Here is a 44,658-nt window from a genome sequence, read left to right as displayed (position 1 = left end):
CAGGATCCAGGGTACCATTGGTCTCCATGTCGATGACCAGCTTGTCCAAGTCGGTACGCTGTTCCACACGTGCTGCCTCAACATTGTAGGCAATACGAACGATGGGGCTGAACGCGGAGTCCAGCAGCAGGCGACCAATAGGACGCTCTTCGTCATCGTTGTGAACACGAGCAGAAGCAGGCACATAACCACGACCGCGCTGAACTTTCAGGCGCATGCTGATTTCAGCATTGGCACCAGTCAGATGGCAGATTACGTGCTCCGGGTTTACGATCTCGACTTCATCACCGTGAGTGATATCACCAGCGGTAACGGGGCCTGTTCCAGACTTGGTCAGGGACAGAGTTACCTCGTCCTTGCCTTCCAGCTTCACAGCGATACCTTTCAGGTTGAGCAGGATTTCAAGAATGTCTTCCTGTACACCTTCTTTGCTGCTGTACTCATGCAGTACCCCGTCAATTTCGACTTCAGTAACTGCACAACCGGGCATAGATGACAGCAAAATACGACGCAGGGCGTTGCCCAGCGTGTGACCAAAGCCACGCTCGAGTGGCTCAAGAGTCACTTTCGCATGAGTCGGGCTAACTTGCTCGATGTCAACTAGCCGCGGTTTAAGAAAATCTGTTACAGAACCCAGCATTGTGTCCTCTCTTTAGAAGCTAGCTTTACTTGGAGTAAAGCTCGACGATCAGCTGTTCGTTAATGTCGGCAGACAGGTCGGAACGCTCTGGCAGACGCTTGAAAGCACCTTCCATTTTAGCGGCGTCAACCTCTACCCAAGTCGGCTTCTCACGCTGACCAGCAACTTCCAGGGAAGCTTTGATACGCGCTTGCTTCTTAGCCTTCTCACGAACGCAGATCACGTCCTCAGGGGAAACCTGGAAAGAAGGAATGTTCACAACGCGACCGTTTACCATGATGGCCTTGTGGCTCACCAGCTGACGAGATTCAGCACGGGTAGCGCCGAAGCCCATACGGTAAACAACGTTGTCCAAACGACCTTCCAGCAGCTGCAACAGGTTTTCACCGGTGTTACCCTTTTGACGGGCAGCGTCGCGGTAGTAGTTGCGGAACTGTTTTTCCAATACGCCGTAGATACGACGAACTTTTTGTTTCTCGCGCAGCTGAACACCGTAGTCGGACAGACGCGCTTTACGCGCACCGTGCTGACCAGGGGCGGTGTCAATCTTGCACTTAGAATCAATCGCACGAACACCTGACTTCAGGAAGAGGTCGGTGCCCTCACGACGGCTAAGCTTAAGCTTAGGACCGATATATCTTGCCATCTTCTTTCTCCAACAATCCTAGACCAAGTAGCTACAGCGTTATACGCGGCGCTTCTTGGGAGGACGACAACCGTTGTGCGGGATCGGAGTCACATCAGTAATGTTAGTGATGCGGAAACCAGCCGCGTTCAGGGCGCGGATGGAAGACTCACGACCGGGACCCGGACCTTTGACCATGACTTCCAGGTTCTTGACGCCATATTCTTTGGCCATCTCACCAGCGCGCTCGGCAGCTACCTGAGCAGCGAACGGGGTGGACTTACGAGAACCACGGAAACCGGAACCACCAGAAGTAGCCCAAGACAGAGCATTGCCCTGACGGTCAGTAATGGTCACGATTGTGTTGTTGAAAGATGCATGAACGTGCGCAATACCGTCGCTCACTTGCTTTTTAACGCGCTTGCGAGCACGAGTCGGAGTTTTAGCCATTTTCTACCTTCCCGTTACTTCTTGATAGCCTTGCGCGGACCCTTACGGGTACGAGCGTTGGTCTTGGTACGTTGACCACGAACAGGCAGGCTACGACGGTGACGCAAACCACGGTAGCAACCCAGATCCATCAATCGCTTGATGTTCATGGAAATCTGACGACGCAGGTCACCTTCAACGGTGAATTTACCTACTTGTTCACGCAGACTCTCGATCTGAGCTTCGTCCAGGTCTTTAATTTTCACATTCTCAGCGATACCGGCTGCGGCACAGATGGCCTTGGAGCGGGTACGACCGACGCCATAAATCGCAGTCAAAGCGATGACTGCATGCTTATGGTCAGGAATGTTAATGCCAGCGATACGGGCCACTATTCACTCCTACATATAGTAGATTACGACCACCACAAAGCCCGTGAGCGGATACGTGGCGGTCAACCAATACACAACAAAAGTTGGCTGGCTATATTAGCCAGCACAACTATTTGTTGCAAGTACTAACCGTAAAAAATTAGCCTTGGCGTTGTTTATGCTTTGGCTCGCTGCAAATCACACGCACCACACCGTGACGCTTGATGATTTTGCAGTTACGGCAGATTGCCTTAACGGAAGCACGAACTTTCATTGCTTAACTCCGTAACTACGCCGACCTTTAGCGGCCGTAGCCCTTCAGGTTGGCCTTCCTCAGGACGTCGCCATATTGATGAGACATCATATGGGTTTGTACCTGAGCCATGAAGTCCATGATAACTACCACGATAATCAGCAGCGAAGTGCCACCGAAGTAGAACTGTACGTTCCAGGCAGTCATCAAGAACTGGGGTACCAGACAGATAAAGGTTATATAGAGCGCACCTGCCAATGTCAGGCGAGTCATAACCTTATCGATGTAACGTGCTGTCTGCTCGCCCGGGCGAATCCCCGGGATAAAGGCTCCACTCTTCTTCAGATTATCTGCTGTCTCGCGGGGGTTGAACACCAGCGCGGTATAGAAGAAGCAGAAGAAGATAATGGCTGCTGCATACAGCATCTCGTAAAGCGGTTGACCCGGCTGCAGGACCATAGAGACCTGTTGCAGGATATCAGCTACTTTACCCTCGCCCTGACCAAACCAAGAGGTAATGGTCCCCGGGAAGAGGATGATACTGGATGCGAAAATCGCAGGAATCACACCAGCCATATTCACTTTCAACGGCAGGTGTGTGCTTTGCGCGGCAAATACCTGGCGGCCTTGTTGACGCTTGGCATAGTTAACGACGATACGACGCTGACCACGCTCCACGAACACCACAAAGTAAGTCACTGCGAAAACAATCAAGCCCAGCAACAACAACAGCAGGATGTGCAATTCCCCTTGACGTGCCTGTTCGGCCGTAGCGCCAATGGCATGCGGCAGACCAGCAACGATACCTGTGAAAATAATCAACGAGATACCATTACCAATCCCACGCTCGGTAATCTGTTCACCCAACCACATCAAAAACATGGTACCGGTGACCAGACTCACAACCGCTGTGAAATAGAAGCCCAAACCCGGATTAGTCACGAGTCCATGCATCATATTCGGCAGACCGGTTGCAATACCAATGGCCTGGAAAGTTCCCAAAACCAGCGTGCCCCAACGGGTATATTGGCTAATCTTGCGACGGCCGGATTCACCTTCTTTCTTGAGTTCAGCAAGAGCGGGGTGAACCACTGTCAGCAGCTGGATAATGATCGATGCCGAAATGTACGGCATGATCCCCAACGCAAGAATAGAAGCACGCGAGAGTGCACCACCACTGAACATGTTGAACATCTCAATGATGGTGCCCTTCTGTTGCTGGAACAACTCGGCCAGTACGGCGGCGTCAATACCAGGAATCGGCACATAAGAGCCTGCACGGAAAACGATAATCGCCCCGAGAACGAAGAGCAGACGGCTCTTCAGTTCACTCAGACCACCCTGTGCTTTAACATCCAATCCTGGTTTCTTAGCCATTGTACTGATTATTCCTCGATTTTACCGCCAGCGGCCTCGATGGCTGCGCGTGCACCTTTGGTGACGGACAGACCACGAACGGTCACAGCACGGTCAATGTTGCCTGACAGAACAACTTTAGCGAACACGATGTTCTTAGTAACAACACCGGCTTGCTTCAGAGTGCTCAGGTCGACCACATCACCTTCTACCAGGGCGATTTCGTTCAGACGCACTTCGGCAGAAACCAAAGATTTGCGAGAGAAGAAACCGAACTTCGGCAGACGGATTTTCAAAGGCATCTGGCCGCCTTCGAAACCGTTGCGGACTTTACCGCCACCGGAACGAGAGGTCTGGCCTTTAACACCACGACCACCAGTCTTGCCCAAGCCGGAGCCGATACCACGACCACGACGTTGTTTTTCAGGCTTGGAACCAGCGGCCGGAGACAGAGTGTTCAGACGCATGCTTAGCCCTCCACCTTAACCATGTAATAAACCTGGTTGATCATGCCGCGTACGCAAGGAGTATCTTCCAGCTCAACGGTGTGACCAATGCGACGCAGACCCAGACCACGCAGAGTCGCCTTGTGCTTTGGCAGACGGCCGATAGAGCTGCGAGTTTGAGTTACTTTTACAGTGTTAGCCATGTCGCATTACCCCAGAATTTCTTCAACGCGCAGACCACGCTTGGCAGCGATCTGTTCCGGTGATTGACCGTGAACCAGAGCGTCTACAGTAGCGCGAACAACGTTGATTGGGTTGGTGGAACCGTAGGTCTTGGCCAGCACGTTGTGGATACCGGCAACTTCCAGAACAGCACGCATAGCGCCGCCTGCAATGATACCAGTACCTTGGGAGGCCGGCTTCATGAACACGGTGGAGCCAGAGTGAACACCACGCACCGGGTGGTGCAGAGTGCCGTTGTTCAGCTCAACCTTGTTCAGGTTACGCTTAGCCTGTTCCATTGCTTTTTGAATAGCAGCCGGAACTTCACGGGCTTTACCGTAACCGTAACCTACACGGCCGTTACCATCACCCACCACGGTCAACGCGGTGAAGGACATGATACGACCACCTTTAACAGTTTTCGAAACACGGTTTACTGCAATGAGCTTTTCTTGCAGTTCGCCGGCTTGAGATTCGACTTTAGCCATCTTCGACTCCTAGCTTAGAACTGAAGACCAGCGTCACGTGCGGCAGCTGCCAGGGCAGCGATGCGACCGTGATACTTGAAACCGGAACGATCGAAAGATACGTTCTGAACGCCTTTGGCAATAGCACGCTCAGCGATAGCCTTACCTACAGCGGTAGCAGCATCTGCGTTACCGGTGTATTTCAGAGCTTCACTGATGGCTTTCTCTACTGTGGAAGCAGAGGCCAGAACTTCGGAACCGTTGGCTGCAATAACCTGCGCATAGATATGACGCGGGGTACGGTGAACAACCAGACGGGTAGCTCCCAGTTCCTGCATCTTTTTCCGAGCACGAGTAGCACGACGGAGACGAGCTGCTTTCTTGTCCATAGTGTTACCTTACTTCTTCTTAGCTTCTTTAGTACGCACTTGCTCGTTGGCATAGCGTACACCCTTGCCCTTGTAGGGCTCCGGAGCGCGGTAAGCACGGATATCGGCGGCGACTTGGCCAACCAGCTGCTTGTCGACGCCACGCAGAACGATTTCTGTAGCAGTCGGGCACTCAGCGGTCACACCAGCCGGCAGCGCATGCTCTACCGGGTGAGAGAAGCCCAGAGCCAGCGCAACAGCATTGCCCTTGATGGAGGCTTTATAACCTACACCAACCAGCTGCAGCTTGCGCTCGAAGCCTTGGGTAACACCGATTACCATGTTGTTGACCAATGCACGGGCAGTACCGGCCTGAGCGTCAGCACCAGCGATGCTGCCGCGCGGGGCGAACTTCAGTACATTGTCTTCTTTGGTCACTTCTACACCGGCGTGAATAGAGCGAACCAGAGAACCTTTACCACCTTTGATGGTCAGTTCCTGGCCGTTCAGAGTCACCTCTACGCCAGCAGGAATAGTGACGGGTGCCTTAGCAACACGAGACATTTCCTACCTCCTATTAAGCGACGTAGCAGATGATCTCACCGCCCATGCTTGCTTTGCGAGCAGCACGGTCAGTCATCACACCTTTAGACGTGGACACGATAGCAACACCGAGACCGCCCATAACTTTCGGCAGATCAGTAGTGCGCTTGTAAATACGCAGGCCTGGACGGCTTACGCGTTGGATCAGTTCTACAACTGGCTTGCCCTGGAAATATTTCAGTTCAATTTCCAGTTCCGGCTTCACGTCACCAGCTACGGAGTAGCCAGCGATGTAACCTTCTTCTTTCAGCACTTTGGCGATAGCCACTTTCAGCTTGGAAGAAGGCATGGAAACCGCAACTTTGCTCGCCGCCTGACCGTTACGGATGCGGGTCAGCATATCCGCGATCGGATCTTGCATGCTCATAAGTCTAACTCCCGAGATTCGTTACCAAGAAGCCTTCTTCAGGCCCGGAATTTCGCCCTTCATGGCATGCTCACGCACCTTGATGCGAGACAGGCCAAACTTGCGCAGGAAACCGTGCGGACGACCAGTAATATTGCAACGGTTACGCTGGCGGGACGGACTGGAATCACGGGGCAGCTGTTGCAGTTGCAGTACAGCATCCCAACGCGCTTCTTCAGAAGCGTTCATGTCAACGATGATAGCTTTCAGCTCGGCACGCTTGGTCGCGTACTTGGCTACCAGCTTGGCACGCTTTGCTTCGCGCGCTTTCATGGATGTTTTAGCCATAACCCTAACCTTACTTGCGGAATGGGAAGTTAAAGGCAGCCAGCAGAGCACGGCCTTCTTCATCGGTATTCGCGGAAGTGGTGATGGTGATATCCAGACCACGGACGCGATCGACTTTGTCATAGTCGATTTCCGGGAAGATGATCTGCTCACGCACGCCCATGGAGTAGTTACCACGACCATCGAACGCTTTAGCGTTCAGGCCACGGAAGTCACGGATACGCGGTACGGAGATGCAGATCAGCCGTTCCAGGAACTCCCACATACGCTCGCCACGCAGGGTTACTTTACAACCTATCGGGTAGCCTTCACGAATCTTGAAGCCCGCAACAGATTTGCGAGCTTTGGTGATCAGCGGCTTCTGACCGGAAATGGCAGCCATATCGGCAGCAGCATTTTCCAGCAATTTCTTGTCAGAGATCGCTTCACCAACACCCATGTTCAGGGTGATTTTCTCGATCCGAGGGACTTGCATGATAGTCTTGTAACCGAACTGCTTGGACAGTTCATTTACTACATCGGATTTGTAGTAATCATGCAGTTTCGCCATCGTTAAACTCCAATTACTTCACAAGTTCGCCGGTGGATTTGAAGAAACGGACTTTTTTGCCGTCTTCAATCCGGAAACCAACGCGGTCAGCTTTGCCAGTGGCAGAGTTGAACAGCGCTACGTTTGATACATCGATGGGGGCTTCTTTGGTGACGATACCGCCAGCCTGACCCAGTGCGGGTACCGGCTTCTGGTGTTTCTTCACCTGGTTGATGCCTTCCACGATTACCTTACCTTTTGCAATCAGGACTTGAGTGACTTTGCCACGCTTGCCCTTGTCTTTGCCGGTAAGAACAATCACTTCGTCTTCGCGACGGATTTTAGCTGCCATCGTTCGACTCCTTACAGTACTTCGGGTGCCAGGGACACAATCTTCATGAACTTCTCATTACGCAGTTCACGGGTCACCGGGCCAAAAATACGAGTACCGATTGGCTGTTGGTTGTTGTTAAGCAACACAGCCGCATTGTTGTCGAAACGGATGACAGAGCCGTCCGGACGACGAACGCCTTTACGGGTGCGTACGACCACCGCGTTATACACATCACCTTTCTTCACTTTACCGCGAGGAATGGCTTCCTTGATGGAAACCTTGATGATGTCGCCGATGCCGGCGTAACGGCGGTGCGAGCCACCCAGAACCTTAATACACATTACACTGCGAGCGCCGGAGTTGTCGGCAACACCCAGCATACTTTGCATCTGGATCATCTTAGTGCTCCGCTTTGTTTACTTCTTATCCCTAATGGGATCTGGCTGCCTTCAAAAGGCGCGAAACTATAACACAGGATTTTCAGAAAAGGTAGCCTAAAAAACAAACGGCCCCTTAAAGGGGCCGCTTGGACTACAAAGTACCGATTAGGCCTTTTCTACAACGGCAACCAGGGTCCAGGACTTGGTCTTGGACAGCGGGCGGCATTCGCGGATTTCCACGAGGTCGCCAGCTTTGCACTCGTTGTTTTCGTCATGTACGTGCAGCTTGGTAGTGCGCTTGATGATCTTACCGTAGATCGGGTGCTTTACCTTGCGCTCGATAGCAACAGTGATGGACTTGTCCATCTTGTCGCTGATTACACGACCTTGCAGAGTACGGATCTTGTCAGTCATTACGCACCTGCCTTCTCAGTCAGTACAGTCTTGATACGTGCGACGTCACGACGCACTTGTTTCAGAGTGTGAGTCTGAGCCAGCTGGCCGGTGGACGCTTGCATGCGCATGTTGAATTGCTCACGCAGCAGGCCCAGCAGCTCCTGGTTCAGTTCTTCGACGCTCTTTTGACGCAGATCTTGGGCTTTCATCACATCACCGTCTTAATTACGAAAGTGGTCTGAACAGACAGCTTAGCTGCGGCCAGGGCAAACGCTTCACGCGCCAGAGCCTCAGGTACACCGTCCATCTCGTACAGAACCTTGCCAGGCTGGATCGGGCAAACCCAGTATTCCACGTTACCCTTACCTTTACCCATACGAACTTCGAGGGGCTTTTCGGTGATGGGCTTGTCCGGGAACACACGGATCCAGATCTTACCTTGACGCTTAACGTGACGGGTCATGGCACGACGGGCTGCTTCGATTTGACGAGCAGTCAGTTGACCACGGGATGTCGCCTTCAGGCCAAAGGTACCGAAGGATACTTCGTTACCAGAGGTGGCCAGACCGCGGTTACGACCCTTGTGGGTCTTGCGGAATTTAGTACGCTTAGGTTGCAACATTTACCGAATCTCCTTACTTAGCAGCGCGGCGCTTGTTGTCACGCTTGGGCTTTGCAGGAGCTTGCTCTTGAGCAGCGGCAGCGTTAACAGCAGCCAGACCGCCCAGAACTTCGCCCTTGAAGATCCAAACTTTAACGCCGATCACACCGTAAGTGGTGTGGGCTTCAGAAGTTGCGTAGTCGATGTCGGCACGCAGGGTGTGCAACGGCACACGACCTTCACGGTACCATTCGGTACGCGCGATTTCAGCGCCGCCCAGACGACCGGAAACTTCCACTTTGATGCCCTTGGCACCCAGGCGCATTGCGTTCTGTACGGCGCGCTTCATAGCACGACGGAACATTACACGACGCTCCAGCTGGGAAGTGATGCTGTCGGCAACCAGTTTGCCATCCAGCTCCGGCTTGCGGACTTCGGAAATGTTGATCTGAGCAGGCACGCCAGCAATAGTGGCTACAGCTTTGCGCAGCTTCTCAACGTCTTCGCCTTTCTTACCGATGACAACACCCGGACGAGCGGTGTGAATGGTCACACGGATGCTCTTGGCCGGACGCTCAATGGTGATCTTGGACAAGGACGCGTTTTTCAGTTCCTTGGTCAGGAACTGGCGTACTTGAAAATCGCTGTACAGGTTGTCAGCGAAGTCTTTGGTGTTCGCGAACCAGGTAGAATTCCAAGGCTTGGTAATACCCAGGCGAATGCCATTAGGATGTACTTTCTGACCCATTGCTTATCTCCCAGCCTTAGCGTCGGATACCACTACAGTGATGTGAGCGGTACGCTTGAGGATACGATCCGCACGACCTTTGGCACGCGGACGGATGCGCTTCATGGAGGGACCTTCGTCGACCATGATAGTAGCAACACGCAGCGCGTCGATATCGGCGCCTTCGTTGTGCTCAGCGTTTGCAATGGCAGATTCCAGCACTTTCTTAACCAGCACTGCAGCCTTTTTCGGGCTGAAGGTCAGGATATTCAGAGCCTTGTCTACGGACAGACCACGTACTTGATCGGCTACCAGACGAGCTTTCTGGGCAGAAGTACGGGCATAACGGTGTTTAGCGATAGCTTCCATCATTTATCCCTTAGCGCTTCTTAGCCTTCTTATCAGCAGCATGGCCGCGATAAGTACGAGTCGGTGCGAATTCACCCAGTTTGTGACCGATCATTTCTTCGGTAACGAAAACCGGAACGTGCTGACGACCATTATGGACAGCGATGGTCAAACCGATCATGTTCGGGATGATCATTGAACGACGGGACCAGGTTTTAACCGGCTTTTTATCCCCGCTTTCCACCGCTTTCTCTACCTTCTTCAGCAAGTGCAGGTCAATAAATGGACCCTTCTTGAGAGAACGTGGCATGGTGATTCCTCTATGTTAACAATTACTTGTTACGACGACGTACGATGTACTTGTCGGTACGCTTGTTCTTACGGGTCTTGAAGCCTTTAGCCTTCTGGCCCCATGGGGACACAGGCTGCATGCCCTTGTTACGACCCTCACCACCACCGTGCGGGTGGTCAACCGGGTTCATCGCCATACCGCGAACGGTCGGACGAATACCACGCCAGCGGTTTGCACCGGCTTTACCCAGTTGACGCAACATGTGCTCGGAGTTACCGACTTCACCGATGGTAGCGCGGCACTCGGCCAGAACTTTACGTACTTCGCCGGAACGCAGACGCAGAGTTACATAGTTACCTTCACGAGCCAGGATCTGGATGAAAGTACCAGCGGAACGAGCCAGCTGGGCACCTTTACCAGGCTTCATCTCTACAGCGTGAACGGTAGAACCAACCGGGATGTTGCGCATCGGCAGGGCGTTACCTACCTTGATGGCTGCATCAGCACCAGAAGCGATCGCGTCACCAGCTTTCAGGCCTTTCGGAGCCAGGATGTAACGACGCTCACCGTCTGCATACAACACCAGAGCGATGTTAGCGGTACGGTTCGGATCGTATTCCAGGCGCTCTACTTTAGCCGGGATACCGTCTTTGTCGCGCTTGAAGTCGACGATACGGTAGTGCTGCTTGTGACCACCACCGATATGACGGGTAGTGATACGGCCGTTGTTGTTACGACCACCGGACTTGCTTTTGCTGTCCAGCAGAGCGGCGAAGGGCTTGCCCTTATACAGCTCTTGATTGACGATCTTGACGACGTGGCGGCGGCCCGGAGAAGTAGGCTTGCACTTAACGATTGCCATTTTTGAGAACTCCTCTTACTCGGCTGCGCCCATGAAGTCGATGTCCTGACCAGCTTTCAGGGTCACATAAGCCTTTTTCCAATCGGAACGACGGCCTACGCGTGCACCTGCGCGCTTGGTCTTACCCTTCATGTTCAGGGTACGGACGGTCTCAACTTCGACCTCGAACAGTTTCGCAACTGCAGCTTTGACTTCCGCCTTGGTAGCATCAACAGCAACTTTGAACACGATAGTGTTCTGCTTTTCTGCAACCATGGTGCTCTTTTCAGAGATGTGCGGAGCCTTCAGAACTTTCAGCAGACGCTCTTCACGGATCATGCCAGCATCTCCTCGATTTGCTTAACTGCGTCAGCAGTCATCAGAACCTTGTCGAAAGCGATCAGGCTGACCGGGTCGATACCGGCAACGTCACGCACGTCAACTTTGTACAGGTTGCGAGCAGCCAGGAACAGGTTCTCATCGACTTCAGCAGTCACGATCAGAACGTCAGTCAGTTCCATTTCTTTCAGCTTGGCGATCAGTTCTTTGGTCTTCGGAGCTTCGATGCCGAACTTCTCAACAACGATCAGGCGCTCTTGACGTACCAGCTCGGACAGAATGCTACGGATAGCGCCGCGGTACATCTTCTTGTTTACTTTCTGGCTGTGATCTTGCGGCTTAGCAGCAAAAGTCACACCACCGGAACGCCAGATGGGCGAACGGATGGAGCCAGCACGGGCACGACCAGTACCCTTCTGACGCCACGGCTTTTTGCCGCCACCAGACACTTCAGAGCGAGTCAGCTGCGCACGAGTACCCTGACGGGCACCAGCGGCATATGCAACGACGACCTGGTGAACCAGAGCTTCGTTGAATTCGCGCCCGAAGGTAGTCTCGGAAACTTCAAGAGCGCTCTTGGCGTCTTTCATTACCAATTCCATTACTATCTCCTCAGACGTTACGCTTTGACGGCAGGTTTGACGATCACGTTGCCGTTGGTTGCACCCGGTACTGCACCTTTGATGAGCAGCAGGTTGCGTTCAGCGTCAACACGAACCAGTTCCAGGTTCTGAGTCGTTACACGCTCAGCACCCATGTGACCAGCCATCTTTTTGCCCTTGAATACACGACCCGGAGTCTGGTTCTGACCGATAGAACCCGGAACGCGGTGAGACAAGGAGTTACCGTGGGTCATATCCTGGGTGCGGAAGTTGTGGCGCTTAACAGTACCAGCAAAGCCCTTACCTTTGGATGTGCCGGTAACGTCTACCAGCTTAACGTCAGCGAGAAGATCTACTTTCAGCTCGCTACCAACAGTGAAAGTTTCACCGTTGTTCAGGCGGAATTCCCACAGACCGCGACCGGCTTCTACACCAGCTTTGGCGAAGTGGCCAGCTTCCGGCTTGGTCACACGGCTGGCTTTCTTGGCGCCAGTGGTAACCTGAATAGCGTTGTAGCCGTCGGTTTCTACAGATTTGACCTGAGTTACACGGTTAGCTTCAACTTCGATAACAGTCACCGGGATAGAAACGCCATCTTCAGTGAAGATGCGAGTCATACCCACTTTGCGACCTACAAGACCGATTGTCATTGTTATCAACCTCTTTCCGTAATTAACCCAGGCTGATCTGGACGTCTACACCAGCTGCCAGATCCAGACGCATCAGGGCGTCTACGGTCTTGTCAGTCGGCTCAACGATGTCTACCAGACGCTTGTGAGTGCGGATCTCGTACTGATCACGCGCATCTTTGTTGACGTGCGGGGAGATCAGGACGGTGAAGCGCTCTTTGCGAGTCGGCAGCGGAATAGGACCGCGAACCTGCGCGCCAGTGCGCTTAGCAGTTTCAACGATTTCCGCAGTGGATTGATCAATCAGGCGATGATCAAAAGCCTTCAGGCGGATACGGATTCTTTGGTTCTGCATTGACAGAGCTCCAATAGATAAAAGAACATAAATCAACACCGCCCGACCGAGATTGCTCCCGCCAGAGGTGTGATTTTTCACGTTTCCCCCCATATCGGGAGGACTGTATGGCTGGCTCCTGTAAACAGGAAACTCAGCAGCAGACATATCGTCTGGCTTACCTCATGGGTAAGCGGAGGGGATTATACGGATTTTTCAAATTTGCGCAAGGGAGAACGAACAGATTATGCGCAGTTTTATGTGACAGATGGATCTCGCCTGCGGCAACGCACTCTGCTGCCAACACCAAGGTAACGACAATGTTACAAGCAGACTGGTAGACTGTGTGCTTGCCTCTGTCAGTGGAACGACATCCCATGCTCAAAGATCAAAAGAAAGCATATCAGTATGGCCTTTGCGCCGTTGCCCTCTGGTCGACGGTCGCCACAGCCTTCAAGATCTCCCTCGCCTATTTCGAACCTGTGCAACTGTTGCTTGTGGCCGCCTTCACCTCGACTCTCACGCTGACAGCCGTCGTCGCCAAACAGGGCAAACTGCCGCTGCTGGGAAGCTACATCAAGGCCCGCCCTTTCTACTACCTGACTCTGGGCGTGCTGAACCCCTTTCTCTATTACCTGTTGCTATTCAAGGCCTATGACCTGTTGCCTGCCCAGCAGGCACAGACCCTCAACTACACCTGGGCCATTACCCTCAGTCTGCTGGCCGTCCCCTTCCTCGGCCAGAAGCTGCGTCGGCGCGATGGCGTCGCCATCGTGCTCGGCTACTTTGGCGCACTGGTGATCGCCACCAGAGGGGATGTATTCGGCCTCCAGTTCGACAGCCCCCTCGGCGTGACGCTGGCGCTGGTCTCGACCCTCATCTGGGCCAGCTACTGGATCCTCAACACCCGCAATCAGGGCGATCCCATTGTCAGCCTGTTGCTCGGCTTTATGATCAGCCTGCCTTTTATCGTCGTTGCAACCTGGTTGCTCTCCGATTTTGCCATGACCGCCTGGCAGGGATGGGCTGGAGCCATCTATGTGGGACTGTTCGAAATGGGCTTCGGTTTCGTGCTCTGGCTGATGGCGCTGCGCCATGCCACCAACACGGCCCCCATCAGCAACCTCATCTTTATCTCGCCGTTTGCCTCACTGGTGCTGCTCAATCTGCTGATCGGCGAAGCCATCCATCCGGCCACCCCCATCGGGTTGGCGCTCATCGTTGCCGCCCTGCTGATCCAGCAGCTCAAGTACGGCAAACGCTATCGAGCATCAGTCGAAACCAAGAGCTGACCATGCAGAAGGGCGTATCAACGGATACGCCCTTCTCTCAATCCATCCACTCCTGTGGCTGATGTTTCGGCAGCCGCATCTCGACCAGCAGGCCGCCGAGCTCCGAACTTCCCAACCGGATAGTGCCATGGTGCTGGGCGACTATCTTGGCCACGATAGCCAACCCCAAGCCACTGCCGCCAACGGTCCGCGCCACATTACCCTGAGTAAACGGCTTGAGCACCCGGGAGTAGTCCTGCTCCGGAATGCCGGGGCCATCATCGGAAAGGCGCAAGCGCACCCAGTGTCCATCGTCCTTCAACTCGGCATGCAAACGGCTCGCCCCATAACGCTGCGAGTTGCTTGAGAGGTTGTTCAACACCCGCCGGATACTGACCGGATTGCAGGCCACCCGCACCGCCTCTTGCGGCAGCGCCAGATCAACTTCCAGTCCCTGCTCCGAGTAGATCAGCAAGGTATCGTGCACCAGCTGGGTCAGGTCGATCGGCTCCAGATCCTGGCCTTCATCCGGACGGATGTAATCGATGAACTGATCGATGATGGCATTGGACTCATCGATATCGGCGTTGATGCTCTCCTTGAGGTACTCGTCACCAGAGGACATCATCTCGGTCGCCAGCCGGATGCGGGTCAGCGGGGTACGCAGATCGTGGGAAACCCCCGCCATCATCAGGTTACGCTCTTCGATCAGGCTCTTGATGGAGTGGGACATATGGTTGAAGGTGCGGGTCAGTCGCCGCACTTCCCGTGATCCCAGCTCCCCCAGCGCCTCGGGGAAATGGCCTCTGGCAACAGCAACGGCACCAGCCTCGAGATCCTCGAGCGGGCGCACCAGCTGGCGGGCAAAGCGCCAGGCCGCAAACAGGGTGATCACCAGCAGCACGCTCAGATAGATGATGAGGGGTTCGATATCGTCATCTTCAATCTCGGTCAGCGGGATCCGCACCCAGATTTTGCTGGCCTGGGGCGGCTGGATCCAGATGATGTAGTGATCCTGGATCTCGACCCGCACCTTGGCCGGGCCACCCAGCTCGCGGCTGATGTTCTCCTCCAGATAGGGGTATGGCTTGGCCTCGTTGAAGCCATGCTGCACCGCCTCGCTCTGGGTATAGATATCGGTACCGGTCGTCACATAGACCAGCGCCTCGGCATCTTCACTCAGCGCCAGTTGTTCAGTGTTGACCGGAAAGATCAGCTTGACCTGATTGGCCAGCAAGTGACTGATCTGCTTGACGGTTGGCGCCAGCAGATAGTTGTAGAAGGTGACGTAGGAGACTGCTTGATAGACCACCAGAACGGCGGCCAGAAACCAGAGCATGCGTGAGAACATGCTGCCGACCTTTTTCATGCACCGTCACCATCTGGCACGAACACATACCCCAGACCCCAGACGGTCTGCAGATAGCGGGGCTGGGCCGGATCCTGTTCCAGCAGGCGGCGCAGGCGAGAGACCTGCACGTCGATGCTGCGCTCGGTGGCGGTGTATTCACGGCCACGGGCCAGATTCATCAGCTTGTCGCGGGAGAGCGGCTCGCGCGGATGGCTGACCAGCACCTTGAGCACCGCAAATTCACCGCTGGTGAGCGCCATCGGCTCGCCATCCCGACTCAGCTCGCGGGTCGCGAGATTGAGTTGAAAAGCCCCGAAGTTGACCACCTTTTCTGCAGCAGAGGGAGCCCCCGGCAGCTCGACGGTATGGCGGCGCAGCACGGCACGGATCCGCGCCAGCAGTTCGCGTGGGTTGAACGGCTTGGGCAGATAATCATCGGCCCCCATCTCGAGTCCGACGATGCGATCCACTTCATCCCCCTTGGCGGTGAGCATCAGCACCGGGATCTGGTTACCCGCTTCCCGCAGACGGCGGCAGATGGAGAGCCCATCCTCCCCCGGCAACATCAGGTCGAGCACCATCAGGCTGAAGTTTTCACGAGTCAGCAAGCGATCGGCCTGCTCGCCATTGGCCACGCCGCGCACTACGAATCCCTGCTCGGTGAGATAGCGCTCCAACAGGGAACGTAATTTCAGGTCATCGTCCACGACCAGGACCTTGTATTGCTGCTGACTCATTGCTTTGCCTCTTCATTCTTTAGCTGCCCCCAATACTAGGGGGGGATATAGCGGGAGCAAAGCACAAATATGTTACCGGTTATTACCCGTCCCGAGAGCGTGACGGCCATCAAGTCACTGCGCTGGCCAGCGACTCCCTGAACGGCGCCAGCCGAACCATCACGATTTCCCTCGACAGCAAGAGGACAAAAGCTAATATTCCCGAGCAGTTAGCGATGAATACCCCTCTTTGACCAGGTCCGCATCACCATGAAGACAAAGCTGATCACCCGCGAAGGCTACAACAAGCTGAAAGAAGAGCTCGATTTCCTCTGGCGCCAGGAGCGCCCCGAGGTCACCAAGAAGGTGGCATGGGCCGCCAGCCTGGGGGATCGCAGCGAAAATGCTGACTACCAGTACAACAAGAAGCGGCTGCGGGAGATCGATCGGCGGGTGCGTTACCTGCGTAAATGCCTCGAAGAGCTGGGGATCGTCGACTATGCCCCCGCGCAGGAGGGCAAGGTCTTCTTCGGTGCCTGGGTCGAGGTGGAAAACGATGAGGGCGAGACCAAGCGCTTTCGCATCGTCGGCTATGACGAGATCTTCGAGCGCAAGGATTACATCTCCATCGACTCCCCCATGGCCCGCGCTCTGCTCAAGAAAGAGGTCGGTGATGAGGCCATCGTCCGTACGCCAGTTGGTGACGTCTGCTGGTATATCAACGAGATCAGCTACCCCAAATAGCCGGACTACTGGTGAGCTGCTTGCCACAGGCACATCCTGAGTCACAGGTGCAATGGCAAGATATGCGCCCTCCCCTGCGACTTATCAGTCTGACTGGTGCAGACCCCGGCGCAGGGTGGCATCCCGCAACACGACCCCATATAGTGCTCACACTTGGCGCCTGATGGCGCGGACTCGACCACAGAGGCCCTCAACAACATCATGATGCAAACCATAGAGAGACAGATTGCCGGTGAGCTCCATGCTCGCCCGGAGCAGGTGCAGGCCGCAGTGCGCCTGCTGGATGAAGGCTCGACCGTGCCCTTTATCGCCCGTTACCGTAAAGAGGTGACCGGCGGTCTGGACGACAGCCAACTACGTACTCTGGAGAGCCGTCTCGGCTATCTGCGTGAACTGGAAGATCGCCGTCAGGTGATCATTCGCTCCATCGAAGAGCAGGGCAAACTGACCCCCGAGCTGGCCCGCGAATTGAATGGCGCCGACAGCAAGACCCGACTGGAAGACCTCTATCTCCCCTACAAGCCCAAGCGCCGCACCAAGGGGCAGATGGCGATCGAAGCCGGGTTGGAGCCGCTTGCCAACCTGCTGCTCAGCGACCCGATGCAGGATCCCGAGCAAGCTGCAGCCACCTTCCTCAATCCCGAACAGGGCATTGCCGACAGCAAGGCGGCCCTCGACGGCGCCCGCTATATCCTGATGGAGCGCTTCGCCGAGCAGGCCGACCTGCTGGAGAAGCTGCGCGACTACCTGTGGCAAAATGCCACCCTGCGCGCCCGCGTGGTGGCAGGCAAGGAGCAGGAAGGGGCCAAGTTCAAGGACTATTTCGAACACGACGAACCCCTGCACAAGGCCCCCTCCCACCGGGTGCTGGCCATGCTGCGCGGCCGCAATGAAGGGATCCTCAATCTGGCGCTGGTCACCGGTGAGGATGAGGCTGCCAGTCCCTGTGAAGGGATCATTGCCCACCACCTCAAGCTCAATCTGCAGAACCGCCCGGCCGACAAATGGCTGCAAGGGGTGGTGAGCTGGACCTGGAAGATCAAGTTGTCGCTTCAGATGGAGACCGAGCTGATCGGCCGTATCCGCGAGTCGGCAGAGGAGGAGGCGATCAAGGTGTTCGCCATGAACCTCAAGGATCTGCTGATGGCGGCCCCGGCCGGCATGCGCTGCACCATGGGGCTGGATCCGGGCATCCGCACCGGGGTCAAGGTGGCCGTTGTGGATGCCACCGGCAAGCTGGTCGATCACGCCACCATCTATCCGTTCGAACCGAAACGCCAGATTGATCAGAGCCTCAAGACCCTGAGCGAGCTGTGCCAGAAACACAAGGTCGAGCTCATCAGCATCGGCAACGGCACCGCCTCGCGGGAGACCGACCGGCTGGTCAGCGACCTGTTCGAGCGCTACCCCGCCGCTAAGGCGCAGAAGATAGTCGTGAGCGAAGCGGGGGCCTCGGTCTACTCCGCCTCCGAACTCGCCTCCCAGGAGTTCCCGGATCTCGACGTCTCAATCCGTGGCGCCGTCTCCATCGCCCGCCGCCTGCAAGACCCGCTGGCCGAACTGGTCAAAATCGATCCCAAGAGTATCGGGGTGGGCCAGTATCAGCACGACGTCGGCCAGAGCCAGCTGGCCCGCCGGCTGGATGCCGTGGTTGAGGATTGCGTGAACGCGGTCGGGGTGGATGTGAACACCGCCTCGGTCGCCCTGCTCAACCGGGTTTCCGGCCTCTCCCAAACGTTGGCCCAGAACATCGTCGCCTACCGGGATGAGCACGGCGCATTCAAGAGCCGTCAGCAATTGCTGAAAGTAAGCCGACTCGGCCCCAAAGCCTTCGAACAGTGCGCCGGCTTCCTGCGCATTCGCGGCGGCAGCAATCCCCTCGACAGCTCAGCGGTACACCCGGAGTCCTATCCGGTCGTGGAGCGGATCCTCGCCAAGCTGGAGCAGACCGTGGAGAGCCTGCTCGGCAACAGCAGCCTGCTGCGCAGCCTGAAACCGGCCGACTATACCGATGAGCAATTCGGCGTACCTACCGTCACCGACATCATCGGCGAGCTGGACAAGCCGGGCCGCGACCCGCGCCCCGAGTTCAAAACCGCGACCTTCAAGGAAGGGGTGGAGCAGATCAGCGACCTGGTGCCCGAGATGGTGCTGGAAGGGGTGGTCACCAACGTCACCAACTTCGGTGCCTTCGTCGATATCGGTGTTCATCAGGACGGGCTGGTGCATATCTCCTCCCTGACCGACCGTTTCGTCAAGGATCCCCGTGAGGTGGTCAAGGCGGGCGACATTGTACGGGTAAAGGTGCTGGAAGTGGACGCCCCGCGCAAGCGGATTAGCCTGACCATGCGCCTCGACGAAAAGGCAGGGCAACCCGCCCGCAAGCCGGCTGAAGCGCGCAACAGCAGTGCCGGCAACACCAAGCCAAGAAATGAGCCGCGCCAAAGCCCCCCTGTGGGTGGTGCCATGGGCAACGCCTTCGCGGCGGCGCTCTCCAAAGCGAAAAAGTAACGAAACCTTCCAGAAGTCCTCTGAATGCAAAAAGCCCCACAAGGGGCTTTTTTACACGCGAAGCTCAGGATCACTGCGTCAGGGCAGCAAGTATGCTCTCGGGCTCTACATGCTGGGCCAGCACCTCCCGCAGTCGATTGAATGCCTTGCAGGCCTCTTGCGGATACTTGCCGTAAGAGACAACGCCGGTGTGGCTCCAGCCAGCCGCCAGCATCACTTTCTTCTTGAAACTGGTTCCTTCAGTTCCCCCTCCCCCGAGCTGCATCAGAAACTGCTCCATCTGCAGGTGGGGGGGCGGTACACGGGAGAAGGTGGTGAAATCTTCCGCTTTGACTTCATCGAAATGCATGACAGCTCCTGTGAAATTGGAATGGGCCTGATCTTCAGGTTAGTTGCAAAACAGGCAAAGCAGCTGAAAGTTTGGCGAGAGTGATTCAGATATGCAGACTGAGGGACTGGGTCGAGGCCGGGCTGACAGCCTGTTGATAGTGGCCCGCGATGACGCTGTTGCGCTTGTCCATATAGGCACTCAGCACGCCGCCCGATTTTGCGCTCTGCTCGGCCATCAGCTCTTTGCGCGCCTTGGCTTCACTGGCGGCGGCGCTGCGCGCGACGGCCAGATCCTGCGCAGAAGGCTCGGCAGGCGCCAGCGCTGCAGCGCGGATCTGCTGCATCTTGGCGATGGTGGCGGCAGGATCACCGGGGACTACACTGGTATCGATCTGGACTTCGCCACCCGTTGCATAACGCTTGCCATCCGGCCCTTGCGTAAACTGATAGGTGGGTGAGCTGGCGTACTCTCCACCCGCAGACTGGTGGGCCTGTTCGTGGGCTCGCACCTCCTTGTCACGCTCGACAAGATCCTGAACCTGCTGCTCTTGCCGCTGTTGCTGCTCCTGCTGTTTGGGATCTTGCTGCTTGCGCTGACCCTCTTCACCAGTTGCCTCAACAAAGCGATTGTCTGGCAGTGTTGTCGGGGCTAATTGCCCGGTTTCACGGCTGTTCTGGGAGGTCTGATTGCTGGAGGCCTGACCGGCTTTGGATTTCTCTTTCTGGGAGCCGACTTCAGATTCGGCAACGGAAGCTTGGCCCGCTCGGGCCTGCGGGATCAGTTCTGCCCGGCGATTATCCGTCCTCGCCGCTTCCACCTGGGGTTGCAGCTGTGTCGGGATAAGGGGAGGCAGACTGACATTGATGTTCATCTCACACCCGGATGTCGATCAGGGTTCCCATCATCTCGCTGGCAGTCTGCACTACCTTGGCGGAAGCGCCAGCCTGTTGCTCGGCCACCTTGAGATTGACAAGCTCATCGGTCACTTGCACCTGATCCCCGCTGGGGGTGTTGAGGCGGGCAATCTGATTGGATGCCTTGTCGGCAATCTGCTCGGCTCGCTGAAATCCCTGTACCCCGCTGTTGAAAGCAGAATCAATACGCATGGTGTTACTCCTCTGGTCACAGTTTAATTATCCGCCAGACCAGAGGATTAATGAAGCTTGCAGGCTATTTTTTAGCCAACAAAATCTCGAACGATTTCAATGAATTCGTCAGGGTGGGAGATAAAAGGTGCGTGTGAGGCCTTATTGAGGGTCACGCTGCGGCTGGCAGGGTAGAGATCATCCAGCATAGGAATGGCCGCCTTGGGCACCAATGAATCCAGTCGGCCATAGATCCGCAACCAGGACAGATCCAGCTCCCGCAGCGGTTCGCGCAGGTCAATCTCGGCCAACAGCGTCAATCCGGCCTCGAGTGCGGCAAACTGGGGCGCCGGGCGCTCGGCCAGCCAGTGGCGCAACTGACGGATATCATCCCGGGCATGTTCGCTGCCCATAGCCTGGATCGCCAGAAAGCGCTCTATGGTCTGGCGAAAATCCCCCGCCAGCATCTGGTTGAAACCGGTCAGTACCTTGGGAGCGATCCCCGGCCACTCATCACGGGCCATGAAACAGGGGGAGCTGGCCACGGTGATCAGGGAGTGCAGCCGATCGGGATGCGTCAGCGCCAACTGGCTTGCCACCAGACCGCCGAGCGACCAGCCAAGCAGATGACACTTCTGCGGCAAGATGGCGACCACCTGCTCGGCAAGCCAGGGCAGGCTGTAATCCACCTCGTCTGCCAGCGGGCTGTTGCCAAAGCCGGGCAAATCTACCAGATGAACCCGATAGTGGGACGCCAACTGTTGGGCAACACCATGCCAGACCGCGCCGTTCATCCCCCAACCGTGCAACAGCACCAGATCGGGCCCCTGGCCAAACTGCTCTACCGATATGCTCATCTAGACTCAAGATCCCTGTTCATGCTCTTGGGGTCAGCATGTTAAAGCGACTGCTCGCTAAAGCAAGCCCGCTGCTCGGCAGCCACGGTGACTGGCAAGGGAGCTGCCTGCTCTGCCATCAGCCTTGCGACAACGAGCCCCTGCTCTGCAGCTGGTGTCGGCAGGCGCTACACCAGCCACAGCCGAGATGCCGCCTCTGCGCAGCACCGCTGGCTGACTATATAGAAGAGAGCATACCGGTCTGCGGCCGCTGCCAGCGCAGACCTCCCCCCTGGGAGCGGTTGCAGGTGATCGGCGACTACCAGGCTCCCTACCCCATGCTGATCCCCCGGCTCAAATATTCCGGCCAGATCCTGCTGGCGCCGCTACTGGCACGCCTCTTGGCCGATCATCTGGATAGCCGCGAGCCGCCGGAGGCGATCATTCCGGTTCCCCTGCACTGGTGGCGGCAGTGGCGGCGCGGGTTCAATCAGGCGGAGGAGATCGCACAAGCCCTTGGCGAGTTCACCGGTATTCCCTGCGACAACACTCTGTTGCAACGCATCAAGGCGACCCCGCAACAAACAACCCTGAGCGCCGGGCAGCGGCGGCGCAATCTGCGCGGGGCATTCCGGATCCGCTCCCACCAATACCGTCATGTCGCCCTGCTCGATGACGTCGTGACCACAGGCGCCACCGCTGGGCAGCTCAGCCGTTTGCTCCATGAGAGCGGCATCACAAAGGTGGAAGTGTGGGCGATCTGTCGTACCCTGCGGCACAACAAGTAGCCATCGGCATGCTACCCAAGCATTAATAACCGCGTTATCATGAATACCCTAGTCGTACACTCAGGTTTATGAGGATAGTGATGATCAGCATTTCCGACGCCGCCCAGGCCCATTTCCGTAAACTGCTGGAAAAACAGCCTGATGGCACCAATATCCGGGTGTTTGTGGTCAATCCGGGAACCCAGAATGCCGAGTGTGGCGTATCGTATTGCCCGCCCGATGCCGTGGACCCGGAAGATCAACATCTGCCCTTCAGCGGCTTCGACTGCATGGTCGATCCCCTGAGCGCCCCCTTCCTGGTGGATGCCACCATCGACTTCGTGACCGATCAGATGGGCTCCCAGCTCACCCTGAAAGCACCGAACGCCAAGATGCGTAAAGTGGCCGATGACGCGCCGCTAATCGAGCGCATCGAATACGTGTTGATGTCCGAAGTGAACCCCATGCTGGCCGGTCACGGTGGCAAGGTAACCCTAGTCGAGCTGACTGAAGACAAACTGGCCATCCTGCAGTTTGGCGGCGGTTGCAACGGTTGCTCCATGGTCGATTACACCCTGAAAGAGGGGATCGAGAAGCAACTGCTGGAGAAGTTCCCTAGCGAGCTCAACGGTGTGAAAGATGCCACCGAGCACCAGCGCGGCGACCACTCCTACTACTGATTTGCAGCCCTTGCAGCAAAGAAAAGGCCCCGCCATCTGGCGGGGCCTTTTGCATGGGCAATTGGCAGATTACTCGTCCTTCTTGTCTCGCGACAGCAGGGCGATGGCCGCCTCTTTCGGGTTCTTACCCTCGTAGAGCACCTTGAAGATCTGCTCGCAGATGGGCATCTCGACGCCGCAGCGGGCCGCCAGCAGATGCACCTCTTTGGTGTTGCGATACCCCTCCACCACCTGACCGATCTCGGTCATGGCGGTGTTCACATCCTTGCCAGCCCCGAGGGCCAGCCCGAAGCGACGGTTGCGCGACTGGTTGTCGGTACATGTGAGCACCAGATCCCCGAGCCCCGCCATCCCCATAAAGGTTTTGGCATCGGCACCCAGCGCCGCACCCAGACGCTGCATCTCCACCAGACCCCGGGTGATGAGCGCGGTTCTGGCATTGGCGCCAAACCCGAGCCCGTCGGAGAGACCGGCACCGATGGCGATGACGTTCTTCACCGCCCCACCCAGCTGTAGACCGACGAAGTCCGGATTGGTATAGACCCGGAACGAGCGGCCACAGTGCAGCAGGTGGGAGAGATCGTCGGCGAACTCGTCGTGAGTCGAGGCGACCGAGATGGCGGTCGGCAAACCGGCAGCCAGCTCCTTGGCGAAGGTGGGGCCGGAGATGACCGCCAGCGGCATCTCGTCACCCAGCACTTCACGAGCCACATCCTGCAGCAGACGGCCACTGTCCGGCTCCAGACCCTTGGTGGCCCAGGCGATACGGGTATCGGGGCGCAAGAAGGGCTTGATCCGGGTCAGCACATCGCCAAATACATGGCTCGGCACGACCAGCAGCAGCACGGGGGCAGCCTGTACCGCATGTTGCAGATCCGCAGTTAGCTGCAGATCTGCAGGAAAAGGGACATCAGGCAGAAAAGCCTTGTTGCAGCGGTCTTGTTCCAGCTCGGCGACATGAGCAGGGTCGTGACCCCACAGCAGGGTCGGATGACCGTTGCGCGCCAGAGAAATGGCAAGGGCGGAGCCATAAGACCCCGCCCCCAAGACCGAGATAGCGATCTGGTCAGCCATTATCAGGCTTCCGCAGTCGCCTGCTGGGCCTGTGCTTGCGCCATGTGCTGGGCAAACAGGGCATCGAAGTTGACCGGTGCCAGGTTCAGCTGCGGGAAGGAACCCTTGCTCACCATGTTGGCCACGGCTTCGCGGGCATATGGGAACAGGATGTTCGGGCAGAAGGCAGCCAGGCAGTGAGCCAGTTGCGGCTCCGGCAGGTTACCGATGGTGAAGATACCAGCTTGCTGTACTTCGCACAGGAAGGCGGTTTCGGTTTCCAGTTTGCAGGTTACGGTCAGGGTCAGGACAACCTCATACACGTTCTCAGCCAGGATGTTGGTCTTGGTATCCATATCCAGCTTGACGTCCGGCTGCCACTCTTTCTGGAAGATGTGCGGGGTGTTCGGCGCTTCGAAAGAGACATCCTTGGTGTAAACACGCTGGATGTGGAATTCCGGTTGTACTTCCTGGTTGTTGATCTCGTCAGCCATTTCGTTTGATTCCTTGTTATATGGATAAGTGGGCTCAGGCCCTGCTTAAATCAGCGTTTCTTGGTTACCGGCAGATTTTCTGCACGCCATTGGGCCATGCCACCGCCGAGCACGTAAACCTGCTTGAAGCCAGCTTTGCTCAGCTGACGGCCCGCGCCGCCCGCAGTCATTCCCGACTCGCACACCACTATGATGGGGGCATCTTTATGCTTTTCAACCGGGCCCAGATTATTGCTCTGGATCTGAGTCAGCGGCAGGTGCTGGGCACCGGCCAGATGGCCCTTGGCATACTCTTCCTGACTGCGAATATCCACCACGGTGGCATTCTCGCGGTTGATCAGCAGGGTCGCGGTGTGGTTGTTGACGGTTTTTACCGGGGACAAACGGGCACGCACAGTGGTGTAAACCAGGGTGCCAGCCAGACCCAACCAGGCTGCGGTCAGCAGCGGGTTACGGGCCGCAAAATCCAAATACTCTTGCATCTTCTACTATCCAGGGACCAAGACAAGGGCCCGAGTATACATGGGGGTATTGATAAGATCAGCCATCTTGGCGGCAAAGCGCGAGCATGCTCCCATCATCATTGGGCTGCGAGCATGGCAGGAAAGGCGTGGCTTGCGGGGCCACGGGAGCGCCCCTTGGCTATCAGGTGACTATTTCGGCAGATGTAGTAATATTACGCTAGTTTCATTTCCCGCATTTTTTCCAATCCGAGAGGACATAGTCTTATGTCAACAGCTAAGAAACCTTTGGTTCTGGTCATCATGGACGGTTGGGGCTACAGCACCAAGCAAGAGCACAACGCCGTCGCTGCCGCCAAGACTCCCAACCTCGACCGTCTGGCCCGTGACTACACCAGCACCCTGATCTCCGGCTCCGGTCTGGACGTCGGTCTGCCGGATGGCCAGATGGGCAACTCCGAAGTGGGCCACGTCAACATCGGTGCCGGTCGCATCGTCTATCAGGAGCTGACCCGCATCTCCAAAGACATCCAGGACGGTGAATTCTTCCAGAACGTCGAGCTGGCCAAGGCTGTTGACGCTGCCGTGACCAACGGCAAAGCCGTTCACATCATGGGCCTGATGTCCCCGGGTGGCGTACACAGCCACGAAGAGCACATCATGGGCATGATCGAAATGGCAGCCAAGCGTGGCGCCGAGAAGATCTACCTGCACGCCTTCCTGGATGGCCGCGACGTTCCGCCGCGCTCCGCCCAGTCCTCCATCGAGCTGTTCGATGCCCTGTTCGCCAAGCTGGGCAAGGGTCGTTTCGCCTCCATGATCGGCCGTTACTTCGCCATGGACCGTGACAACCGCTGGGATCGCGTGCAGCAAGCCTATGACCTGATGACCCAGGGCAAGGGCGAGTTCACCGCCGAGAGCGCCACCGAAGCACTGGCTGCCGCTTATGCTCGCGACGAGAACGACGAGTTCGTCAAAGCCACCCGCATCGGCGAAGCTGCCCCGATGGAAGATGGCGATGCGCTGATTTTCATGAACTTCCGTGCCGACCGTGCCCGTGAAATCACCCGCGCCTTCGTTGACACCGACTTCACCGGCTTCGCCCGTGCAGTCGAGCCGAAGCTGAACTTCGTGATGCTGACCGAATACGCGGCCGACATCAAAACCGCCTGTGCCTACCCGCCGACCGCTCTGGTCAACACCCTGGGTGAGTGGCTGGCCAAGCAGGGCAAGACCCAGCTGCGCATCTCCGAAACCGAGAAGTATGCTCACGTCACCTTCTTCTTCAACGGTGGCGAAGAGTCCTGCTTCACCGGCGAAGATCGCGAGATCGTGGCCAGCCCGAAAGTTGCAACTTATGATCTGCAGCCGGAGATGAGCTCCGAAGAGCTGACCGACAAGCTGGTTGCGGCCATCAAGAGCGGCAAGTACGACGTCATCATCTGTAACTACCCGAATGGCGACATGGTTGGTCACACCGGTGTGTTCGATGCCGCCGTCAAAGCCTGTGAAGCCGTTGACCACTGCATCGGCCGCGTGACCGACGCCCTGGCCGAAGTGGGTGGCGAGTGCCTGATCACTGCCGACCACGGCAACGCCGAGAAGATGCTGGACGAAGAGACTGGTCAGGCCCACACCGCCCACACCAATCTGCCGGTTCCGCTCATCTATTTCGGTCGCAAAGCCGAGGTGGTTGAAGGTGGCAAACTGTCCGATCTGGCCCCCACCATGCTGACCCTGATGGGTCTGCCGGTGCCGCCGGAAATGACTGGCAAGCCCCTGATGATTCTGAAATAATCCTTCCCCATGCGGGGATGCGAAGTTATTTCACAGAAAACCAGTCGCGTCGGCCTGTTGGCCGGCGCGCTGTTTTTTTGTCTGTCGTTTGGCGCCAGCAAACCGGCTTTGGCCGCCAATCAGCAGCTGGGGACCATGCAGTCCCAGATCAAAGAGCAACAGAAGACCATCAAGCTCAGCAAGCAGGAGCTTGCCAAGCTCAATACCCAGCTCAAGGCTGACGAGCAGGCCATCTCGGCCGCCGCCGCCAAACTCAACCAGACCAGGCAGCAGTTGAAGCAGAACCAGCAGACGCTGGCGACCCTGCAAAAAGACAAGCTGGCGCTGGAAGTTCAAGCCAAACATCAAAAGCAGTTGCTGGCCAAACAGGCGGAGAGCGCCTTTCAGGCGGGCAACCACGACTACCTCAAACTGCTGCTCAATCAGCAGGATCCGGCCAAACTGAGCCGCTCACTCGACTACTACGACTACCTCAACAAGGCCCGCATCGAGGCCATCGACGCCCTGCGCGCCACCCGCGACAAGCTGGCGAAAAACCAGCAGGCAACCAAAGAGACCGAGACCAGACTGCAGACCCTGCTTGCCGAACAGCAGGAGCATCACCAGACCCTGCTGGCCAGCCAGCAGAGCCGGGCCAAGGTGCGCAACCAGTTGCAGCAGTCGGTACAGGATGACGAGCAGAAGCTCACCAAGTTGGTCAAGGCGGAGAAAGCGCTGAAAGCCCGGCTGGAAGAGCTGCGCCGCAAGCGGGAAGAGCAGGAGCGCCGTGAACGGGCCGAGCGGGAACGGCTGGCCAAGCTGAAAGCGGAGCAGGAGCGTCAGCGCAAGCTGGCCGAACAGCGCCGCGCCGAGCAGCAACGACTCGCCGCCCAGCAGAATAAAACCGTCAAACCGGCAGAACCGGTTGAAGAGGTAGCCAGCAGCAAACCGGAGCGTGGCTCGGGCATCAGCAGTGCCGGTCACTACAGCGGCCTCAAGACCAATGGCAGCCTGCGCTGGCCGGTACAGGGGCCAATCCTCATCTCCTACGGTTCGCCGCGCACCGCCCAGCTCAAGTGGAAAGGCACCCTGATCGGCGCCAGCGAAGGAACCCAGGTCAAGGCGGTCGCACCGGGGCAAGTGGTCTATGCCGACTGGCTCGATGGCTTCGGTATGCTGCTGGTAATCGATCACGGTAAGGGCTATATGAGCCTCTACGGTCACAATCAGTCGCTGCTGCGCCAAGTTGGCCAGAACGTGGAACAGGGTGAGCCGGTGGCGCTGGTCGGTGACAGTGGCGGTCAGGACAGACCGGGCCTCTACTTCGAAATTCGCTATCAGGGCGAGGCGATCAACCCGACCAAATGGCTGGCCAAGGGTTGAGTCAACCCGGCCGACAAACGCGTCACACACTCACTAGCAAAAGCCTGCATCACGCAGGCTTTTGTCGTTTCAGGAGCGCCCTACCCACTGTCGGCCTAATTTGATGAAAAATTACCTAATTTTTCGCTCGGCTCAGGGGAAGACAACCAGACCGATCTGCTCCAGCAAGGTCTGCTGCTGATCCTCGTTGATCTGTACTCCCTGCAGATCGACCCGGCGCAGATCCAGCCCCGGCAGATCGCACTGGCGCAGATCGCAACCCTGCAGCTTGAAGCTGGTCCAGTCAATCTGGCCAAACTCGGAGCCGCTGAGATCGGAACCCGCCAGCGAGGCACCAAACAGGTTGGCCCCCTGCCAGCGGTTGCCGGTCAGCTCGCACTTCTCCAGCAGACAGCCCTCGAAGCTGGCGTAGCTGAAGTTGTTGCCGGTCAGATGGGCCTCACAGAAGTAGCTTTTGGCGGTGATCTGGTTGGCAAAGCTGGCGTGGCCGAAGTTGATGCCGACCGCCTGACAGTCGCGCATCTCCAACCCCAGACACTGGCTGCGGCTGCAATCGGCCATGGTGAGATCGCAGCGCAGGAAGCTGGCCTCGCGCAGATCGCAACCCTGCAACAGGCAGCCCCGTTCACTCTCCCGATCGTAGAAGCTGCAGTCGATGAAGCGGCTATCGCTCAAATCCAGCCAGGAGAAGTTGCAGCCGATAAAGCGGCACTCCGAGAACTGCTCCCCCTCCACATCCTGTTGCTCGAACCGGACATCCACGAACTGCTTGCCTCTGATCATCGGAAAACTCCTGCAAAAACGGCTTCATATGCTGACTTTATCCGCCAAAAACGGTAATGTTACATGTAACATCCACGCTGGACACCCCTATGAGCCCCACCCGCAAGCGCCGCCCCACCCTGCAAGATATCGCCGACCAGACCGGCGTGACCAAGATGACTGTCAGCCGCTATCTGCGCGACCCGCAGACCGTAGCGGAGGGGACCCGCGAGCGGATCGCGGCTGTGGTGGAAGAGCTGGGTTATATCCCCAACCGGGCGCCGGATATTCTCTCCAACGCGACCAGCAAGGCGATCGGCATCCTGATCCCCTCCCTCTCCAACCAGGTTTTCTCGGCGGTGATCCACGGCATCGAGTCAGTGACCCGACCGGCCGGTTACCAGACCCTGCTGGCCCACTACGGCTACAGCCCGGAGCGGGAAGAGGAGCAGGTCGCGTCCCTGCTCTCCTACCATGTGGATGGCCTCATCCTCTCCGACAGCCAGCACACCGAACGCACCCGCAAAATGATCGCCACCGCCGGCATTCCGGTGGTGGAGACCATGGATCTGCCGCAAACCCCCATCGACATGGTGGTCGGCATGGACCATAGAGCCGCGGCCCGGGCCATGGTAACAGAGATGCTGCGCCGGGGCCGACGCAAGGTGGTCTATCTGGGGGCGCGGCTCGACGTGCGTACCCAGCTGCGGATGGAGGGTTACTATCAGGCGATGACCGACTTCGGCCTCACCGGCCAGCATCTGCTGACCGAACAATCCTCCAGCTTCACTCTGGGGGGCGAGCTGCTGGATCAGGCGCTGGTACGCTATCCCGACCTCGACGGCCTGTTCTGCACCAACGATGACCTGGCGGTGGGCGCCCTGTTGCAGTGTCAGGCCAAGTGGATCCCGGTGCCCCAGCAGATCGCCATCGCCGGTTGCAACGCCCTCGACATTGGCCACGCCATGACCCCCAAACTGGCCAGTATCGCCACCCCGCGGGAAGCGATCGGTCGGGAGGCGGCCACCATGCTGCTGGCGCGTCTCAGCGGACAATCCCAACCCGACACCCGCAAGGATATCGGCTTCTCCCTCTATGTCGGGGAGAGTCTGGGGTAATCCCTTCCCTCACCCACTTAAGTCACGCTGATAGCAAACAGGCCACCCGAGGGTGGCCTGTTTGGTTTTCTGCACAACTGAGGCTTAGCGTTTAACCAGCTCAACCGCTTCGCGGGAGAGGCGGGTCACCTCTTCCCAGTTGCCGCTCTTGACCGCATCGGCCGGCAGCATCCAGGAGCCGCCGACGGTGGCAACGCACTTGAGCGCCAGATAGTCGGCCACGTTTTTCGGGCCGATACCGCCGGTCGGGCAGAACTTCACCTGGGGCAGCGGCGCGGCAATGGCGGAGAGCGCCTTGGTGCCGCCGTTCGCTTCGGCCGGGAAAAACTTCAGATGGTCATAGCCCGCTTCCAGCGCCTGCATCACTTCAGACGGAGTTGCCACACCCGGGATCAGCGGTGCAGTGCTCTTGGCCGCGTGGGCCAGCAGGGCCGGGGTCATGCCCGGGGAGATGACGAAGCGGGCACCGGCAGCGACGGCTGCGTCAAACTGCTCGCAGTTGAGCACGGTACCGGCACCGACCATGGCATCCGGCATCGCCTTGGCGATGAGGGCGATGGCATCGAGGGCCACCGGGGTGCGCAGGGTGATTTCGAAAACGGAGATGCCGCCGTCGAGCAGCGCCTTGGCCATCGGCAGGGCCTGATCCAGCTCGTTGATAACCATCACGGGTACCAGCGGGGAGGCGGCAAACACCTCGGCCGGGGTCACTTTCCAGTTCTGCATAGCTCTTCCTTAGTCAAAGATGGTAGCGCCACACTCGGCGCTCGATACCGCGCGACGCATCACGCTGAACAGTTCACGGCCCCACCCCTCTTGTTCCAGAGTGAGGTCAATCTCGGCCTGGGTACGGCCACTCAAATCGGTCAGGCAGTCGAGGCTGCCATTTACCGCATCAACCCGCAGTAGGTCACCGTCAGCAAGCAGGCCGATGGCCCCGCCGTGCAGCGCTTCCGGGGTGACGTGGATGGCGGCCGGGATCTTGCCGGAGGCGCCGGAGAGACGGCCATCGGTGACCAGCGCCACCTTGTAACCCGCCTTCTGCAGGTTGCCGAGCACCGGCATCAGCTTGTGCAGCTCCGGCATGCCGTTGGCGGCCGGGCCATTGTGGCGCACCACGATCACGGCGTCCTGATTGAGATCGCCCGCCTTGTAGGCCGCTTCCACCGCATGCTGGGAGGAGAAGACCCGCGCTGGCGCTTCGATAACCCGATACTCGGGAGCCACGGCGGAGACCTTGACCACGGCGCGGCCCAGATTGCCCGCCAGCAGCTTGGTGCCGCCAGTGGCCTGGAATACGCTTCCGGAAGGTGACAACACGCTCGCATCGCCGCTCTCGCCCACCGGCTGCCATACCAGCTGGCCATCGACCAGTGCCGGACGACTGAGGTAATCCTGCATCTCGCCAAAGACCGGAGTGGCATCCATGTGGATCAGCCCCTCTTCGGCCAGACGACGCATCAGGCCGGGCACGCCGCCCGCCTGTTCGAAGGCGTTCACGTCGGCCGGGCCGTTGGGGTACATGCGAACCAGCAGCGGCACCACGTCGGAGAGATCGCTGATGTCATCCCAGGTCAGTACCAGACCGGCGGCGCGGGCCAGCGCCACCATGTGGATGCTGTGGTTGGTACTGCCGCCGGAGGCGAGCAGGGCTACCAGACCGTTGACCAGCGAGCGCTCATCCAGCACCTCGCTCAACGGGCGATAGGCCGGGGAACCCGGGATCATGACGCTGATGCGGCGGGCCGCTTCGGCGGTCAGGGCGCGGCGCAGCTCGCTATGGGGATGAACAAAAGCAGAGCCCGGCAGCATCAGGCCCATGGCCTCGAATACCAGCTGGTTGGTGTTGGCGGTGCCGTAGAAGGTGCAGGTGCCTGCCGCGTGGTAGGCGCCGCACTCCATCTCCAGCAGGGCATCGCGACCCACTTCACCGGCGGCATACTTCTGACGCACCTTCACCTTCTCGTCATTGCTGATGCCGCTCGCCATGGGGCCCGCCGGTACGAATGCAGTCGGCAGGTGAGCGTGGGAGAGGGCCCCCATGATCTGACCCGGAGCGATCTTGTCGCAGATGCCGAGCAGCAGGGTCGCATCGAAGGTGTTGTGAGAAAGAGAGAGCGCGGTCGCCTGGGCGATCAGGTCGCGGGAGAAGAGGGACATGTCCATCCCCGGCTGACCCTGAGTCACACCGTCGCACATGGCGGGCACGCCGCCAGCGACCTGGGCACTGTGGCCCAGCTCGGCCAGCACCGTCTTGATCTGATCCGGATAGCCCTGATAGGGCTGGTGTGCGCTCAACATATCGTTGTAGGCGGTGACGATGCCGACGTTGGCGCGGGTCATATCGAGAATGCGACCCTTCTCGTCACTGCTGCAGGCGGCCACGGCGTGGGCCAGGTTGCCGCAGGCCAGCGCGGCGCGGGTTTTGCCCTGCTCTGCCTGACGCTGGATGCGGGCCAGAAATGCCTGACGACGGGCGACACTGCGCTCGCGGATGCGGGCGGTGACGTCGGAAATTACCTGATGAATCATTGGGCTTGCTCCAATGCTGTGACGGCGCGGTCAACCACCTGTTCGAAGGTGCCGTCTATATCAATGTGGAATACACCGGCTTCGCCATCCGGGCGCTCCAGGGTATCGAACTGACTTTGTACCATGCTTTCACGCATGAAGTGGCCCTTGCGGGCACGCATCCGCTCGAGGATCAGCGGCTGGCTGCCATCGAGGAAGATGAAGCTGACCGACTCGTTGCCTTCGCGGATCTGGTCGCGGTACTTCTTTTTGAGGGCGGAACAGACAATGATGCCGGTCTCGTTCTTCTGCTCGAGACTGTAGGCGGCGTCGCGGATCCGCTCCAGCCAGGGGGCACGATCCTCATCGTTGAGGGGGTTGCCGCCAGCCATCTTCTGGATGTTGGCCTTGGGGTGCAGGTCATCACCATCGATGAACTTGGCGCCCAGCGCTTCGGCCACTTTCAGACCCACGCTGGATTTGCCGCTACCACACACACCCATCACGATAATGCACTTACCCGCCATAATTTGACCTCTGTCCCACTTTTCAAAAAACCAGCTGTTGATGGGTTCTAATCTAACACGTTACCGGTAACATGTTACCGGTAACGATTGAAAATGTGAAGTCTGCCACAGACTGAGCAAACCCATAGTCACCTGGGCATATGATGTTGAGCCCTTGCCATAAATCTAAATAAATCATAAAGATATGGTTTGCCGACGGATCGGCAAGGTGTCACGACTGAACTTGGAAAAAGGAACGCATAACAATGTCTGACCTCTCCCTGATCATGACAGCCGCCGGCTCGATTGTGCTGCTGCTCTTCCTGGTGATGAAGGCCCGGCTCCACGCCGTGGTAGCCCTGATCCTGGTCTCCATGGTGGCGGGTCTCGCCGCTGGCATGAATCCGGCCGACATCGCCAACACCATCCAGAAAGGGATGGGTGGCACCCTCGGTTTCGTCGCGGTAGTGGTGGCGCTGGGCGCCATGTTTGGCAAGGTGATGGAAGTGACCGGTGCTCTAGACCGGGTGGCTCACACCCTCCTCGGCAAGTTCGGCGTCAAGCGCGCCAACTGGGCCATGGCCCTGACCGGCTTTGTCTGCGCCCTGCCGCTCTTCTTCGATGTGGCCGTGGTGCTGCTGATCGGCGTCGCCTTCGCCATCGTCCGTCGTGGCGGCGGCAGCGTGGTGAAGATCGGTATCGCTCTGCTGGCCGGTATCGCCACTTGCCAAGCCTTCCTTATCCCGGCGCCGGGCCCGATCCTGGTGGCATCCCAGCTGGGTGCCGACTTCGGCTACATGATCCTGTTCGGCCTGATCGCCGCCGTACCGGCGCTGATCCTTGCTGGCCCGCTGTTCGGTGACTTCATCAGCAAGATCGTCGATGTGCCGCTGCCTGCCGATGCCCAGAACAGCGTCCACGATGACAGCAAATCCCTGCCCTCCTTTGGGCTGGCCATGGGCCTCATCGGTTTGCCGCTGCTGCTGATCGGCCTCAAGACCATCGTCGGTCGCTTCGTCGAGGCAGGCTCCACCCTGCACAACTGGCTGGAGTTCATCGGTCACCCCTTCACCGCCATCATGGTCGCCTGTCTGGCCGCCTTCTATCTGCTGGGTATTCGCCGCGGCATGTCCCGTGACGAGGTGATGAGCGTCTGCAACAGCGCCATCCAGCCGGCCGGCGTCATCATTCTGGTGACCGGTGCCGGTGGCGTCTTCAAGCAGGTGCTGGTTGATTCCGGTGTGGGTGCTGCCCTTGGCAACATGCTGGCCGATTCCGGTCTGCCCATCGTCGCGCTGGCCTTTATCCTGGCTGCTGCGGTACGGGTGATTCAGGGCTCCGCCACCGTCGCCATGCTGACCGCCTGTGGTCTGGTGCTGCCGATGCTGGAGCCCCTCGGTCTGAACGGCGCCCAGCTGGCGGCCGTCACCATCGCCATCGGCGGCGGTGCCATCGTGCTCTCCCACGTCAACGACTCCGGTTTCTGGCTGGCCAACCGTTACCTCGGCCTCACCGAGAAGCAGACCCTGCAGACCTGGACCGTGATGGAGACCATCATCGGCACCACCGGCGGCGTGATGGCGATGATCATCTACAGCTTCCTCTGACAAGGGCGAAATGCTGACAAAAAGGCCTCACTCGTGAGGCCTTTTTCATCTTTCTGATGATTCTTTCTTTGGCTGAGAGGGCGAGATTGCTAGAATCGCCTATTCATCGCTCCGAGTGGAACGCTTAACCCCGTGATTTCAGGTTTATCTATGCATTCATCGGCCCATTATCGACAACTGCTGGCGCGCCTGCCCCAGATCGCCGTCGCAGCGGATCAGTTTGAAGTGCTCTATAGCGCCCAGGATTTCAAACGCCGCATTCTTGCGCTTATCGCCAGTGCCACCCGGCGCATCTATCTGGTCGCGCTCTATCTGCAGGATGACGAAGCAGGCCGGGAGATCCTCTCCGCCCTCTACGCCGCCAAGCAGCGCAATCCGGCCCTCGACATCAAGCTGTTCGTCGACTTCCACCGTGCCCAGCGCGGCCTGATCGGCAAAGGCAAGCAGGGCGGCAACCACCTGATGTATCAGGCCATGGCTGCCGAACACGAGCACCAGATCGAAATCTACGGCGTGCCGGTAAAAGGGCGCGAGCTGCTCGGCGTGCTCCACCTCAAGGGCTTCATCTTTGATGATGTAGTGCTCTACTCCGGCGCCAGCCTCAACGACATCTACCTGCACCAGCAGGATCGCTACCGCTTCGACCGCTATCACCAGATCACCAGCCCGGAGCTGGCCCGCAGCATGGTCAACTATGTGGATGACCTGTTCGTGAAGAGCGACGCGGTGCAGCGACTGGATCACAGCGACATCCCCAGCGCCAAACAGCTGAAGGGGCCGATCCGCCGCTTCAAGCAGAACCTGCGCCAGAGCCAGTACCGCTTCAGCACCATGCCGGTCAACACCCAGGAGGTGGCCGTCACCCCCATGGTGGGTCTGGGCAAGCGCAACAATCAGCTCAACCTGATGATCCGCAATCTGGTACGTGCCACCGAGCGGGAGATCTTCATCTGCACCCCTTACTTCAACCCCCCCAAGGAGTTGAGCAAGGATATCGAGGACCTGCTGCAGCGCGGTTGCAAAGTCACCATCGTAGTGGGCGACAAGACCGCCAACGACTTCTTCATTCCGCCGGAAGAGAAGTTCTCCACCATCGGTGGCCTGCCCTATCTCTACGAGACCAACCTGCGCAAGTTTGCCGAGCGCAACCAGCGCCACATCGACGACGGTCGCCTCAACCTGATGCTCTGGTGTTGCGAGCGCAACTCCTACCATCTCAAGGGGATCTTCGTGGATGACGAGTGGGCCCTGCTCACCGGCAACAACCTCAACCCGCGCGCCTGGGCGCTGGATCTGGAGAACGGCCTGCTGGTACACGATCGTCGCCACCTGCTGCGTCCCCAGTTCAACGCGGAGCGGGAGAACATCCTGACCAACACCAAGCGGATCAGCCACTTCGATCAGGTTGAGCAGATCCAGGACTACCCGGAACAGGTGCGCAAGCTGCTGGGACGGATCCATCGGGTCAAGGCCCATTTGCTGCTCAAACGCATCATCTGACCTTGGGCGCCATGCGCCCGCACCTTGCCTGTAGGCAACCGCACAAAGGCCTCCCGTTTTCGGCAGGCCTTTGTTATATCCGCCGTTTCCCCCGCCTTGGCGGCCCTGCCAGCAGCAACTCGGCTTGCATCGGCCCCTCAACAACCCCTATCATCTGGACATATTTACAGTGTTTTCGGGCATCTAATTGATGAAATTGGATAAAATTCCTCTCGATAGCCTCAAGGGTGTCGGCAGCAAGATGCTGGAGAAGCTCGAGCGGCTGGGGCTGGCCACGGTACAGGATCTGCTGTTCCACCTTCCCCTGCGCTACGAGGACCGCACCCAGGTGTGGCCCATCGGCGATCTGCCGCCCGGCCTGCACGGCGCCGTCGAGGGCGAAATCCAGGACACTCAGCTGGTGATGGGGCGCCGCCGCATGATGGTCTGTCGCATCAGCGATGGCACCGGCACCCTCACCCTGCGCTTCTTCAACTTCACCGCCGCCCAGAAGAACAGTCTGGCGGCGGGCCGCCTGATCCGCTGCTTTGGCGAGGTGCGCCCCGGCAAATACGGGCTGGAGATGGCCCACCCCGAGTACAAGCTGCTCGGCGAAGAGCAGGCAGGCCAGACCGAAGAGGCGCTCACCCCCGTCTACCCGACCACCGAGGGGCTGCGCCAGCTCACCCTGCGCAACCTCACCGATCAGGCGCTGGCCCAGCTCGACCTCTACGGCGTGGAGGAGTTGCTGCCCGCCGGACTCTATCCCCATCAGATTGAACTGGCTGCCGCCCTGAAATTGCTGCACCGCCCGCCTCCCTCGGTGGCACTGCCGCTGCTGGAAAGCGGCCAACATCCGGCCCAGCAGCGACTGGTACTGGAGGAGCTGCTGGCTCACAACCTCTCGGTACTCAAGGTGCGCGCTCAGGCTCAAACCCAGCTGGCCCGCGCCCTCAAACCGGCGCCCGAGCTGGTCGAACAGCTGCTCGGCGCCCTGCCGTTCAAGCCCACCGGCGCCCAGAGCCGGGTGATGGCCGAGATAAGTAAGGATCTGCAACAGAGTCACCCCATGATGCGGCTGGTGCAGGGTGACGTAGGTTCCGGCAAGACCCTGGTCGCGGCACTGGCAGCCCTGCAGGCTATCGGCAATGGCTGTCAGGTGGGCTTGATGGCGCCGACCGAGCTGCTGGCCGAACAGCACGCCATCAACTTCGCCAAGTGGCTGGAGCCGCTCGGCATTGGAGTCGGCTGGCTGGCGGGCAAACAGAAAGGCAAGGCGCGGGAAGAGTCGCTGGCCGCGATCAAAGATGGCAGTGTCAAGATGGTGGTGGGCACCCACGCCATCTTTCAGGAGCAGGTGGTGTTCCAGCGTCTGGCGCTGGTCATTATCGATGAACAGCACAGATTCGGGGTGCATCAGCGCCTCGCCCTGCGCAAGAAAGGGGAGCGTGAAGGGGTACATCCCCATCAGCTCATCATGACCGCCACCCCGATCCCCCGCACCCTGGCGATGACCGCCTATGCCGACCTCGACACCTCGGTCATCGACGAACTGCCGCCGGGCCGCACCCCCATCACCACGGTGGCGCTGCCCGACAGCCGTCGCGGCGACGTGATCGAGCGGGTCAAACTCGCCTGCACCGAAGGCAAGCAGGCCTACTGGGTCTGCACCCTGATCGAGGAGTCGGAGGTGCTGGAGTGTCAGGCCGCCGAGGATACCGCCGCCGAGCTGCAGAACCTGCTGCCCGGCCTGCACATCGGGCTGGTGCACGGTCGGATGCGTCCGGTCGAGAAACAGCGGGTGATGGAGGAGTTCAAGGCGGGCATACTGCAACTGCTGGTCGCCACCACCGTCATCGAGGTGGGGGTGGATGTGCCCAACGCCAGCCTGATGATCATCGAGAACCCGGAACGGCTCGGGCTGGCGCAGTTGCACCAGCTGCGCGGCCGGGTTGGCCGGGGTGCGGTGGCCTCTCACTGCGTGCTGCTCTATCATGCCCCCTTGTCCAAGACGGCCCAGAGCCGACTCGGGGTGCTGCGGGAGACCAACGACGGCTTCCTCATCGCCCAGCGCGATCTGGAACTGCGCGGCCCGGGGGAACTGCTCGGCACCCGCCAGACCGGTCTGGCCGATCTCAAGATCGCCGATCTGGTGCGGGATCAGCCGCTTATTCCACAGGTGCAAAAAATGGCGCGCTTCCTCATGGATAGGCACCCGAGTCATGTCGAACCCTTGATACGGCGCTGGCTCGGCTTACGGGATCACTATTCCAATGCCTGATCGAAATAGATGCAGAAGATGGGCACATCTCCTTATGGATAGGCATCCGAGTCATGTCGAACCCTTGATACGGCGTTGGCTCGGTCTGCGAGACCACTACTCAAACGCCTGACAACACACCCCAAAACAGGAGGAAAGCAACCATGAATTCCTGGCTACGCGGCCTGCTCTACACCTTCGCCTTCCTGCTGCTGTTTGTCTGGGTTGCCCTCGGCCTGTTCGACGCCGAGCGCGCCAAAGGCCCCATCGCCAGCTGGATCAGCCAGCAGACAGGTGTGCCGGTCACCATAGGGCGGCTGGTATTCAACCCGCTGCACCCCTACACCCTGCTGGCTGAGCAGGTGCGTTACGGCGATGCGGTCTCCCTCGACAAGATCTATCTGGAGATCGAGAGCATCGACTGGCTGAGCCGCGACGTGCGGATCGCCCATCTCGATCTGATCCGTCCCGCCATCAAGCTGCCGCTGCCCAACCAGCTACCGAGCCTGCCGGTGCACTCCCTCACCATCAGTGACAGCACCATAGACCGGCTCAGTCTGGAAAGCCCCGAGCTGACCCTGCGCGGCCTCAACGCCACCCTGAGCGACTGGGAGCTGATCGACCCGAAACGGCAGCCACAGGCCAACCTGAGCCTCAATATCGGCCAGCTGGAGACCCCACAATTCACCTTCGCCCGTCTCAACCTGCAAGGACGGCTGGAGGGGGAAGTGCTGCGCACCGACAAGCTGGTGACCAACCTGTTTGACGGCCTGCTGGAGACCGGCATGGTGCTGGACTGGCCCGCCCGCACCCTGCAACTACATGACCTCAAGGCGCGCGGCATGCGGGTCGAGCTGGGGGATCTGACACAACAAGGCTTCCCGCAGCGCTTCCCGTTGCAAAGCGTGTCTCTGGATCGCGGTCAACTGGACGGCGTCAGCCTCAACGACATCAATCAGGAGCTCTCTTTCAACAACTTCAGCGGCCAGCTCACCGCCTTCAACTGGCAGGCGGGCAGCCAGCCCACCGGCTATCTGAGCGGCACCCTGGGGGACATGGGCCGTGGCCTGTTCCAGCTGGAGGAGATCAAGGGCAAGCTCGCCTTCTCGTCCCAACAGATCGACGGCGAACTGCAGGGCAAGGCCTATGAAGGGGAGTTCAATGTCGAGCTCTCCCTCGATACCCAGCAGCAGAAGCTGACCCTGAAAGACGTGGCGCTGAGCGGCATGGATATCAGCCTGCCGCAGGGATGGTGGCAGGATTGGCAGAGCTGGCGCCCGCAGCAGGTCGATATCCGCAAGCTGGCGTTCTACAAGCTCAAGGTGCTCTCCTTCGACGATACCCTGCCCCTGTCGCTGACCGGCTGGCAGCTCTATCTGAGCGATCTCGCCCTGCGCGATAACCAGCCCGGCCCGCTGCTCGGCCGAGCCCGTATCGAGAGCAAGTGGTTCGAGCTGGTGTGGGATGGCCTCAGCGCCCGCAACGGCGAGCTGGATGGGGAGCTGACCCCCAGCTCCTGGCAACTGGGCAAACTCACCAGCTCGCTGCCGGATGAGGGCAGCCTAAGCATGAGCGGCCAGTGGGGCCGCGAACCTGGCCAGAGCAGCCGCCTGCAACTGCAGGCGACCAAGCTGGATCTGCAGCAATGGGGCAAGATATTCCACTCCCCTGTCTCGTTCGCTGGCAAGGCGGACGTGAGCGCCGACCTGCAAGCCGAACACGGCAAAACGGCGGGCGAGTGGCGCCAGACCCTGCAGGGGAGCTTTGCCCTCGATGCCGACGAGCCGTTCTGGGACAAGGTGAAGATAGATCCGCTGCTGGATGAGTGGTTCAAGGGCGCGACCCCGCCCACCCTGACGCCGGATCAGCTGTGGCAGGCGATGCAGGAGGGTGACACCCCCTTCTACCGCATCAAGCTGCAGGGCAAGATCGACAAGGGGCAACTACAAGTCGAGCAGGCTGGCGCCTCCACCATCACCCATCTGCTGGCGCTGCAAGGGGGGATCGATCTGGTCAACGAGCAGTGGCAGCTGGATCTGGGGATCCTCAATGGCAACCGCTGCGCCGAGCTGCTCGGCCAGTGGCGCGGGCCGTTGACGGAACCCACGCTGGCCTGGAGCTTCCCGCAGAAGCAGGACGCCTGCGGCTGGGAAGTGGGAGTACGCTATCCGCCGCAAGGCAACAGCGCCCCGCTCTGGCGACCGGCTCCCGCACCGAAAGCCCAAAACCAGGCCCAAGTGCAGACCCAAGCCGGGCAGACAAGCGAAAGCCAGCAAGGGTAAAAACAGACAAGGCCTCATGATGAGGCCTTGTTGTTTGATGGGGAAATGACGCGGTTACTGGCCCGGGCGGCGGGGCGGCTGCACCACGTAGTGGCCGCAGAACTCCGCCGCCAGTTTGCTGCCGCTGAACAGCTGGATCTTGAGGCTGAAGGTAACCGGCTCGCCCCGCTTGAGCGGCTGCAGCACGGCGGGCATCCCCTCGCGGGCCACCCGCGCCTCCGGCTCCTCATCGACCGGGCCATGATATTTGATGGTGCTCTCGGCCAGCACCGGCTCGCCCACCAGCCCCTCTTCTTTAAGTTGCAGCCAGATCAGCCCCCACCCCGCCAACACGCACTGGCTGTAGACACTGCCGGCAAACATACTGCCGTGCACGTTGAAGTTGGCCGCCAGATTGGCCTTGAGGTGGAAGGTCTGGCCGTCGTAGTGGCTGATGTGCATCCCCATCTTCTCGCTGATGGGCACCCCGCGCGACCAGCGGGTGGTGAGATCCTGACACCACTCGGGGCGGTACTGGATAGTCTGCAACGGGCTCAGGGATTTGATCATCTGGCGATGGGGAATCCGACCAAAGGAGACGGGGCCGCCCCCCACTTCGAGAAAGCCGCACTTGCGATAGAACTCCACCGCCTCCTGACGGGCGTTCATCACCAGCCGTTTCACCTTCTCGCTGCGGGCCAACTGCTCGAGATCTTCCACCATTTGGGCACCCAGCCCCTGGCCGCGATATTCGGGCCGCAGCGCCATAAAGCGGATCTGCGCCTCGTCACCGCCGATAAAGAGGCGGCCTACCGCGATGGGAGTGCCATCGGGTGCCAGCATCAGCCGGTGAATGGCGACCGTATCGTACTCGTCCCGCTCGGAACCGACGGGCAGATTGAAGGGCTTACGCAGAAGTTCCCAGCGCAACTGGTAGTAGGCATCCAGCTCGGCGACTGTCTGAGGGGTGACTACCCGGTACATAGTTTCATCCTTGAGTTACACTGGTCGGAAACCATCTTGCCGTGCAAATTCATGGACTTCAATCTGCAAGCGTACCAAGCCGATCACTTGTTGCACCTCAGCGTCAAACCCCAGCGCCGCCTCACGGTACAGGAAAATGACCAGCACCGCTGGCTGGAGATAGACGGCGTGGTGCAATCCGCCATGTCGCTCGCCGACCCCGCGACCCTCTGTCTGCCCCATCAACGGGTCATCGCCTGCCTGCTGCCGGAACAGGCCACCCGGATCCTAGAACTGGGTCTGGGTGGCGGCGATCTCACTCGCCATCTCTGCCAACGCTGGCCAGATGCTCGCCACGAGTGCGTCGACCTCGACGAAGAGGTGCTGACCGTTTATCAGCAATTTTTCCAGCATCAGGAGAGCGATGAACGCGCCGCTCCGGCACTCCATCAGGCCGATGCCCTCGCCTTTCTCAAGCAGAGCGAGCAGCAGTACGACCTCATCCTGCTCGATCTCTTCAGTCAGGATGGCAACCCGCTGCTGCTGTTTCAGGAGCGGCTCTACCGGGCGCTGGCCCCCCGCCTCTGCGGCACCCTGGTGATCAACCTGTTGCCGCGCACAGAACTGGAGCTAACCCACGCCCTGACGCTGATAGAACAGTGGATTGGCCCGGCCACCCCCTATCCGGTCGATGGGCTTATCAACGTGATCGTCCACGTCATACCGCGGGATCAGGCATCCTCAGACCTGTAGCCAGAAGGTCGTCGGTCCCTCGTTGACCAGCGCCACCTTCATGTCGGCGGCAAAACGGCCGGTTTCGGTCGGGATGCCGCTGGCGGCGGCCTTGGCCACGAAGTAGTCATAGAGCCGCTCGGCCTCGCTCGGGTGAGCTCCGCAGGAGAAGCTGGGACGCATCCCTCGCTTGGTATCCGCCGCCAGCGTGAATTGGGAGACAACCAGCAGACTGCCGCCGATCTGGCTGACATTCAGATTCATCTTGTCCTCCTGATCCGGAAAGATGCGATAACCACTGACCCGATGCAGCAACTTGTCAGCCTTGGCCTCGTCATCCCCCTGCTCTACCCCGAGCAGTACCAGCAATCCCTGACCGATGGCGCCGGTCACCTCCCCCTCGACAGTCACGCTGGCCTCGCTGACCCGCTGAATCAATGCAATCACATCCCTCTCCTTTGAAAACAGAACGACCGCCCCCTCGCAGGGGCGGTCGTCGATGCTACCAATAAACCGGTGGGCAAGGCGATGGCTTAGCCCAGCTCCTCACTTGCCGGTTTCTCGTATTCACCGAGGCAGGCCGTGGTTTCAGCCCCCAGCAGCACCACCAGCCAACTCAAATAGACCCAGACAAACAGGATCGGGATGGTGGCCAGCGCGCCGTAGATGGCCTGATAGGAGGGGAAGTTGGTGATGTAGATGGCAAAGCCGCGCTTGGCCAGCTCGAACAGGGTCGCCGCTACCAGCGCACCGATAAAGGCGTGGATCAGCCGCACCTTGCAGTTCGGCACCACGGTATAGACCAGCAGGAAGGTGAGCACCGAGAAGAGGAACGGCAAGCCGCGCAACAGCAGATAGCCGATGCCGAACAGGCTCTCGGCACCAAACAGCCGCAGCGAGAAGATGTAAGAGGAGATGGCGATACTGGCCCCGATAAGCACGGGCCCCAGGGTCAGGATCATCCAGTACATGGCAAACGCCTGCGCCAGCGGGCGGCCCTGGGTCGAACGCCAGATGTAGTTGAGGTTCTTGTCGATGGCGGAGATCAGCATCAACGCCACCACCACCAGCGCCCCAATCCCCACTGCCGTGGTGTTGGTGGCATTGGCCACGAAGCCGTCGATGTACTCCTTGAGCATGTCGCCCGCGGTCGGTACGAAGTTGTGGTAGACGAACTGCTCCATCGCCTGCTTGAGGCTCTGGAACACCGGGAAGGCGGACATCATGCCAAAGACCACGGCGATCATCGGCACCAGCGAAAGCAGGGTGACATAGGCCAGATAACCGGCGGTAACCGTCAATCTGTCCTGCTGGAAACGGCCCCAGACAAACTGGGCAAAGTGGCGACCATCATGGCGCAAGAAGGAGAGGGCGTGGGCCAAACGGCCGCTGACAGGCTGCTGCATCTTGATTCTCGTTAGCGTCATAGTGGCAATATTGTGTCAGAGGAGAGCGCTGTTTGACCACCTTTGCACCCGATTTGCCTCGATCTGCCCCAACCTGTCACCCAGTAGGCGTCTCTGGCTGTCGCCAGAAGCAGAAATAAAAACGGCCCCGCTATGGGGCCGTTTGCAATGCCGGATTACAGCATGTAGTCCGCGGGTAGCTCGATGCGGGCGACACCGGAGGCCACCGCTGCCAGCGCCACGGCGCGGGCTACGCACGGCAGCAGACGGGCATCCATCGGCTTGGGAATGACGTAATCCTTGCCGAAGGCGAGCTCGCTCACCCCGGCGGCGGTCAGCACCTCGGCTGGCACCGGCTCCTTGGCCAGCGCGCGGATCGCCTCGACCGCAGCAATCTTCATGGCATCGTTGATGCGGCTGGCACGGGCGTCGAGGGCACCGCGGAAGATGAAGGGGAAGCAGAGCACGTTGTTGATCTGGTTCGGGTAGTCGGAGCGGCCGGTCCCCATGATGAGGTCGCTGCGCACTGCGTGGGCCAGCGCCGGCTTGATCTCCGGGTCCGGGTTGGAGCAGGCAAAGATCACCGGGTTGGGCGCCATCAGGGCGACAGCTTCGGCGGGCAACACGTCGGGGCCTGAAACACCGACAAACACATCCGCCCCTTCGATGACATCCATCAGGGTGCGCAGCGGGGTCTCGTTGGCGAAGCGCTGCTTGTACTTGTTGAGATCGCTGCGGCCGGTGTGGATAACACCCTGACGATCCAGC

General features: G+C 58.9%; 57 protein-coding genes (2 of these 57 cut by a window edge). 13 read left to right on the top strand and 44 right to left on the bottom strand.

Annotated features, from left to right (window positions below; genetic code table 11):
- The 27 genes from WBR25_RS01090 to rpsJ form a co-directional block, all read right to left on the bottom strand.
- Positions 1-640 carry the 5' portion of a DNA-directed RNA polymerase subunit alpha gene (locus tag WBR25_RS01090; protein WP_005307997.1) on the bottom strand. Its footprint begins 350 nt before the window's first position, so only the first 640 of its 990 coding nucleotides appear in the window; the start codon lies at positions 638-640; the stop codon falls past the left edge of the window.
- Positions 641-665: 25 nt separating this feature from the next.
- Positions 666-1,286, bottom strand: coding sequence for a 30S ribosomal protein S4 (rpsD, locus tag WBR25_RS01085; RefSeq protein WP_005340600.1), 621 nt, complete (start codon positions 1,284-1,286; stop codon positions 666-668).
- Between the two features lie 39 nt (positions 1,287-1,325).
- Positions 1,326-1,715 carry a 30S ribosomal protein S11 gene (gene rpsK / locus WBR25_RS01080; protein ID WP_005307993.1) on the bottom strand — a complete coding sequence of 130 codons (390 nt, stop codon included), beginning with the start codon at positions 1,713-1,715 and terminating at the stop codon, positions 1,326-1,328.
- Between the two features lie 14 nt (positions 1,716-1,729).
- Positions 1,730-2,086, bottom strand: coding sequence for a 30S ribosomal protein S13 (rpsM, locus tag WBR25_RS01075; protein ID WP_005307991.1), 357 nt, complete (start codon positions 2,084-2,086; stop codon positions 1,730-1,732).
- Between the two features lie 139 nt (positions 2,087-2,225).
- Complete coding sequence (gene rpmJ, locus WBR25_RS01070) at positions 2,226-2,339, bottom strand: 50S ribosomal protein L36 (RefSeq protein ID WP_005319705.1); 114 nt, start codon at positions 2,337-2,339, stop codon at positions 2,226-2,228.
- A gap of 27 nt (positions 2,340-2,366) precedes the next feature.
- Positions 2,367-3,695: a preprotein translocase subunit SecY gene (secY, locus tag WBR25_RS01065; protein WP_005340602.1), complete on the bottom strand. Its 1,329-nt coding sequence runs from the start codon at positions 3,693-3,695 to the stop codon at positions 2,367-2,369.
- 8 nt (positions 3,696-3,703) lie between these two features.
- A complete protein-coding gene (rplO, locus tag WBR25_RS01060) occupies positions 3,704-4,141 on the bottom strand; it encodes a 50S ribosomal protein L15 (protein ID WP_005340604.1) in 438 nt (145 codons plus the stop codon).
- A 2-nt stretch (positions 4,142-4,143) separates the two neighbouring features.
- Positions 4,144-4,323, bottom strand: a complete 180-nt coding sequence (rpmD, locus tag WBR25_RS01055) for a 50S ribosomal protein L30 (protein ID WP_005307985.1) — start codon at positions 4,321-4,323, stop codon at positions 4,144-4,146.
- A 6-nt stretch (positions 4,324-4,329) separates the two neighbouring features.
- Positions 4,330-4,830, bottom strand: a complete 501-nt coding sequence (gene rpsE, locus WBR25_RS01050; RefSeq protein WP_005340605.1) for a 30S ribosomal protein S5 — start codon at positions 4,828-4,830, stop codon at positions 4,330-4,332.
- A gap of 14 nt (positions 4,831-4,844) precedes the next feature.
- The gene (gene rplR, locus WBR25_RS01045; RefSeq protein ID WP_005340606.1) at positions 4,845-5,198 is read right to left on the bottom strand and encodes a 50S ribosomal protein L18; all 354 of its coding nucleotides are present in this window, start codon (positions 5,196-5,198) and stop codon (positions 4,845-4,847) included.
- Between the two features lie 9 nt (positions 5,199-5,207).
- Complete coding sequence (gene rplF, locus WBR25_RS01040; protein WP_005340607.1) at positions 5,208-5,741, bottom strand: 50S ribosomal protein L6; 534 nt, start codon at positions 5,739-5,741, stop codon at positions 5,208-5,210.
- Positions 5,742-5,754: 13 nt separating this feature from the next.
- Complete coding sequence (gene rpsH / locus WBR25_RS01035; protein ID WP_005307980.1) at positions 5,755-6,147, bottom strand: 30S ribosomal protein S8; 393 nt, start codon at positions 6,145-6,147, stop codon at positions 5,755-5,757.
- Positions 6,148-6,168: 21 nt separating this feature from the next.
- Positions 6,169-6,474, bottom strand: a complete 306-nt coding sequence (rpsN, locus tag WBR25_RS01030) for a 30S ribosomal protein S14 (protein ID WP_005340609.1) — start codon at positions 6,472-6,474, stop codon at positions 6,169-6,171.
- Positions 6,475-6,484: 10 nt separating this feature from the next.
- Positions 6,485-7,024 carry a 50S ribosomal protein L5 gene (rplE, locus tag WBR25_RS01025; RefSeq protein ID WP_005331162.1) on the bottom strand — a complete coding sequence of 180 codons (540 nt, stop codon included), beginning with the start codon at positions 7,022-7,024 and terminating at the stop codon, positions 6,485-6,487.
- A gap of 13 nt (positions 7,025-7,037) precedes the next feature.
- Positions 7,038-7,355 carry a 50S ribosomal protein L24 gene (rplX, locus tag WBR25_RS01020; protein WP_005307977.1) on the bottom strand — a complete coding sequence of 106 codons (318 nt, stop codon included), beginning with the start codon at positions 7,353-7,355 and terminating at the stop codon, positions 7,038-7,040.
- A gap of 11 nt (positions 7,356-7,366) precedes the next feature.
- Positions 7,367-7,735, bottom strand: coding sequence for a 50S ribosomal protein L14 (gene rplN / locus WBR25_RS01015; protein WP_005307975.1), 369 nt, complete (start codon positions 7,733-7,735; stop codon positions 7,367-7,369).
- A gap of 147 nt (positions 7,736-7,882) precedes the next feature.
- Complete coding sequence (rpsQ, locus tag WBR25_RS01010; protein ID WP_005307966.1) at positions 7,883-8,131, bottom strand: 30S ribosomal protein S17; 249 nt, start codon at positions 8,129-8,131, stop codon at positions 7,883-7,885.
- Positions 8,131-8,322 carry a 50S ribosomal protein L29 gene (gene rpmC / locus WBR25_RS01005; protein ID WP_005307965.1) on the bottom strand — a complete coding sequence of 64 codons (192 nt, stop codon included), beginning with the start codon at positions 8,320-8,322 and terminating at the stop codon, positions 8,131-8,133. The genes rpsQ and rpmC overlap by 1 nt, the downstream gene beginning before the upstream one ends.
- Complete coding sequence (gene rplP / locus WBR25_RS01000) at positions 8,322-8,735, bottom strand: 50S ribosomal protein L16 (RefSeq protein WP_005340612.1); 414 nt, start codon at positions 8,733-8,735, stop codon at positions 8,322-8,324. The genes rpmC and rplP overlap by 1 nt, the downstream gene beginning before the upstream one ends.
- Before the next feature lie 13 nt (positions 8,736-8,748).
- On the bottom strand, positions 8,749-9,462 hold the full coding sequence (gene rpsC / locus WBR25_RS00995) for a 30S ribosomal protein S3 (RefSeq protein ID WP_005307962.1): 714 nt from the start codon (positions 9,460-9,462) through the stop codon (positions 8,749-8,751).
- 3 nt (positions 9,463-9,465) lie between these two features.
- Positions 9,466-9,810 (bottom strand): 50S ribosomal protein L22, encoded by a 345-nt coding sequence (gene rplV, locus WBR25_RS00990; RefSeq protein ID WP_005319741.1) that lies wholly within the window; start codon positions 9,808-9,810, stop codon positions 9,466-9,468.
- Between the two features lie 10 nt (positions 9,811-9,820).
- Positions 9,821-10,099, bottom strand: coding sequence for a 30S ribosomal protein S19 (rpsS, locus tag WBR25_RS00985; RefSeq protein ID WP_005307960.1), 279 nt, complete (start codon positions 10,097-10,099; stop codon positions 9,821-9,823).
- A 22-nt stretch (positions 10,100-10,121) separates the two neighbouring features.
- Entirely contained in the window at positions 10,122-10,943 is an 822-nt protein-coding gene (gene rplB, locus WBR25_RS00980; RefSeq protein ID WP_005340614.1) for a 50S ribosomal protein L2, read from the bottom strand.
- Between the two features lie 15 nt (positions 10,944-10,958).
- The gene (rplW, locus tag WBR25_RS00975) at positions 10,959-11,261 is read right to left on the bottom strand and encodes a 50S ribosomal protein L23 (protein ID WP_005307955.1); all 303 of its coding nucleotides are present in this window, start codon (positions 11,259-11,261) and stop codon (positions 10,959-10,961) included.
- Positions 11,258-11,863 carry a 50S ribosomal protein L4 gene (gene rplD / locus WBR25_RS00970; protein ID WP_005340616.1) on the bottom strand — a complete coding sequence of 202 codons (606 nt, stop codon included), beginning with the start codon at positions 11,861-11,863 and terminating at the stop codon, positions 11,258-11,260. Before rplD ends, rplW begins: the two co-directional genes overlap by 4 nt.
- A 17-nt stretch (positions 11,864-11,880) precedes the next feature.
- A complete protein-coding gene (gene rplC / locus WBR25_RS00965) occupies positions 11,881-12,513 on the bottom strand; it encodes a 50S ribosomal protein L3 (RefSeq protein ID WP_005340620.1) in 633 nt (210 codons plus the stop codon).
- A gap of 22 nt (positions 12,514-12,535) precedes the next feature.
- Positions 12,536-12,847, bottom strand: a complete 312-nt coding sequence (gene rpsJ, locus WBR25_RS00960; protein WP_005307944.1) for a 30S ribosomal protein S10 — start codon at positions 12,845-12,847, stop codon at positions 12,536-12,538.
- A 356-nt stretch (positions 12,848-13,203) separates the two neighbouring features.
- On the opposite strand from rpsJ, the gene WBR25_RS00955 reads away from it, so the two are divergent.
- Entirely contained in the window at positions 13,204-14,118 is a 915-nt protein-coding gene (locus WBR25_RS00955; RefSeq protein ID WP_005355344.1) for a DMT family transporter, read from the top strand.
- A gap of 37 nt (positions 14,119-14,155) precedes the next feature.
- Here the strand turns inward: WBR25_RS00955 and envZ are convergent, their stop codons facing one another.
- Together envZ and ompR are read right to left on the bottom strand one after the other, a co-directional pair.
- Positions 14,156-15,466 carry a two-component system sensor histidine kinase EnvZ gene (gene envZ, locus WBR25_RS00950; RefSeq protein ID WP_139747017.1) on the bottom strand — a complete coding sequence of 437 codons (1,311 nt, stop codon included), beginning with the start codon at positions 15,464-15,466 and terminating at the stop codon, positions 14,156-14,158.
- A complete protein-coding gene (ompR, locus tag WBR25_RS00945) occupies positions 15,463-16,185 on the bottom strand; it encodes an osmolarity response regulator transcription factor OmpR (RefSeq protein WP_005340625.1) in 723 nt (240 codons plus the stop codon). Before ompR ends, envZ begins: the two co-directional genes overlap by 4 nt.
- A 249-nt stretch (positions 16,186-16,434) precedes the next feature.
- Between ompR and greB the strand changes: the two genes are divergently transcribed.
- Positions 16,435-16,908 (top strand): transcription elongation factor GreB, encoded by a 474-nt coding sequence (greB, locus tag WBR25_RS00940; protein WP_042081654.1) that lies wholly within the window; start codon positions 16,435-16,437, stop codon positions 16,906-16,908.
- Between the two features lie 201 nt (positions 16,909-17,109).
- Positions 17,110-19,419 (top strand): Tex family protein, encoded by a 2,310-nt coding sequence (locus WBR25_RS00935; RefSeq protein WP_201947723.1) that lies wholly within the window; start codon positions 17,110-17,112, stop codon positions 19,417-19,419.
- A gap of 70 nt (positions 19,420-19,489) precedes the next feature.
- Here WBR25_RS00935 and WBR25_RS00930 read toward each other — a convergent pair whose 3' ends face one another.
- The 4 genes from WBR25_RS00930 to bioH form a co-directional block, all read right to left on the bottom strand.
- Entirely contained in the window at positions 19,490-19,768 is a 279-nt protein-coding gene (locus WBR25_RS00930) for a hypothetical protein (RefSeq protein WP_201947721.1), read from the bottom strand.
- An 85-nt stretch (positions 19,769-19,853) separates the two neighbouring features.
- Positions 19,854-20,621, bottom strand: coding sequence for a putative metalloprotease CJM1_0395 family protein (locus tag WBR25_RS00925; RefSeq protein ID WP_201947720.1), 768 nt, complete (start codon positions 20,619-20,621; stop codon positions 19,854-19,856).
- Position 20,622: 1 nt separating this feature from the next.
- A complete protein-coding gene (locus WBR25_RS00920) occupies positions 20,623-20,856 on the bottom strand; it encodes a flagellar basal body rod C-terminal domain-containing protein (protein WP_005342675.1) in 234 nt (77 codons plus the stop codon).
- Positions 20,857-20,927: 71 nt separating this feature from the next.
- The gene (gene bioH, locus WBR25_RS00915; RefSeq protein WP_421288056.1) at positions 20,928-21,692 is read right to left on the bottom strand and encodes a pimeloyl-ACP methyl ester esterase BioH; all 765 of its coding nucleotides are present in this window, start codon (positions 21,690-21,692) and stop codon (positions 20,928-20,930) included.
- Positions 21,693-21,730: 38 nt separating this feature from the next.
- On the opposite strand from bioH, the gene WBR25_RS00910 reads away from it, so the two are divergent.
- Positions 21,731-22,459 (top strand): ComF family protein, encoded by a 729-nt coding sequence (locus WBR25_RS00910; protein WP_479749270.1) that lies wholly within the window; start codon positions 21,731-21,733, stop codon positions 22,457-22,459.
- A gap of 80 nt (positions 22,460-22,539) precedes the next feature.
- The gene (gene nfuA / locus WBR25_RS00905; protein ID WP_479749269.1) at positions 22,540-23,118 is read left to right on the top strand and encodes a Fe-S biogenesis protein NfuA; all 579 of its coding nucleotides are present in this window, start codon (positions 22,540-22,542) and stop codon (positions 23,116-23,118) included.
- Positions 23,119-23,187: 69 nt separating this feature from the next.
- Here nfuA and gpsA read toward each other — a convergent pair whose 3' ends face one another.
- The 3 genes from gpsA to WBR25_RS00890 are packed head-to-tail and all read right to left on the bottom strand — an operon-like array spanning position 23,188 to position 25,147.
- Positions 23,188-24,192 carry an NAD(P)H-dependent glycerol-3-phosphate dehydrogenase gene (gene gpsA, locus WBR25_RS00900; protein ID WP_429121475.1) on the bottom strand — a complete coding sequence of 335 codons (1,005 nt, stop codon included), beginning with the start codon at positions 24,190-24,192 and terminating at the stop codon, positions 23,188-23,190.
- A gap of 2 nt (positions 24,193-24,194) precedes the next feature.
- A complete protein-coding gene (gene secB, locus WBR25_RS00895; RefSeq protein ID WP_005340639.1) occupies positions 24,195-24,665 on the bottom strand; it encodes a protein-export chaperone SecB in 471 nt (156 codons plus the stop codon).
- A gap of 50 nt (positions 24,666-24,715) precedes the next feature.
- Positions 24,716-25,147 (bottom strand): rhodanese-like domain-containing protein, encoded by a 432-nt coding sequence (locus WBR25_RS00890; protein WP_005340640.1) that lies wholly within the window; start codon positions 25,145-25,147, stop codon positions 24,716-24,718.
- Positions 25,148-25,393: 246 nt separating this feature from the next.
- Here WBR25_RS00890 and gpmM point away from each other — a divergent pair, with 246 nt between their 5' ends.
- Together gpmM and envC are read left to right on the top strand one after the other, a co-directional pair.
- The gene (gene gpmM, locus WBR25_RS00885) at positions 25,394-26,923 is read left to right on the top strand and encodes a 2,3-bisphosphoglycerate-independent phosphoglycerate mutase (RefSeq protein ID WP_005356867.1); all 1,530 of its coding nucleotides are present in this window, start codon (positions 25,394-25,396) and stop codon (positions 26,921-26,923) included.
- A 9-nt stretch (positions 26,924-26,932) separates the two neighbouring features.
- A complete protein-coding gene (gene envC, locus WBR25_RS00880; protein ID WP_139442305.1) occupies positions 26,933-28,285 on the top strand; it encodes a murein hydrolase activator EnvC in 1,353 nt (450 codons plus the stop codon).
- Positions 28,286-28,417: 132 nt separating this feature from the next.
- On the opposite strand, the gene WBR25_RS00875 is transcribed toward envC, so the two are convergent.
- On the bottom strand, positions 28,418-29,068 hold the full coding sequence (locus WBR25_RS00875) for a Qnr family pentapeptide repeat protein (protein WP_042059194.1): 651 nt from the start codon (positions 29,066-29,068) through the stop codon (positions 28,418-28,420).
- A gap of 89 nt (positions 29,069-29,157) precedes the next feature.
- Here WBR25_RS00875 and WBR25_RS00870 point away from each other — a divergent pair, with 89 nt between their 5' ends.
- Entirely contained in the window at positions 29,158-30,165 is a 1,008-nt protein-coding gene (locus WBR25_RS00870) for a substrate-binding domain-containing protein (protein ID WP_043821541.1), read from the top strand.
- An 84-nt stretch (positions 30,166-30,249) separates the two neighbouring features.
- Here the strand turns inward: WBR25_RS00870 and WBR25_RS00865 are convergent, their stop codons facing one another.
- The 3 genes from WBR25_RS00865 to WBR25_RS00855 are packed head-to-tail and all read right to left on the bottom strand — an operon-like array spanning position 30,250 to position 33,203.
- The gene (locus tag WBR25_RS00865; protein WP_005342660.1) at positions 30,250-30,891 is read right to left on the bottom strand and encodes a bifunctional 4-hydroxy-2-oxoglutarate aldolase/2-dehydro-3-deoxy-phosphogluconate aldolase; all 642 of its coding nucleotides are present in this window, start codon (positions 30,889-30,891) and stop codon (positions 30,250-30,252) included.
- A 9-nt stretch (positions 30,892-30,900) separates the two neighbouring features.
- A complete protein-coding gene (edd, locus tag WBR25_RS00860; RefSeq protein ID WP_129503072.1) occupies positions 30,901-32,697 on the bottom strand; it encodes a phosphogluconate dehydratase in 1,797 nt (598 codons plus the stop codon).
- Positions 32,694-33,203, bottom strand: a complete 510-nt coding sequence (locus WBR25_RS00855; RefSeq protein ID WP_005340649.1) for a gluconokinase — start codon at positions 33,201-33,203, stop codon at positions 32,694-32,696. The genes edd and WBR25_RS00855 overlap by 4 nt, the downstream gene beginning before the upstream one ends.
- Before the next feature lie 245 nt (positions 33,204-33,448).
- Between WBR25_RS00855 and gntU the strand changes: the two genes are divergently transcribed.
- From gntU to WBR25_RS00835, 4 genes are all read left to right on the top strand, one after another.
- Positions 33,449-34,789, top strand: a complete 1,341-nt coding sequence (gntU, locus tag WBR25_RS00850) for a gluconate transporter (protein WP_005355418.1) — start codon at positions 33,449-33,451, stop codon at positions 34,787-34,789.
- 150 nt (positions 34,790-34,939) lie between these two features.
- Positions 34,940-36,289 (top strand): CDP-diacylglycerol--serine O-phosphatidyltransferase, encoded by a 1,350-nt coding sequence (gene pssA / locus WBR25_RS00845; protein WP_005342654.1) that lies wholly within the window; start codon positions 34,940-34,942, stop codon positions 36,287-36,289.
- 190 nt (positions 36,290-36,479) lie between these two features.
- Positions 36,480-38,549, top strand: coding sequence for an ATP-dependent DNA helicase RecG (gene recG / locus WBR25_RS00840; protein WP_479749268.1), 2,070 nt, complete (start codon positions 36,480-36,482; stop codon positions 38,547-38,549).
- A 143-nt stretch (positions 38,550-38,692) separates the two neighbouring features.
- A complete protein-coding gene (locus tag WBR25_RS00835) occupies positions 38,693-40,810 on the top strand; it encodes an AsmA family protein (RefSeq protein ID WP_479749267.1) in 2,118 nt (705 codons plus the stop codon).
- A 54-nt stretch (positions 40,811-40,864) separates the two neighbouring features.
- Here the strand turns inward: WBR25_RS00835 and WBR25_RS00830 are convergent, their stop codons facing one another.
- Positions 40,865-41,773 (bottom strand): bifunctional GNAT family N-acetyltransferase/hotdog fold thioesterase, encoded by a 909-nt coding sequence (locus WBR25_RS00830; RefSeq protein WP_421342556.1) that lies wholly within the window; start codon positions 41,771-41,773, stop codon positions 40,865-40,867.
- A gap of 51 nt (positions 41,774-41,824) precedes the next feature.
- Between WBR25_RS00830 and WBR25_RS00825 the strand changes: the two genes are divergently transcribed.
- On the top strand, positions 41,825-42,505 hold the full coding sequence (locus WBR25_RS00825; protein ID WP_479749841.1) for a spermidine synthase: 681 nt from the start codon (positions 41,825-41,827) through the stop codon (positions 42,503-42,505).
- Here WBR25_RS00825 and dtd read toward each other — a convergent pair.
- From dtd to WBR25_RS00810, 3 genes are all read right to left on the bottom strand, one after another.
- Positions 42,494-42,931 carry a D-aminoacyl-tRNA deacylase gene (dtd, locus tag WBR25_RS00820; RefSeq protein ID WP_263717998.1) on the bottom strand — a complete coding sequence of 146 codons (438 nt, stop codon included), beginning with the start codon at positions 42,929-42,931 and terminating at the stop codon, positions 42,494-42,496. The genes WBR25_RS00825 and dtd overlap by 12 nt on opposite strands.
- Before the next feature lie 86 nt (positions 42,932-43,017).
- A complete protein-coding gene (locus tag WBR25_RS00815) occupies positions 43,018-43,890 on the bottom strand; it encodes a virulence factor BrkB family protein (RefSeq protein ID WP_005340664.1) in 873 nt (290 codons plus the stop codon).
- Positions 43,891-44,066: 176 nt separating this feature from the next.
- Positions 44,067-44,658 carry the end of a malic enzyme-like NAD(P)-binding protein gene (locus WBR25_RS00810; protein ID WP_042054235.1) on the bottom strand. It continues 650 nt past the right edge of the window, so 592 of the gene's 1,242 nt are visible here — the last part of the coding sequence; its start codon lies off the right edge, out of view; it ends in the stop codon at positions 44,067-44,069.

The sequence above is a fragment of the Aeromonas sp. MTB genome (genome assembly GCF_056632455.1).
Note: the sequence above shows the minus strand (reverse complement) of the source record. Positions and strands in the feature narration are given on the sequence as shown.

What these genes read in the sequence shown, in the direction of transcription:
- rplO (WP_005340604.1), bottom strand. Translation starts at nt 4,141, where the DNA reads ATGCGTCTGAACACTCTGTCTCCGGCCGCTGGTTCCAAGCCTGAAAAA.
- rplV (WP_005319741.1), bottom strand. Translation starts at nt 9,810, where the DNA reads ATGGAAGCTATCGCTAAACACCGTTATGCCCGTACTTCTGCCCAGAAA.
- WBR25_RS00955 (WP_005355344.1), top strand. Translation starts at nt 13,204, where the DNA reads ATGCTCAAAGATCAAAAGAAAGCATATCAGTATGGCCTTTGCGCCGTT.
- rplB (WP_005340614.1), bottom strand. Translation starts at nt 10,943, where the DNA reads ATGGCAATCGTTAAGTGCAAGCCTACTTCTCCGGGCCGCCGCCACGTC.
- gntU (WP_005355418.1), top strand. Translation starts at nt 33,449, where the DNA reads ATGTCTGACCTCTCCCTGATCATGACAGCCGCCGGCTCGATTGTGCTG.
- WBR25_RS00875 (WP_042059194.1), bottom strand. Translation starts at nt 29,068, where the DNA reads ATGATCAGAGGCAAGCAGTTCGTGGATGTCCGGTTCGAGCAACAGGAT.
- edd (WP_129503072.1), bottom strand. Translation starts at nt 32,697, where the DNA reads ATGATTCATCAGGTAATTTCCGACGTCACCGCCCGCATCCGCGAGCGC.
- WBR25_RS00930 (WP_201947721.1), bottom strand. Translation starts at nt 19,768, where the DNA reads ATGCATTTCGATGAAGTCAAAGCGGAAGATTTCACCACCTTCTCCCGT.
- envZ (WP_139747017.1), bottom strand. Translation starts at nt 15,466, where the DNA reads ATGAAAAAGGTCGGCAGCATGTTCTCACGCATGCTCTGGTTTCTGGCC.
- WBR25_RS00920 (WP_005342675.1), bottom strand. Translation starts at nt 20,856, where the DNA reads ATGCGTATTGATTCTGCTTTCAACAGCGGGGTACAGGGATTTCAGCGA.
- WBR25_RS00925 (WP_201947720.1), bottom strand. Translation starts at nt 20,621, where the DNA reads ATGAACATCAATGTCAGTCTGCCTCCCCTTATCCCGACACAGCTGCAA.
- gpmM (WP_005356867.1), top strand. Translation starts at nt 25,394, where the DNA reads ATGTCAACAGCTAAGAAACCTTTGGTTCTGGTCATCATGGACGGTTGG.
- WBR25_RS00870 (WP_043821541.1), top strand. Translation starts at nt 29,158, where the DNA reads ATGAGCCCCACCCGCAAGCGCCGCCCCACCCTGCAAGATATCGCCGAC.
- rpmC (WP_005307965.1), bottom strand. Translation starts at nt 8,322, where the DNA reads ATGAAAGCCCAAGATCTGCGTCAAAAGAGCGTCGAAGAACTGAACCAG.
- recG (WP_479749268.1), top strand. Translation starts at nt 36,480, where the DNA reads ATGAAATTGGATAAAATTCCTCTCGATAGCCTCAAGGGTGTCGGCAGC.
- WBR25_RS00830 (WP_421342556.1), bottom strand. Translation starts at nt 41,773, where the DNA reads ATGTACCGGGTAGTCACCCCTCAGACAGTCGCCGAGCTGGATGCCTAC.
- rpsD (WP_005340600.1), bottom strand. Translation starts at nt 1,286, where the DNA reads ATGGCAAGATATATCGGTCCTAAGCTTAAGCTTAGCCGTCGTGAGGGC.
- rplD (WP_005340616.1), bottom strand. Translation starts at nt 11,863, where the DNA reads ATGGAATTGGTAATGAAAGACGCCAAGAGCGCTCTTGAAGTTTCCGAG.
- WBR25_RS00835 (WP_479749267.1), top strand. Translation starts at nt 38,693, where the DNA reads ATGAATTCCTGGCTACGCGGCCTGCTCTACACCTTCGCCTTCCTGCTG.
- WBR25_RS00935 (WP_201947723.1), top strand. Translation starts at nt 17,110, where the DNA reads ATGATGCAAACCATAGAGAGACAGATTGCCGGTGAGCTCCATGCTCGC.
- gpsA (WP_429121475.1), bottom strand. Translation starts at nt 24,192, where the DNA reads ATGGCTGACCAGATCGCTATCTCGGTCTTGGGGGCGGGGTCTTATGGC.
- rpsJ (WP_005307944.1), bottom strand. Translation starts at nt 12,847, where the DNA reads ATGCAGAACCAAAGAATCCGTATCCGCCTGAAGGCTTTTGATCATCGC.
- secB (WP_005340639.1), bottom strand. Translation starts at nt 24,665, where the DNA reads ATGGCTGACGAGATCAACAACCAGGAAGTACAACCGGAATTCCACATC.
- rplW (WP_005307955.1), bottom strand. Translation starts at nt 11,261, where the DNA reads ATGATCCGTGAAGAGCGTCTGCTGAAAGTTCTGAAGGCTCCGCACATC.
- WBR25_RS00815 (WP_005340664.1), bottom strand. Translation starts at nt 43,890, where the DNA reads ATGCAGCAGCCTGTCAGCGGCCGTTTGGCCCACGCCCTCTCCTTCTTG.
- rpsQ (WP_005307966.1), bottom strand. Translation starts at nt 8,131, where the DNA reads ATGACTGACAAGATCCGTACTCTGCAAGGTCGTGTAATCAGCGACAAG.
- rplE (WP_005331162.1), bottom strand. Translation starts at nt 7,024, where the DNA reads ATGGCGAAACTGCATGATTACTACAAATCCGATGTAGTAAATGAACTG.
- rpsE (WP_005340605.1), bottom strand. Translation starts at nt 4,830, where the DNA reads ATGGCTAAAGTCGAATCTCAAGCCGGCGAACTGCAAGAAAAGCTCATT.
- pssA (WP_005342654.1), top strand. Translation starts at nt 34,940, where the DNA reads ATGCATTCATCGGCCCATTATCGACAACTGCTGGCGCGCCTGCCCCAG.
- ompR (WP_005340625.1), bottom strand. Translation starts at nt 16,185, where the DNA reads ATGAGTCAGCAGCAATACAAGGTCCTGGTCGTGGACGATGACCTGAAA.
- rplX (WP_005307977.1), bottom strand. Translation starts at nt 7,355, where the DNA reads ATGGCAGCTAAAATCCGTCGCGAAGACGAAGTGATTGTTCTTACCGGC.
- rplC (WP_005340620.1), bottom strand. Translation starts at nt 12,513, where the DNA reads ATGACAATCGGTCTTGTAGGTCGCAAAGTGGGTATGACTCGCATCTTC.
- rpsK (WP_005307993.1), bottom strand. Translation starts at nt 1,715, where the DNA reads ATGGCTAAAACTCCGACTCGTGCTCGCAAGCGCGTTAAAAAGCAAGTG.
- secY (WP_005340602.1), bottom strand. Translation starts at nt 3,695, where the DNA reads ATGGCTAAGAAACCAGGATTGGATGTTAAAGCACAGGGTGGTCTGAGT.
- rpmJ (WP_005319705.1), bottom strand. Translation starts at nt 2,339, where the DNA reads ATGAAAGTTCGTGCTTCCGTTAAGGCAATCTGCCGTAACTGCAAAATC.
- rpsS (WP_005307960.1), bottom strand. Translation starts at nt 10,099, where the DNA reads ATGCCACGTTCTCTCAAGAAGGGTCCATTTATTGACCTGCACTTGCTG.
- rpsH (WP_005307980.1), bottom strand. Translation starts at nt 6,147, where the DNA reads ATGAGCATGCAAGATCCGATCGCGGATATGCTGACCCGCATCCGTAAC.
- rplR (WP_005340606.1), bottom strand. Translation starts at nt 5,198, where the DNA reads ATGGACAAGAAAGCAGCTCGTCTCCGTCGTGCTACTCGTGCTCGGAAA.
- WBR25_RS00890 (WP_005340640.1), bottom strand. Translation starts at nt 25,147, where the DNA reads ATGCAAGAGTATTTGGATTTTGCGGCCCGTAACCCGCTGCTGACCGCA.
- bioH (WP_421288056.1), bottom strand. Translation starts at nt 21,692, where the DNA reads ATGAGCATATCGGTAGAGCAGTTTGGCCAGGGGCCCGATCTGGTGCTG.
- WBR25_RS00910 (WP_479749270.1), top strand. Translation starts at nt 21,731, where the DNA reads ATGTTAAAGCGACTGCTCGCTAAAGCAAGCCCGCTGCTCGGCAGCCAC.
- WBR25_RS00865 (WP_005342660.1), bottom strand. Translation starts at nt 30,891, where the DNA reads ATGCAGAACTGGAAAGTGACCCCGGCCGAGGTGTTTGCCGCCTCCCCG.
- rplP (WP_005340612.1), bottom strand. Translation starts at nt 8,735, where the DNA reads ATGTTGCAACCTAAGCGTACTAAATTCCGCAAGACCCACAAGGGTCGT.
- rpsC (WP_005307962.1), bottom strand. Translation starts at nt 9,462, where the DNA reads ATGGGTCAGAAAGTACATCCTAATGGCATTCGCCTGGGTATTACCAAG.
- nfuA (WP_479749269.1), top strand. Translation starts at nt 22,540, where the DNA reads ATGATCAGCATTTCCGACGCCGCCCAGGCCCATTTCCGTAAACTGCTG.
- rplF (WP_005340607.1), bottom strand. Translation starts at nt 5,741, where the DNA reads ATGTCTCGTGTTGCTAAGGCACCCGTCACTATTCCTGCTGGCGTAGAG.
- greB (WP_042081654.1), top strand. Translation starts at nt 16,435, where the DNA reads ATGAAGACAAAGCTGATCACCCGCGAAGGCTACAACAAGCTGAAAGAA.
- envC (WP_139442305.1), top strand. Translation starts at nt 26,933, where the DNA reads ATGCGGGGATGCGAAGTTATTTCACAGAAAACCAGTCGCGTCGGCCTG.
- rpsN (WP_005340609.1), bottom strand. Translation starts at nt 6,474, where the DNA reads ATGGCTAAAACATCCATGAAAGCGCGCGAAGCAAAGCGTGCCAAGCTG.
- rpmD (WP_005307985.1), bottom strand. Translation starts at nt 4,323, where the DNA reads ATGGCTAACACTGTAAAAGTAACTCAAACTCGCAGCTCTATCGGCCGT.
- rplN (WP_005307975.1), bottom strand. Translation starts at nt 7,735, where the DNA reads ATGATCCAGATGCAAAGTATGCTGGGTGTTGCCGACAACTCCGGCGCT.
- WBR25_RS00855 (WP_005340649.1), bottom strand. Translation starts at nt 33,203, where the DNA reads ATGGCGGGTAAGTGCATTATCGTGATGGGTGTGTGTGGTAGCGGCAAA.
- WBR25_RS00825 (WP_479749841.1), top strand. Translation starts at nt 41,825, where the DNA reads ATGGACTTCAATCTGCAAGCGTACCAAGCCGATCACTTGTTGCACCTC.